Origin of the sequence: Helicobacter pylori HUP-B14 (assembly GCF_000259235.1) — a bacterium.
GTDB classification, from domain to species: domain Bacteria; phylum Campylobacterota; class Campylobacteria; order Campylobacterales; family Helicobacteraceae; genus Helicobacter; species Helicobacter pylori_CU.
On record NC_017733.1, the window covers coordinates 1,441,554 to 1,499,224 of the forward strand.

The 57,671-nt window shown below is 39.5% G+C and carries 54 protein-coding genes and 1 pseudogene (2 of these 55 cut by a window edge); 19 read left to right on the forward strand and 36 right to left on the reverse strand.

The features are described from left to right. The 5 genes in view from HPB14_RS06975 to HPB14_RS06995 are tightly spaced (at most 18 nt apart) and all read right to left on the reverse strand, a layout consistent with a single transcriptional unit that may run on beyond the window. Nucleotides 1-267, reverse strand: partial view of an META domain-containing protein gene (locus HPB14_RS06975; protein ID WP_001053479.1) — the start only. Its footprint begins 321 nt before the window's first position; 267 of the gene's 588 nt are visible here — the first part of the coding sequence; it begins with the start codon at nt 265-267; its stop codon lies off the left edge, out of view. 18 nt (nt 268-285) lie between these two features. Next, nucleotides 286-963, reverse strand: coding sequence for a hypothetical protein (locus HPB14_RS06980; protein WP_001202842.1), 678 nt, complete (start codon nt 961-963; stop codon nt 286-288). Nucleotides 964-965: 2 nt separating this feature from the next. Further along, the gene (locus HPB14_RS06985; RefSeq protein ID WP_000439506.1) at nt 966-1,781 is read right to left on the reverse strand and encodes an MlaD family protein; all 816 of its coding nucleotides are present in this window, start codon (nt 1,779-1,781) and stop codon (nt 966-968) included. Next, on the reverse strand, nt 1,766-2,551 hold the full coding sequence (locus HPB14_RS06990) for an ABC transporter ATP-binding protein (protein WP_000994586.1): 786 nt from the start codon (nt 2,549-2,551) through the stop codon (nt 1,766-1,768). The genes HPB14_RS06985 and HPB14_RS06990 overlap by 16 nt, the downstream gene beginning before the upstream one ends. Then, on the reverse strand, nt 2,551-3,684 hold the full coding sequence (locus HPB14_RS06995) for an ABC transporter permease (RefSeq protein ID WP_000845829.1): 1,134 nt from the start codon (nt 3,682-3,684) through the stop codon (nt 2,551-2,553). The genes HPB14_RS06990 and HPB14_RS06995 overlap by 1 nt, the downstream gene beginning before the upstream one ends. 133 nt (nt 3,685-3,817) lie before the next feature. Between HPB14_RS06995 and HPB14_RS07000 the strand changes: the two genes are divergently transcribed. Then, complete coding sequence (locus HPB14_RS07000; RefSeq protein ID WP_000473460.1) at nt 3,818-4,513, forward strand: outer membrane protein; 696 nt, start codon at nt 3,818-3,820, stop codon at nt 4,511-4,513. A gap of 4 nt (nt 4,514-4,517) precedes the next feature. On the opposite strand, the gene ilvE is transcribed toward HPB14_RS07000, so the two are convergent. The 25 genes from ilvE to HPB14_RS07125 all read right to left on the reverse strand — a co-directional run bounded on the left by ilvE (nt 4,518) and on the right by HPB14_RS07125 (nt 31,875). After that, on the reverse strand, nt 4,518-5,537 hold the full coding sequence (gene ilvE, locus HPB14_RS07005) for a branched-chain-amino-acid transaminase (RefSeq protein WP_001284862.1): 1,020 nt from the start codon (nt 5,535-5,537) through the stop codon (nt 4,518-4,520). Nucleotides 5,538-5,587: 50 nt separating this feature from the next. Beyond that, a complete protein-coding gene (locus HPB14_RS07010) occupies nt 5,588-6,334 on the reverse strand; it encodes an outer membrane protein (RefSeq protein ID WP_000919437.1) in 747 nt (248 codons plus the stop codon). Nucleotides 6,335-6,447: 113 nt separating this feature from the next. Further along, the gene (gene polA, locus HPB14_RS07015) at nt 6,448-9,123 is read right to left on the reverse strand and encodes a DNA polymerase I (RefSeq protein ID WP_000437546.1); all 2,676 of its coding nucleotides are present in this window, start codon (nt 9,121-9,123) and stop codon (nt 6,448-6,450) included. A gap of 66 nt (nt 9,124-9,189) precedes the next feature. Then, entirely contained in the window at nt 9,190-9,777 is a 588-nt protein-coding gene (locus tag HPB14_RS08495) for a restriction endonuclease subunit S (protein ID WP_049789616.1), read from the reverse strand. Then, a complete protein-coding gene (locus HPB14_RS08500) occupies nt 9,774-10,457 on the reverse strand; it encodes a restriction endonuclease subunit S (protein ID WP_041199454.1) in 684 nt (227 codons plus the stop codon). The genes HPB14_RS08495 and HPB14_RS08500 overlap by 4 nt, the downstream gene beginning before the upstream one ends. After that, entirely contained in the window at nt 10,454-12,493 is a 2,040-nt protein-coding gene (locus HPB14_RS07030; protein WP_001147687.1) for an HsdM family class I SAM-dependent methyltransferase, read from the reverse strand. Before HPB14_RS07030 ends, HPB14_RS08500 begins: the two co-directional genes overlap by 4 nt. A gap of 32 nt (nt 12,494-12,525) precedes the next feature. Further along, nucleotides 12,526-13,101: a ComF family protein gene (locus HPB14_RS07035; RefSeq protein WP_001203619.1), complete on the reverse strand. Its 576-nt coding sequence runs from the start codon at nt 13,099-13,101 to the stop codon at nt 12,526-12,528. Continuing rightward, nucleotides 13,089-13,664, reverse strand: coding sequence for a dTMP kinase (tmk, locus tag HPB14_RS07040; RefSeq protein WP_000289699.1), 576 nt, complete (start codon nt 13,662-13,664; stop codon nt 13,089-13,091). Before tmk ends, HPB14_RS07035 begins: the two co-directional genes overlap by 13 nt. A gap of 1 nt (nt 13,665) precedes the next feature. Then, nucleotides 13,666-14,139, reverse strand: coding sequence for a pantetheine-phosphate adenylyltransferase (gene coaD / locus HPB14_RS07045; protein ID WP_001169275.1), 474 nt, complete (start codon nt 14,137-14,139; stop codon nt 13,666-13,668). Continuing rightward, nucleotides 14,139-14,702, reverse strand: a complete 564-nt coding sequence (locus HPB14_RS07050) for a UbiX family flavin prenyltransferase (RefSeq protein ID WP_000780113.1) — start codon at nt 14,700-14,702, stop codon at nt 14,139-14,141. Before HPB14_RS07050 ends, coaD begins: the two co-directional genes overlap by 1 nt. Nucleotides 14,703-14,711: 9 nt before the next feature. Beyond that, the gene (flgA, locus tag HPB14_RS07055) at nt 14,712-15,368 is read right to left on the reverse strand and encodes a flagellar basal body P-ring formation chaperone FlgA (protein ID WP_000699047.1); all 657 of its coding nucleotides are present in this window, start codon (nt 15,366-15,368) and stop codon (nt 14,712-14,714) included. Then, a complete protein-coding gene (gene uvrD / locus HPB14_RS07060; protein ID WP_014658546.1) occupies nt 15,365-17,410 on the reverse strand; it encodes a DNA helicase UvrD in 2,046 nt (681 codons plus the stop codon). The genes flgA and uvrD overlap by 4 nt, the downstream gene beginning before the upstream one ends. Continuing rightward, a complete protein-coding gene (locus HPB14_RS07065) occupies nt 17,410-19,944 on the reverse strand; it encodes a tetratricopeptide repeat protein (protein ID WP_000931047.1) in 2,535 nt (844 codons plus the stop codon). Before HPB14_RS07065 ends, uvrD begins: the two co-directional genes overlap by 1 nt. A gap of 9 nt (nt 19,945-19,953) precedes the next feature. Next, nucleotides 19,954-21,201, reverse strand: a complete 1,248-nt coding sequence (gene serS, locus HPB14_RS07070) for a serine--tRNA ligase (protein WP_000567152.1) — start codon at nt 21,199-21,201, stop codon at nt 19,954-19,956. After that, the gene (locus HPB14_RS07075; protein WP_001262066.1) at nt 21,202-21,999 is read right to left on the reverse strand and encodes a carbon-nitrogen hydrolase family protein; all 798 of its coding nucleotides are present in this window, start codon (nt 21,997-21,999) and stop codon (nt 21,202-21,204) included. A 3-nt stretch (nt 22,000-22,002) separates the two neighbouring features. Continuing rightward, nucleotides 22,003-22,263 (reverse strand): exodeoxyribonuclease VII small subunit, encoded by a 261-nt coding sequence (locus tag HPB14_RS07080; protein WP_001150341.1) that lies wholly within the window; start codon nt 22,261-22,263, stop codon nt 22,003-22,005. A 9-nt stretch (nt 22,264-22,272) separates the two neighbouring features. Next, a complete protein-coding gene (gene ubiE, locus HPB14_RS07085) occupies nt 22,273-23,013 on the reverse strand; it encodes a bifunctional demethylmenaquinone methyltransferase/2-methoxy-6-polyprenyl-1,4-benzoquinol methylase UbiE (protein WP_000711710.1) in 741 nt (246 codons plus the stop codon). 26 nt (nt 23,014-23,039) lie between these two features. Further along, nucleotides 23,040-23,486 carry a protoporphyrinogen oxidase HemJ gene (hemJ, locus tag HPB14_RS07090; RefSeq protein WP_000506511.1) on the reverse strand — a complete coding sequence of 149 codons (447 nt, stop codon included), beginning with the start codon at nt 23,484-23,486 and terminating at the stop codon, nt 23,040-23,042. A 10-nt stretch (nt 23,487-23,496) separates the two neighbouring features. Continuing rightward, entirely contained in the window at nt 23,497-24,069 is a 573-nt protein-coding gene (locus tag HPB14_RS07095) for a YigZ family protein (RefSeq protein WP_000854232.1), read from the reverse strand. Next, nucleotides 24,056-25,186, reverse strand: a complete 1,131-nt coding sequence (locus HPB14_RS07100; RefSeq protein ID WP_001008817.1) for an ABC transporter permease — start codon at nt 25,184-25,186, stop codon at nt 24,056-24,058. The genes HPB14_RS07095 and HPB14_RS07100 overlap by 14 nt, the downstream gene beginning before the upstream one ends. After that, nucleotides 25,183-26,280, reverse strand: a complete 1,098-nt coding sequence (locus tag HPB14_RS07105; protein ID WP_000489102.1) for an ABC transporter permease — start codon at nt 26,278-26,280, stop codon at nt 25,183-25,185. The genes HPB14_RS07100 and HPB14_RS07105 overlap by 4 nt, the downstream gene beginning before the upstream one ends. Nucleotides 26,281-26,291: 11 nt before the next feature. Continuing rightward, nucleotides 26,292-27,281 (reverse strand): HlyD family secretion protein, encoded by a 990-nt coding sequence (locus HPB14_RS07110; RefSeq protein WP_000071799.1) that lies wholly within the window; start codon nt 27,279-27,281, stop codon nt 26,292-26,294. 11 nt (nt 27,282-27,292) lie between these two features. Further along, complete coding sequence (locus HPB14_RS07115) at nt 27,293-28,825, reverse strand: TolC family protein (protein ID WP_000754038.1); 1,533 nt, start codon at nt 28,823-28,825, stop codon at nt 27,293-27,295. Beyond that, nucleotides 28,822-30,171 carry a hemolysin family protein gene (locus HPB14_RS07120; RefSeq protein WP_000533296.1) on the reverse strand — a complete coding sequence of 450 codons (1,350 nt, stop codon included), beginning with the start codon at nt 30,169-30,171 and terminating at the stop codon, nt 28,822-28,824. The genes HPB14_RS07115 and HPB14_RS07120 overlap by 4 nt, the downstream gene beginning before the upstream one ends. 102 nt (nt 30,172-30,273) lie before the next feature. Next, nucleotides 30,274-31,875 (reverse strand): inorganic phosphate transporter, encoded by a 1,602-nt coding sequence (locus HPB14_RS07125; protein WP_000403646.1) that lies wholly within the window; start codon nt 31,873-31,875, stop codon nt 30,274-30,276. Nucleotides 31,876-32,015: 140 nt separating this feature from the next. On the opposite strand from HPB14_RS07125, the gene HPB14_RS07130 reads away from it, so the two are divergent. The 10 genes and pseudogenes from HPB14_RS07130 (at nt 32,016) to HPB14_RS07170 (ending at nt 41,015) form a co-directional block, all read left to right on the forward strand. Continuing rightward, nucleotides 32,016-32,285, forward strand: a complete 270-nt coding sequence (locus HPB14_RS07130) for a NifU family protein (RefSeq protein ID WP_000569296.1) — start codon at nt 32,016-32,018, stop codon at nt 32,283-32,285. An 11-nt stretch (nt 32,286-32,296) separates the two neighbouring features. Further along, nucleotides 32,297-32,908: a hypothetical protein gene (locus HPB14_RS07135; protein ID WP_001168590.1), complete on the forward strand. Its 612-nt coding sequence runs from the start codon at nt 32,297-32,299 to the stop codon at nt 32,906-32,908. 3 nt (nt 32,909-32,911) lie between these two features. Next, nucleotides 32,912-34,255 (forward strand): UDP-N-acetylmuramoyl-L-alanyl-D-glutamate--2,6-diaminopimelate ligase, encoded by a 1,344-nt coding sequence (locus HPB14_RS07140; RefSeq protein WP_000768819.1) that lies wholly within the window; start codon nt 32,912-32,914, stop codon nt 34,253-34,255. 2 nt (nt 34,256-34,257) lie between these two features. Beyond that, nucleotides 34,258-35,208 carry a transaldolase gene (gene tal / locus HPB14_RS07145; RefSeq protein ID WP_001155008.1) on the forward strand — a complete coding sequence of 317 codons (951 nt, stop codon included), beginning with the start codon at nt 34,258-34,260 and terminating at the stop codon, nt 35,206-35,208. Nucleotides 35,209-35,262: 54 nt separating this feature from the next. Continuing rightward, nucleotides 35,263-35,799 carry a 50S ribosomal protein L25/general stress protein Ctc gene (locus tag HPB14_RS07150; protein ID WP_000889361.1) on the forward strand — a complete coding sequence of 179 codons (537 nt, stop codon included), beginning with the start codon at nt 35,263-35,265 and terminating at the stop codon, nt 35,797-35,799. A gap of 9 nt (nt 35,800-35,808) precedes the next feature. Beyond that, entirely contained in the window at nt 35,809-36,369 is a 561-nt protein-coding gene (gene pth / locus HPB14_RS07155) for an aminoacyl-tRNA hydrolase (RefSeq protein ID WP_000173972.1), read from the forward strand. 54 nt (nt 36,370-36,423) lie between these two features. Continuing rightward, nucleotides 36,424-37,491 carry an LptF/LptG family permease gene (locus HPB14_RS07160; protein ID WP_001236137.1) on the forward strand — a complete coding sequence of 356 codons (1,068 nt, stop codon included), beginning with the start codon at nt 36,424-36,426 and terminating at the stop codon, nt 37,489-37,491. A gap of 56 nt (nt 37,492-37,547) precedes the next feature. Further along, a pseudogene (locus HPB14_RS08505) lies at nt 37,548-37,613 on the forward strand (type II methylase); the annotation flags it as partial. Next, the gene (locus tag HPB14_RS07165) at nt 37,607-39,829 is read left to right on the forward strand and encodes a DNA cytosine methyltransferase (protein ID WP_228839831.1); all 2,223 of its coding nucleotides are present in this window, start codon (nt 37,607-37,609) and stop codon (nt 39,827-39,829) included. The pseudogene HPB14_RS08505 and the gene HPB14_RS07165, both read left to right, overlap by 7 nt. Next, entirely contained in the window at nt 39,822-41,015 is a 1,194-nt protein-coding gene (locus tag HPB14_RS07170) for an AlwI family type II restriction endonuclease (RefSeq protein WP_267470967.1), read from the forward strand. Before HPB14_RS07165 ends, HPB14_RS07170 begins: the two co-directional genes overlap by 8 nt. A 62-nt stretch (nt 41,016-41,077) precedes the next feature. Here HPB14_RS07170 and HPB14_RS07175 read toward each other — a convergent pair whose 3' ends face one another. Next, entirely contained in the window at nt 41,078-42,241 is a 1,164-nt protein-coding gene (locus tag HPB14_RS07175) for an outer membrane protein (protein WP_195182600.1), read from the reverse strand. A 181-nt stretch (nt 42,242-42,422) separates the two neighbouring features. On the opposite strand from HPB14_RS07175, the gene HPB14_RS07180 reads away from it, so the two are divergent. After that, complete coding sequence (locus tag HPB14_RS07180) at nt 42,423-42,860, forward strand: CopD family copper resistance protein (RefSeq protein ID WP_000338859.1); 438 nt, start codon at nt 42,423-42,425, stop codon at nt 42,858-42,860. Here the strand turns inward: HPB14_RS07180 and HPB14_RS07185 are convergent. Genes HPB14_RS07185 through gltS form a run of 4 tightly spaced genes read right to left on the reverse strand, consistent with a single transcriptional unit; the run spans nt 42,857 to nt 48,211 of the window. After that, entirely contained in the window at nt 42,857-45,223 is a 2,367-nt protein-coding gene (locus HPB14_RS07185; RefSeq protein ID WP_000650184.1) for a heavy metal translocating P-type ATPase, read from the reverse strand. The genes HPB14_RS07180 and HPB14_RS07185 overlap by 4 nt on opposite strands. Before the next feature lie 25 nt (nt 45,224-45,248). Continuing rightward, nucleotides 45,249-45,965, reverse strand: a complete 717-nt coding sequence (locus HPB14_RS07190; RefSeq protein ID WP_000375321.1) for a tRNA1(Val) (adenine(37)-N6)-methyltransferase — start codon at nt 45,963-45,965, stop codon at nt 45,249-45,251. Beyond that, nucleotides 45,947-46,981, reverse strand: coding sequence for a dihydrofolate reductase family protein (locus tag HPB14_RS07195; protein ID WP_000780710.1), 1,035 nt, complete (start codon nt 46,979-46,981; stop codon nt 45,947-45,949). The genes HPB14_RS07190 and HPB14_RS07195 overlap by 19 nt, the downstream gene beginning before the upstream one ends. Nucleotides 46,982-46,984: 3 nt before the next feature. Then, complete coding sequence (gltS, locus tag HPB14_RS07200; RefSeq protein ID WP_001156057.1) at nt 46,985-48,211, reverse strand: sodium/glutamate symporter; 1,227 nt, start codon at nt 48,209-48,211, stop codon at nt 46,985-46,987. A gap of 85 nt (nt 48,212-48,296) precedes the next feature. Between gltS and HPB14_RS07205 the strand changes: the two genes are divergently transcribed. Continuing rightward, nucleotides 48,297-49,496 (forward strand): saccharopine dehydrogenase family protein, encoded by a 1,200-nt coding sequence (locus HPB14_RS07205; protein WP_000557653.1) that lies wholly within the window; start codon nt 48,297-48,299, stop codon nt 49,494-49,496. Between the two features lie 9 nt (nt 49,497-49,505). Here HPB14_RS07205 and ccoG read toward each other — a convergent pair whose 3' ends face one another. Further along, nucleotides 49,506-50,882: a cytochrome c oxidase accessory protein CcoG gene (gene ccoG, locus HPB14_RS07210; protein ID WP_000894875.1), complete on the reverse strand. Its 1,377-nt coding sequence runs from the start codon at nt 50,880-50,882 to the stop codon at nt 49,506-49,508. Nucleotides 50,883-50,987: 105 nt separating this feature from the next. Between ccoG and plsY the strand changes: the two genes are divergently transcribed. The 6 genes from plsY to nusA all read left to right on the forward strand — a co-directional run. After that, the gene (plsY, locus tag HPB14_RS07215; protein ID WP_001874782.1) at nt 50,988-51,650 is read left to right on the forward strand and encodes a glycerol-3-phosphate 1-O-acyltransferase PlsY; all 663 of its coding nucleotides are present in this window, start codon (nt 50,988-50,990) and stop codon (nt 51,648-51,650) included. After that, nucleotides 51,647-52,000: a dihydroneopterin aldolase gene (locus HPB14_RS07220; protein WP_000850872.1), complete on the forward strand. Its 354-nt coding sequence runs from the start codon at nt 51,647-51,649 to the stop codon at nt 51,998-52,000. Before plsY ends, HPB14_RS07220 begins: the two co-directional genes overlap by 4 nt. Then, nucleotides 51,984-52,310 (forward strand): Plug domain-containing protein, encoded by a 327-nt coding sequence (locus HPB14_RS07225; RefSeq protein WP_000848479.1) that lies wholly within the window; start codon nt 51,984-51,986, stop codon nt 52,308-52,310. Before HPB14_RS07220 ends, HPB14_RS07225 begins: the two co-directional genes overlap by 17 nt. A gap of 167 nt (nt 52,311-52,477) precedes the next feature. Beyond that, nucleotides 52,478-55,117 (forward strand): TonB-dependent receptor, encoded by a 2,640-nt coding sequence (locus HPB14_RS07230; protein WP_000945792.1) that lies wholly within the window; start codon nt 52,478-52,480, stop codon nt 55,115-55,117. Between the two features lie 226 nt (nt 55,118-55,343). Beyond that, a complete protein-coding gene (locus HPB14_RS07235) occupies nt 55,344-56,516 on the forward strand; it encodes an aminotransferase class V-fold PLP-dependent enzyme (RefSeq protein WP_001284233.1) in 1,173 nt (390 codons plus the stop codon). A gap of 96 nt (nt 56,517-56,612) precedes the next feature. After that, nucleotides 56,613-57,671: the 5' portion of a transcription termination factor NusA gene (nusA, locus tag HPB14_RS07240; protein ID WP_000411603.1), read on the forward strand. It continues 129 nt past the right edge of the window; the window shows 1,059 of its 1,188 coding nt (coding positions 1-1,059); the start codon lies at nt 56,613-56,615; its stop codon lies beyond the right edge, outside the window.

A 57,671-nucleotide genomic window follows, 5' to 3' on the forward strand; every position in this document is an offset into this window, starting at 1 on the left:
TTTTTCTTTTTGCTCCTGCTCTTTGGCTTCAATCGCTGCTTTATCTTCAGGTAAAGCGGTATTTAAAGAGGAGTCTTGCTCTTCTTCATGCTCTCTAAAAGCACTATCAGCGAGCATGGTTTCAATGTCATACACTTGATGGTTTATTTCTACTTTTTGGATATGCCAATCGTTGCTAGAAAGTTTTTTATCAAACATTTTTAAAAAAAAACACCCCGAAAAGACACAAGCCGTTAAAACGCTTGCTCCAGCCAATCGTAAATTCAAACAATTCCTCCTGATGTTTTATTTTTTTAACGGGCTTACGCTTTGCGCTTCAATGGCTTTTTTAATCAAAGAAATCGCTTCTTGCATCGCTTGCGTGCTGACATGTTGGAGGGATTGTATCGCGCTTTCTTGAAAATCTTGATTGCCATTTTTACTCGTTTTGGTCGTTTTATTTTCCAAGCTAGAAATATTTTCATGCTTAATGATCACCCCAGAATGCGAATCGCCTTTCACGCTAATATCATAGCCTAGCGCAAATTCCGCCCTATAGGTAGAATTTTCTTTTTCTAAAAGAGAAAACGATAAAATCGTAAAACGAACCGCATAAGTGGGCGCGCCCGCACCATAAGGGGGCAAAGCCACGCCTAAGCATGCTTTTTGCGCTTCTTGCATGAACATGGTTTTTAGCATGTTGCGAGGCAAGTCTATCCATTTTTGGTGCTTCCCATGCGTGATCTGCCCGTCTTGCGCTTTAAACACGATCTCTTTAGTGTTGAATAAATCCGCGCTCAAAATACTAATGAGTCTCACTTCAGTCAAAGGTTTAGGGCATTGCGTGATTTCAAAAGAACTCGCATTCAAATCATAAGTTCTGATCTCTGGTAGCATTTGTTTTAAATTGATGCTCAAGCAACCCTGAAGCAACAACGCTAATGCTGATGAGAGTGAAAAGATTTTTATCGCTGTAGCTCTCATGATTATTTCCTTTCTCCAAAAATCGTTTTATAGGGGTTAGCGTCAAATTTATCTATCAAAGCAGAGCCTTTTTCCACAAAATTATCAATGTTTCTTAAGCTCAACTGCGCTTGCATGATTAAGGGAGTAAACATCGCCTTAAAGTCGTATTGCCCCTGTTTGACGCGCTTATCCACATCTAAAGCCACATTATTGACATTAGAAACAAGATTGTTAGCGTTGTTGATCAAGGAATCAAATTGAGTCTTTCTTGAATCCAAGTTAGCGATGAGATCATCCACTGAAGCGAGAATGTGCTTGAATTTTTCCACATTTTCATCGTCTAAAATCCTATTCACATTCCTAATCGCTTTCATCACTTCTTGCACCACTTGATTAGCATCGCCACTCAAGCGATCCATAAGCCCTTCTTTAAAGATTAAAATCCGCTCCCCTTTATCGCCGCTACCATAAAATTCTTCATTGTGGCTTTGCTCTAAGGCTAAAAATTTTAACCCCATAAACCCCCTAGAAGAAACCGCCACTTTGGAGTCTTTGCGGATCTTAACGCTGGATTTAATCATCAAATCCAAACGCACCACCCCCACTTTATCCTTTGCAAAACCCACTTTGATGACATTACCCACTTGAATCCCTTTGTAATTAATGGGCGAGTTGGTCGCAATGCCTCCCAAGTCTTTGTCCGTATAGACCACGTATTCATAATACTTTCCGTCATCTAATCCCAAATGGCCTAGCCATAAAATAAAGCCTACCATGCACACTAAGCATAAAAAGAAGAGCCCGCCGATTAAAGTGTAATTCACATGCCTTTCCAAAATTTCTCTCCTCGTGTTGAATTGAATAAATTGCCTTCATCTAGCCCTTGAGTTTGAGCCTTTTTAATAAAATCTTTTAAATCCCCATTAAATTCTAATAGCCCATCTTTGAGCATGATAAATCGATCCACGCAATCATGCACGGAGTCTAAATCATGCGTGATCATCACCACCGTAAGCTGCAAGCTCTCTTTGAGTGTCATGATGAGTTCGTCAAATTTGCCCGCGCTATAAGGATCTAGCCCGCTTGTTGGCTCATCTAAAAATAAGATCTCCGGATTAGTCGCCATAGCCCTAGCTATACCCACGCGCTTTTTCATCCCCCCACTCAATTCATAGGGGTAAAGGTGGTAAGCCCTAGGGGGCAAACCCACTCTTTCAATCCACATTTTAGAAATTTCTTCAACAATTTTTTTAGAATAAGCGCCGTATTGCTCTAGCATCACGCCCACATTTTCCAAAACCGTTAAAGAGCTATAGAGCGCGCCAAACTGGAAGCAAATGCCACAACGGTTAAAAATCTTTTGCTGCTCTCTTTCTTTGAGTTTCCATATATCTTCCCCAAAAAGCAACACTTCCCCTTTTGTAGGGCGATTGAGTAAGATCATGCACCTTAAAAGCGTGCTTTTACCGCTCCCTGAACCCCCTAAAATCGCCATCACTTCGCCCTTATGCACGCTAAAACTCACGCCCCTATGAATAATGGTGCTTCCAAAAGCACTATGGAGATCCTTCACTTCAATTAAGACTTGATTGTTAGTAGCGTTCATTATATGTTCAACTTAGAAAAGAGAATAGAAAAAATAGCGTCTAAGAAAATGATCCAAAATAACGCATTCACGACGCTAATAGTGGTCAAGCGCCCAATGCTCTCAGTATCCCCCTTGACTTCAAACCCGCGCATGCACCCTACCATCGCAATCGCAAACCCCCAAAAAGGGGCTTTGACAATCCCTACCAAAAAATGATTCCAGCCCACTGTGTCATGCAATCTGTCAATATAGCTTGGAAAGCCTAGATCCAATTGGTATTTAATCGCAAACATGCCCCCAAGAATGGCGAACGCATCGGCGATAAACACCAATAAAGGCAAAACAATCACTAAGGCTAACACCCTAGGCAACACTAAAAATTCAAAAGGGTTAAAGCCCATGGTTTTCATCGCGTCTAATTCCTCAGTGATCTTCATCACCCCAATTTGGGCGGTAAAACTGCTCGCGCTCCTCCCGGCAACCACAAGGGTTAAAATGAAAGGGCCGATCTCTCTTAAAGCGAGTTTGGCCGTCATTTCCACCGACATCAAAGGCGCGCCCAAGTCTTGTAGTTGTAAAGCCCCTTGCAAAGCAACGGCAAACCCCACGATAAACACCGTTAAAATACTCACCGGCAAAACCTTAAACCCGGATTCATTGATATGATAGAGCAAAGGAGTGATACAAAAGCGTTTGGGGTTGAAAACGCTTTTAATGAAGTAAAATAAAATCATGCCGCAAAAATTGAACGCATTTAAAAAGGTGTTATAAGTCTCTACGATACTCTTACCCAATTTAGTGATCATGAGTTCGTATTTTTTGCCCGCTTTTTTAGTCTCTAAATCCTCTTCTTTTTCAAGCCAGTCTTTAACCACTTTCAAAGCGCATGCGTTATTCTCGCTCACGTTACACAATTCAATGTTTAAAGAACGCTCCTTAACTAAATCAAATAAAAACATGCCAAAAACAAAATCCACTTTTTGACACTCTGAAAAATCCATTCTTAAAGACCCTTGATGATCTAATAAATTTTTTTTCAACTCATCTAAACGAAACACGCTCGTTCTAAAATCCCAATCCCCTCTTAAAATCAGCACAGAGTTAGCCCCATCTTTACGCATCTCTAAAAATTTTTGTTTCTCTGTCTTCATTAAAATATATTCTCTCTCAGATTAGGTAAAATCTATTAACAAAATTTTGTTTGTTAAAACGACTATTTTAACACAATGATAAACCAAAAAGTTAAACAACATTCCGTTTAATAAAGGATTAATTATTTTTAAAATGTTTAAAAAAATCATTTTTTTGTGCGTTTTTTTGATAGGGGGATTTGTCATTCCATCTCTTGATGCCATGCCTATTTTGCACAATAAAACCCCCAAAAAAAATTACCAAGAAGCCCATGAAAAGCTCTATAGAAGCATCATTAACCGCCAAAAGCTCACACGCAAAAAAAGCGGGTGGTATTTTTTAGGAGGGTTTGGCGCCGTAGAGGCCACTAAGGACTATCAAGGCAAGGAAATGAAAGATTGGATCGCCACGCTCAATTTAAAAACCGGCGTGCAAAGTTTTTTTAAAAAATATATCGGGATTAGGGGGGTTTTTGCATGGGATCTTGGGTCAGGAAAAGTGAATTACCAAAGCCATAAAGATCCTACCAACTCTTTTTTTACCATGCTTGCGGTGGGTTTGGATGTGATTATGGAATTCCCTTTAGGGAGTTATAAGCATTATTTAGGGGCGTTTGGGGGAGCTAGGGGGGCTTTAGTCGTTTATACAGACAAGCAAAATTTCAAGTTTTTTAAACATTCGGTGGTTTCAGGGGGCTTAGCGATTAATGGGGGGGTTATGCTCACGCTTTTTTTAAGGCACCGCATTGAATTAGGGTTTAAAATCTTACCCACCGCCAGATTGCTTTCTAGCTCCAAACGCTTTGAGACTTCGCCCCTATTTTATGCGGCATACAGCTATAAATTTTAACCTTTTAGCCAACTTCAAAAATCCAATCTTTGGGGGCTTCTTGTTCGCCTTGCTGGATGGATAAAAGCAAGTCATAAAGTTGTTTAGTAATATGGCCCGGCGCTTCAAAAAAATAAGACTTGTTATTATGTGCGATTTCTTTAATGGGCGTAATGATTGCGGCTGTCCCGCACGCTCCGGCTTCTTTAAACGTGCCCAACTCATCCACTAAGATCTCCCTCTCTTCTATGTTGAGTTTCAAATATTCTTTAGCCAAAACCATCAAGCTTTTTCTGGTAACGCTTGGCAGAATGCTTGGCGAATGCGGGGTGATAAAGGCATCATGCGTGATGCCAAAAAAATTCGCCGCCCCCACTTCTTCAATTTTAGTGTGCGTGGTGGGGTCTAAATAAATGCAATCATCATAGCCTTGCTCTGTGGCCATTTTGTGGGCTAACAGGCTTGCAGCGTAATTCCCCCCCACTTTCACCCCCCCGGTGCCTTTAGGCGCGGCCCTATCAAAAATCGTAGTGATAAACCTAGCCCCCCCTTTTTCTATGCCCCCTTTAAAATACGCCCCCACCGGTGCGCAAAACACGATAAAAAGGTATTCACTGGCCGGCTTTACCCCCAAATTATCCCCCACGCCTATGACAAAAGGGCGCAAATACAAACTCGCCCCGCTTTTATAAGGAGCGAGCCATTTTTGATTCGCTTTAACTACTTCAGCGCATGCCTTTAAAAACAGCTCTTCGCTCACTTTGGGCATGAGCAGTCTTTCGCATGAAGTTTGCAAGCGTTTGGCGTTTTCTAAAGGGCGGAAGAGTAAAGCTTTCCCCTTTTGAGAGCGGTAAGCTTTCAAGCCTTCAAAACAAGCCTGCCCGTAGTGTAAGACCGGCGAGCCTTCGCTGATTTGTAACACATTTTCGCTCACCAATCCGCCTTGCGACCACGAGCCGTTTTTATAAGTAGCGATGAAGCGAAAATCCGTTTTAATGTAGCTAAAGCCTAAATTTTTCCAGTCTAAATTTTCTAAATTTGCCATTTCACACCTTTAAATGGATAGTTTCAGGCGTGATTGTATCTAAAAAGGGGTTAAAAATCCCTCAAATAACTGATTTGAAACGCATAAACTCTACGCACATCAGCCTGTAAGGTGTATCCCTTTTCGTTGGTGATGGAGAAAAGCTGGTGCGTGATCGTAGGCACTTTAATCCCTAATTCCAAACTATTGTGTTTAGCGATATGGGTGCGGACCCCAAACTTCCATAAAAACTGGAAATTGGCCGGGCTATAACTGGAATTGCTGTGGTGTTTTGCATAATGAGCGATCTCTTTACTGATGCTCGTTGCCCAACTATCCCCGGCTAATTGGATCCCCACGACAAAACCAAAAACCATGTTTTCTTTATTCACAAAATTCCACAGCGTATCTAACCCCACGCCATAAGTGAATAGATTGACATAGTATTGCCCTTGATAGGAATCCCTCTCCGTTAAGGTATTCCCACCAAAACTAAAGCTATTGTAAATAAACCCGCTCTCGCCCACCGGGATACCCTTTTTCATCACGCCAAAGCGGTTGTGCGCGTAGTCAAAAAACCCATAATAACGCGCACCAAACCATTTTTTCTTGCCAAAAAATTGCTTATAGCCCGCTTCAAAACCCGCTCCTGCGTAAGGCGGGAACTTTATCAAAGGTTTTTGCAAGCCGTTGTCATTCACCATTTTAGTCTGATTTTGTATCATGCTCACCTGGTAATTGACTCCCACAAAAGCCGCGCTCTCTTCAGCGCTCGCTAAAACACCCAAAGCCCCTAACAATATAATTCTTTTCAACATTCAGTCTCTTCCCTTTATTTTTTGATAATGACTTTATATTATATTAGCTTAAAATGGCTAAGTATTACTTATAAAGAAATAATAATATATTTTTTCTTAAACTCAATTAAAAACTAACCTTTTAATTCATTCCAACGATTAGCGATAAACGCACTCGTTTCTAACGGCACCCTCAAAGGATACACTTCATCATTGAGAATGCGTTGGATTTCTTGCTGCAACTCTAGGGCGTTTTTTTCTTCAATTTCAAAAATCAATTCGTCATGCACTTGCAAAAGCAGCCTCACTGAAGGGTTATTTTTGAAACGCTCGCTCACTTTGAGCATGCCTAATTTCAATAAATCACTCGCGCTCCCTTGAAAAATCGCATTCACGCCCTCTCGCAAATAATTGCCCTTAACATAGTCATTCACGCCATTAAAATCAAACACCCGATAACGCCCAAGCAAAGTAAAGGCTTTAGAAGTTTTTAAAATCTCTTCTTTCATGCGGTTTAAATAATCTTTAATGCTAGGGAATCGTTTGAAATACGCTTCTATGTAGCTTTTAGCCTCGTTTAAAGAGATGTTTAAAGTTTCGCTCAATTTCTTACTCCCCATGCCATACACCAGCCCAAAATTAATGCTTTTAGCGATGGATCGTTTTTCTTTGGCTAAATCTTCTCCAAACAGCGCCTTAGAAGTTTCTAAATGGATGTCTCGCCCCTTTAAAAACGCCTCCATTAAATCCTTATCCTGGCTGAAATGGGCTAACAAGCGCAATTCAATTTGCGAATAATCCACCCCTAATAAACAATATTCTTTAGAGCTAGCGATAAAGCCCTTACGAATGAGTAAGCCTTTAGGCGATCGCACCGGGATATTTTGCAAATTAGGCGAATGCGAGCTTAAACGCCCGGTAGCTGTGCCGGTTTGGATGAAAGTGGTATGGATTTTATCGTCTTTGTCTTTTAAGCGCAATAAGGGGGTGGTATAAGTGTTAAAAAGTTTATTCAATTCCCTGTATTCTAAAATCAAAGGGATGCTTGGGTGCTTGTCTAGGATTTTTAACAAGTTTTTTTCATCGGTAGAGTGGCTTTTATTTTTAGGAAGCCCTAATTTTTCATACAAGACTTCGCTAAGTTGCTTGGGCGAATTGAGGTTAAAACCCACGCCGATTAAATCCAAAATCTGGCGCTCTAAAACGCTTAATTCATTCTTAAACTCCTGCTCTAAGCGCTTGAAATAAGGCGCATCAATCTTAAAGCCTTGAAATTCCATGCCCATTAAGACTTTCATAAAGGGCGTTTCAACTTCTCTAGCTAAAGCAAGCAAACCCTCTTCTAGCCCCCCTTTTTCAAAATACTCGCACAAACGCTTTAAAGCGTTTAATTCCAAACTCAATTGCTCTAATTTCTCCGCTTTAGCCTTAAAATCTTTGATTTTTTCATGCGGGATTAAATCTTCTTTTAAATATTCCTTTAAAACTTCATCAAACCCCACTTTTTCCGGATTTTTTAAAAACGCTAAAATTTGAGTGTCCTGGATGCGAATGTTTTCTAAAGACACCTGATATTTGGCTTTTAAAAAGCTCAACAAGGGCTTTAAATCATGCCCAACGATTTGTGCATGCTGTAACATTTGAGAAAAAGCGTTTTCTAAAAACTCTAAAGAAAAGGGCGAAAATAACGCCTCTTCTAAAGGTAAAAAATAGCCTTGATCTTGTAATAAAAACGCTAGGGCCAAAACTTTTTTTTCTTTATTTAGCACCAAACGTGCAAAAACCCTTGCATTAGTTTTTTCTAGCTTTTCTAAAAACGCGCTCAAAGGCGCGGTATTTTCCAAAACAATCATGTGCGATTTTTTAGGGGCGTTGTCTAATATAGGCACGTTTTCTAATATGGGCGCATTTTCTACAATTAAAGGCGTAGGGGAATTTTCTAAATCCCTTAAAGTGGAAATAAAACCATATTCTTTCAGTTCGTCTTTGATTTTCAATAAGGGGTTTTCGCTAGGAAAAGCGCAACTCAAAAAATCAAATTCCTTAATGCATTCTCTTTCTAAAGTGGCTAATTCCTTGCTTAAAAACGCGCTTCCTTTGTCTTGTATAAGGGCTTGATACATTTTAGGGCTGAGTAAATTTTTCACCAAGTCTAAATTTTCATAGATTTTTTCCAAACTCCCTAATCGCTGTAACAATTCCTTAGCGTTCTTGCTCCCAATGCCTTTAACCCCCTTGTAATTGTCGCTGCTATCCCCTACAATGCCCTGATAATCCGTGAATTGACTCGGCAAAATCCCATATTTTTCCACGCAATCTTTCACCAAAAACTCCGTTTTGCCATCAAAAAGCGCGATCTTATCGCTCAAAAGTTGGTTAAAATCCTTATCTTTAGAATAAATGCGCGTTTTATAAGGGCTTAGCGTGGCTAGGCTTGCGATCACATCATCGGCTTCAAATCCATTCACTTCCACGCAAGTAAAACCCATTTTTTGCAACCATTCTAAGGCGATAGGGATTTGTAAAAGCATCTCTTTGGGGGCGTCTTTACGATTTTGTTTGTATTCGCCTAATTTCTCAGCTCTTTTAGTTTTAGTCTGGCTTTCTAGGGCGAACACGATAAAAGGCATGTTTTTTTTATCTTTATAAAATTTTTTAACCATGCCCACAAGACCCGTTAAAAGCCCTGTAGGAAAGCCCTTATCGTTCGTTAAAGGCTTATTTTTAGCGCTCATGTAATAGCTTCTAAACAAATACGCAAAAGTATCAATTAAAGCCAAAGTCCCCTCTTTAATGACTGGCTGCTCCATGACTCAATCCCTCTTCAATCAAGCAAATTTTAAATTTATTGTAACACAAGCTGGACCTCATCTCTTTCAAAATAACGAGTCTTTTTGAACGGGCGTTTCTTGGCTGATGATTTCTTTTGTGGCCTGAATTTTAGCGTCGCAGTATTGAGCCACGCCTTGAATGGTTTGTTTCATCAGGGCGTTTATAAAGGTGTGCATGAAGTTAAAATCAATACCATCAATGGTTTGAGTTTTAGCGGTGGGTTTTAGGGGTAGTTGGATTTTTTGCTCCCTAAAAGTTTTATCAATATCCCTAACTAATACACTCAATAAAGGGCGTTTTAAGGCGTTTAAAAGCGTTGTGAAATAGTGGGCTATGCGTAAATCAATTTTATTTTCAATTTCAGTTTTTGGTGTGATTTTTCGCATGAATTGTCCCGCATACCATGACTTTTTACGATAGAAAAAATCCATTTGTAAAAGCCCTAAACTCCAAGTAAATGGTGGGTTTAAATTTTCTGCATTGACAAATCCTGTGGTTTGCAAAACGCCTTGATTTTGCGAAGTTCTTGTAATATAATCGTAATCTTGTCCTTGCGTTAAAGCGTCTTTATTAAAGCTTAAGGTTTTTTCAATTTCAAACAAATCCCCTAATCTGAAGCTTTGCCATGTCAAGCCGCATGGGGTATTACCCCCCCCCCAGAATTGTTGCCATTGAAAACGTTAAGGGCGTTTTCTTCATCGCTAGAAAGGGTGGTGTTTTCTAGCCCTGTAGCTTTTAAATAAGCCTGAAGTTCGGCGAGCCGACACTGCTCAAGTTCGGCGAGCCGACACTGCTCAAGTTCGGCTATGAATTTTTCCATGAAATCAAAATCAATATCATCAAGGGTTTGAGTTTTAGCGGTGGGTTTTAGGGGTAGAGAAAATTTAAACTCCGCAATGCTTTCTGTTGTAGAGCCTAGCCCCCAAGTCAAGGGTTTTAAAATAAATTGTAAAATCGCACTTATAAAATGTAAAATTTTAGGGCTTTTGAAAGCAAATTTTGGTTTTAAAATTTTAACCTTATTGCCTGTAAAATAAGGTTGTTTTTGATAAAACACGGTGAAAGTGTCTTGCGCGAACGAAAGGGTATTTTTTTCATTAGTAAATGTAGGGTCATCTACAATAAAGCCTTTTATACCATTGTTGGTTGTAGCGCGCACGACATAAGGGTAGCTGTTTTCTATTTGTGTGTCATGGATTTTTATCGTGTTGGCATGATAAATTTTCTTACTTGACAACACTTCAAACAAATCCCCTAATCTGAACTCGCCCCACTTAATAGCGTTGAGTTGGCTATTAAGGGGGCCAATCACTTTGGGGGCGTTTGGTTTTTTAAAATCAAGCCCACTTCATAAGAAAGGTAATCGGCTATCGTTCTTTTAAAATCCTCTAATTCGGGTTTAGCCTCATTCTTTTGATGCGCTTCAAAATTAAAGTCTTTAGCATGCTTGTTTTCGCACGGCTTAGCGATAAAATCTTCAATATAGATTGTTTCTAAATCGCCCCACAGCTCTTTAGAGACTTTGGCGTTTAAGCCGGCTTTGTAAATTTTAATGATTTCTTCATAGCGTTTGGTGGGGTTAGAGGTTTCATTTAAGCCTCTTTTGGTGCGTTTGAAACCATCGTTTCTAAAGTCTATGAATTTAACGGACTTTTCATAATCGTGCGGCTCATGGGCTTTAAAAATATAGACGCTCGTTTGCACACCGGCTTGAGGCATGAATAAATCAGTAGGCATTTTAACGCTCGCTAAAAGCGAATGTTTTTTTAAAATTTCAACATTGGATTTTAAAGCTTGCCCGCTCCCTGCACTATCTTGGATAATGATCGCTCCTAAACCGCCCTTTTGCATGCGCTCTAACCCGAACTTGATAAAAGGCATGCCGTTTTCTTCGTAGCTAAAAGGAGGGTTTAATAAAAGGATATTGGGTTTGAAATCTTCATAAATCTTTTTATTGGTTTCAAAAGTGTTGCCTTTGATGATCAAACTTGAGCCATCGCCTCTTAAAATCATGTTAGTGGTGGCTAGGGAAAACATTTCAGCGTTAAGCTCCACGCCTAAAAGCTGCGTGGTTTTCATGGCTTTGATTTTTTCGTTCGCTTTAGTGGTGTTTTTACCATAGGTTTTTTCAATGTCTTCAATCATTAACACCATAGAAGAAATTAAAAAGCCCGCGCTCCCTGCGGCCAAATCCATCACAAAAGATTTCGCATTAACCCCTAAAAGTTCGCTCATCATTTTAGTTACATAAGGCGGGGTTAAAACAATGCCCAATTCCTTACCATCCCCTAAAGCGTATTTTAAAAATTCGCTATAAAGTTCGCCCATGATGTCTAAATGACCGGTATTGTCGCTTTCATTAATGGGCTTATGGACAAACTCATAAAGAAAGGTAAAAATTTGCTTAGTGATGCTTGAATCTTTTTCTAAAAGCATGCTTATGGCTTTATCCAGGCTCGTTATTTTATCGCGTTGCGGGTCTTTACTGATTTCTTTAAAACTGGCGAGCATGAGATCTCGTTTTTCTTCGCTCAAGTTTTTGGTTTTTAAAAATTCGCTGATTTGGTTAAACACTAAAACGCCATCACGGCTAGTGTCGGTCAATTCGCCTTTTAAATCGCTTGGTTTTAAGCCCCCTTTTTTGCCCTTAATTTCTTGCATAGATAAAAGCATGCCGCTCACGTATAGCACGCGCTGAGGCGCGGTGATGTTGTGGTTATGCATCAGGCGGTTGAGTTTTTTAGCGGTTTCGTTCAACTCGGCTTTGGTTTTGATTAAAATGAGGTGTTTTTCTTCTTCAGTGAGCGTGCATTCTTTATAAAAAGCGTTAAACGATTCTTGATTTTCTAAAAAATGCAGGTTTTTAGCGTTAGTGAGTTTGTGCGAATTGATCCCGCTCGCAAAAACATAATACACTTCTATCAAAAGGTTTTCTTCATCGTCGCCGGCGATGCCTATGGCGATGCATTCTTTATATTTTTCTTTGTTTCTTAGGATATTTTGAGCGTAGTGTAAAGCCCCATTCACGGCGAATTTTGAAATGGAATGATCATCGTTTGCAAGCGTGCTGTTTTTGAGCTTTTTTAAATTTTTAGCGTAGAGTTTGTTTTCTATGATTATAGGGATAACGCTCCCTTTATTTTTAGGGTGCGTGTATTTTTCTAAGCTAAAATCTGGCTCGCCATAAGAAGTTTTATCTTTAGTTTTACTCGCATTCAAAAGGGCGTTTTTAAGGCTAGGACTCATTTGGCTTTTAACATTAAAATCCTTATTTTTCATAAGCCCTAAATGGGTCAATTCTTTTTTGACATAGTCATCAACATCATCTTCTAACCGAAAAGCTTGCATATTTTTATCCTTTTAAAAAATAAAATTATAACTCATTCATCCGCGCTGCAAAGCACGATCGCAAAGTGCGTTTTGATGTTTAGGGTTTTAAGGTGTTTTAGGGCTTCTTTTAGGGTGGTGCCGGTGGTGATAATATCATCTAACAAAAAATAATCTAAACTTTCATCGCCTTTAAAGGTGAAATCCCGTGGGTTGTTCATACGAAATTCCAGGCTTTTCCCGGCATACGAAACAGCGTTAGTCGCCCTTAAAGTCCCATAAGTGGGCTTTAAATTGCCTTGGCAAAAGCCTTTTAAAAGCGCGGCGGAATGCGAATAAAAGGATTTGATTTTATCATCAATGGCGATGCCATGAAGGGGGGTATTCAAGCCTTGTTCTTGTAAGATTTTCACAAATTCTTTGCCGGCTTTTTGAGAAAGCAAGGGCAAAATGCGAGAGCCAATCAGCGCGTATTTGCTTTTAATGAGTTCTTCTATTTCGCTATAAGCGTAAAAACTATACACGCTCACGCCCTCTAAAACCCTTATTCTTAAGCTTAAGGGCAGATCGTTTAGGCAATTTGGGCAAAGGGGCTTGAAAGAAAGCTTCAAACAGGTTAAACAACGCATTCAATAAAAGCGGCGATTTTTTCGTGCAAGTTTTTAGCGCTTTTTTGAGCGTCTAATTCCAAAACTTCGCACCCGAATTTTTCTCTTAGCGCATAAGCGTGGGTTTTGAGCTTTTGCTGGATGGTGAGCAATTTTTCTATGCCTTGGTTTTCTATTTTGTCTAAACTTTTAAGGCTTAAGCGCTGTTTTAAGCCCTCTTTGTCTATCACTAAAAGAATGATTTTTTCAGGCAAGACGCTTTGAGTGGCAAGCAGGTTTAATTCCAAGCTTGAAAATTGGCTATAAGCCATGCCAGAGATCAAACTCCTGTCGCTAATGATGAGCCTTTTTTCTTTCAATGCCGGTTTGATCACGCTTTCTACATGCTCAGCCCTATCGCTTAAGAATAAAAACGCTCGGGCTAATTCGCTGATGTTTTCATTTAAAGCGATACGCCTTAAACTTTCGCCTATTTTTGTCCCCCCTGGCTCTTTGGTAAAAAGGGCGTTTTTAAACCTGTTTTTTAATAATTCTACTTGAGTGCTTTTGCCCGCGCCATCAACGCCTTCTAACACCACATACATTTTAAGCCTTTGAAATCAAAGGATAAATTTCTTTAGGCACTAAATGGCTCGCATCGCCCTTATGCGCGATAATGGATCGCACGATAGAAGAGCTTATGAAAGCGTTTTGTAAAGTGGGCATGAAATACAAGGTCTCTAATTCGTGGTTTAAGGATTTGTTCGCATAGCCCATTTGCAATTCGTATTCAAAATCGCTCACCACCCTTAAGCCCCTAACTAGCACCTTACAATGGTATTCTTTAGCCAGATTGGCTAACAGCCCTTCAAACGCCACGCATTCTACATTTTTAAAACTTTTAGTGGCCAGTTGCATCATTTTTAAACGCTCTTTTAAACTAAACATGGGATTTTTAGCGCTTGAATGCGCCACAGCGACAATGAGCTTTTCAAACAATTCGCTAGAGCGGTGGATAATGTCTATATGCCCATTCGTTACCGGATCAAAAGTGCCCGGGTAAATGCCGATTTTTTGCATCAGTTCATTCCCCATCGTGGGTATAAGTCATTTTCTATCCCTAAGCTGTCAAACCACTTCCCCACTAAAAAATCTTGCATCGCTTCTAAAGTCTTGCTCTGGGTGTAATAAGTCATCACCGGCGGTGCGATGATTGCATTAGAATGGGCGAGTTTGAGCAAATTTTCCAACATGATAGCGCTTAAAGGCATTTCTCTAGGGGCAATGAGTAAGGGGCGCTTTTCTTTAAGCATCACAGAGGCGCTCCTAGAAATCAAATCCCCCCCAAAGCCATGCGCGATTTTAGCCACCATGTCCATGCTCGCTGGAATGATCGCCATTTTATGGATGCCATAACTCCCTGAAGCGATGCTCGCATGAATATCTTGCTCGTTAAAAAAAGTCGCACTAGGCCGTAAGTCTTTCATGGCGTTTTTAAGGTTAATATTCGATTCTTCTAACGCCACGACATGCGCGTTTTTAGACGCCACGACAAAAACTTCAATTTCTTTGGGTAATTTTTCTAAAAACCGCAAGGCTAGGGGTATCCCGCTCGCCCCACTGATGCCTAAAACTAATTTCATGAATATCCTTTATAAGATTTGCGCTTTAGAGCTGCTCAACACTTTCGCTTTTAAGATTTTATTGCTTTCTAAATTTTTCGCTTGAATGATTTGATTAAGCGCGCCATTTTCTAGGGCTTTTAGGCTTATTTCTATGCTGATTTGCCCCTCTTCATACACCCCGGTGATGATGTCGTTTTTACGCACGATGATTAAGGCTTGGGTTTTATCCATGCTTAAAAGCGTGTTAGGGGGGATAAAATTTTTCGCACTCACTTTATCGATCGCGCCCTCTAATAAGGGGTTAGAAAGCGCGCCAAACAAAACGCGCTCTTTTTTAGTGTTGTTAGCGGTGATGTTCTCGTCTTTTTTAATCGCGCTAGCGCTTTTAAAAGCCTGCATGCTGCCTATCACGCTATAACGCACCGGTAGGCGTAAATTAGGCTCATTTTCTAACCTTAAAAACACGACCCCATCTTTTTTAAGCTTGTTAGAAGCACTCAATTCATAGCTTAAAATGGAAGCGTGAGAAAAACGCTCTGGGATTTCTAAGTTAATGGTTTCAATTTCTAATTTTAAGTCTTGGTATTCTTTGAGGTAAGTTTCTTTAATTTCTGTTTTAAGCGCGTTCAAATCTAGGGCGAACAATGCGTTTAAACCTATCAAAAAAAGGGTTAAAATTTTCAAAACTCGTTATCCACTTTTTCTACAAATTTTTCTGAGATTTTATCATAGACATTCCCTCCGCAATTGATTTTCAAACACAAACCGCTCAAGCCCTTTTCCACGCCTAAAACCCTCCCGGTGCCAAAAATCTTATGTTTGATCAAATCCCCCACTTTAATGGGCGTATTTTTTTGGTGATTTTGTTTAGGGGTTTGATCGCTTTTAAGTAGCTTGGCTTCTTCTAAAAACACAGAGGGCGAGCAAGAAATTTTCCTCCCAAAATACGAACGCTCTTTGACATAAGAAAGTTGCAATCCTTCTTTAGCCCTAGTGATCGCTACGTAAGCCAAGCGCCTTTCTTCTTCCAAATCGCTTTCTTGATTGAATCCCCTATGCGGGAAAAACCCTTCTTCTAATCCGATCACAAACACATGCTTAAACTCTAACCCCTTACTCATATGCACGCTCATGCAGCTCACTTTTTGCGCGTTTTCTGTATTGTGAACATCCAACACGCTTTCATTCAAAAAATCCAGTAAAGAATGCGTGGGGTTAGTTTTAAAATGCTCTTTCACTAAACTTAAAAGCTCTTTAACAAAGCCCTCTCTTTCTTCGTAATTGTCTTCTTTTTCATAGCTTTTTAAAAGATTAGTCTCTTCTAAAAACCGCTCGCAAAACTTCTCCACTGAAATTTCAAAAGCCTCCCTCAAACGCCCTATCATGGCCATGAATTTCTTTAAAGCGTATTCGTTTTTAGAGTTTAGTTTGTCTTTAAACGCCCCAAGTTTTAGCGCTTCTTCTAAATTCAAATCCTCTTCATCTAAAAGAGAAAAAATCCATTCTTGAGTGATCTTGCCAAGGCCTCTTGGGGGCTTGTTTAAAACGCGCTTAATAAAAAAGCGATCGTCTTTTTTCGCCACTACATGCATGAACGCCAAAGCGTCTTTAACCTCGGCTCTTTCATAAAAACTCAGCACCCCAATGAGCCTATAAGGGATATTCAAAGCGTTCAAACTCTCTTCAATGCTGCGGCTAAGCCCGTTTAAGCGGTACAAAATAGCGATATTTTCTAAATTCTCGCCCTTCTTTAAAAGGGCTTTGATTTGATAAGCCACATCCAAACTCTCTTCTTTTTGCGTCAAATATTCCTTACAAACCACGCTTTTATGCGAGCCTTTGAAACTCTGAAGCGTTTTAATATGGCGGTGTTGGTTATGGCTAATCAAAGAATTAGCGCACGCTAAAATTTCAGCGCTAGAGCGGTAGTTGGTCTCTAATTTCACTATTTTAGCCCCTTTAAAATGCTTGTAAAAATTTAAAATATTAGAAATATCAGCCCCCCTAAACCCATAAATGCTCTGATCGTCATCGCCCACCACGCACAAATTATGATGCGTGCAACTCAATTGTTTTAAAAATTCCAATTGCAGGGCGTTCGTGTCTTGATACTCATCTACCATGATGTAATGGTAGCGCTCGCTAGTTTCTTTGGCGAGTTTTTCATTATCTTGTAAAATCTTAAGGCTTAAAAAAAGCAAATCATCAAAATCCACTAAATTGTCTTTTTTGAGCGCGTTTTGATAAAGCTCATACGCTTTATAGCATTCGCTATCTTGCATGCTCAAATCCATCATGCCGTTTTTGATTTGAGAAATATTGGCTCTAAAGTTTGAAATTTTGAGCTGCTTGCACAGCGTTTTGACTTCATCGCTATCTAGCACCGAAAAATCGCACGCCCTTTTTAAAAGATTCATGTGTTGCCTTAAAAACAGCAAACCAAAACGATGGAAAGTGCAAAGCAAAGGGGGGATAAGGGCTTGATTGTTCAATAATTTCAAAGCCCTTTCTTGCATTTCTTTACTCGCTTTATTGGTGAAAGTGAGCGTTAAAGTGTTCTCGCTAGGCACGCCACAAGCGCCAATCAAATACGCTAAACGGCTCGTTAAAGTCTTAGTCTTACCGCTCCCAGCTCCCGCTAAAATCAATAAAGGCCCTTGAATGTGGCTTGCAGCGATTTTTTGTGCTCCGTTCAAATTGCCTAAAATGCTTTTTTCAAAATCCATCATTCTAAAAACTCGCCCTTTTTTTCTTGACTCAAACGCTCTTTCAAAAGGTTGGCATCAATTTCAAAATCAAAATAAGGCGACGAAAAATCAGAGGTTTTAATGGCTAAAAAATGGTTTAACGCTGATTTCAAGTCCCCTTTTCTTTGATACAACAACCCTAGAGCATAACGGATATTTTCATTATTAGGATCGTCTAATTTCCCAAGCTCTAGCCATAAAGCGGCGTTATTGTAATTGCTTTGCGCGATGTAGGTTAAACCCGCTAGGATTTTTAAGCGCACCTCATTGTCCTTAAGCCCATCAATTAAGTTTTGATACAACGCGCTCGCTTTTTCATACTGGCCTTGAAACAAACTCACTAACGCTAAATTTTCTAACCAATCGTTAGGGGCTTCGCTCTCTTCTAAACTGGCGATTTTTTGCTCTAGTAATCTTTCTTGATGATCCAAATCATTGACCATAAATCCCATGTAAGTGTAGAAATGACGCCCTAAAATGGGCCCTTGCATGGTTTGATCCCAACTGATTTTATGCGAATCTAAAAGGGTGTAAATGCTTAAAGTGTGGCGGATACTCGCATCATAATACGAAACGATTTCATAAAAAATATTAGAGATGAGATCTTTAGGGAGCATTTTTTTCAAATTCCCAAAAGATTGCACCATCAATTTTTTATCCTTGCTCTCTTTAGCGAACACCGCTTCTAGCGCGTAATAAAAAGGGAGCTTTTTAGGGGCGTTTTTAAGCCAGTCCATATCCCAATTGGTGCGGTAATTCAAATAAGCAATGAGCGAAGACAGTAAGGCTTTTTGCGTGGGGCTAGAAAAATCCTGACTATAAAAATTCTCTGTGATTTCTCTTAAAAACTCCGTGGTGTCTTCGTGGGTGAAATGCGAGGCTAAAATTGCAAAAACCGCGCTCAAATAATCCGCAGAATTCAAATGGAAAGCCCTTAAAAAATGGAAATAAGCTTTGTGGTAATTTTCTAATTGCGCATAAATCAAGCCCACATTATAATGCAAAAGTGCGTTATCGGGGCTATTTTTTAAAGACAAATCAAAAAAAGAAAGGGCTTTTTTTAGGCGCTTCTTTTCTAATTCTTTCAACCCTTTGAGCGCGTTTTTATCCGCTATCGCCATCAAACGCCCCCTTTTAAAAGCAAGGCTTGCCCCCTCTAAATCCTTTTGCGTGTCAGAATCTAAAAGAAACAGCCCCTCTTCAATCACGCCTAAGGTTTCTTTAGAGTCTAAAACCTTAAAAGGGGCGTAATAAAACAACAAACGATAGATAAAATCCCTTTTACCTTCAAAATATTGCGTGTTCCAAAAACGCTCTTTGGCTCTTTCTTTGTCTAAAAAAACAGGGTTGATAGTGGGCTTGATGGGGTAAAAAGAGTTGGCTAGCGCACTATCTTCTTTTGTGTGGCTGGCTAATTTTAAGGCTTCGCTCGCTTTAAGGGTGTCGCCTTTTTTCAAACTCACCAATTCCAAAGCCATCAAAGCGTTTAAATCTTTAGGGTAGTTGTGCAAATAATGCTGCAAATGCTCCAAAGCCTGCTTGTAATGGCCCAAACGCGCCTGCAAAAGCCCTAAAGCAAGCTCATCTTGGGCGTTTGCGCTTTTTTGTAATTGCTTGTAAGCGTTCGTTTCATCTTTAAACATCAAAAACAATTTAGACGCCAAACGCGCGTTAGGCTTTAAAAAGGCGTTGGAATTAGGGTGCATTAAAGGCGAAAGGGCCTCAAAATACTCTCCAGCGTAATAGGATTTGAGCGCGTAAGCGTAGGAATAAAAAGACTTTTTATAGTCTTTATACAAAGTGTCTCTCACAATTTTTAGATAATGATAATACAAATCCTCATCTTGCAAATGATAAGCGCTCACTAACGCATCAATCGCGCTCACGCTCGCGTTTTCTTTAGAAGCGATGCTAGAATCAAACAAATCCAACGCCCCGTTAAAATCCTTTTCCTTAAACTTAATCACCCCTAAATTATGGCTCGCAATCCCTTGCGAAAAAGAAGCGGCCTTGTCAAACAGGTGTAAGGCTTCATCTTTTTGCCCTTGCTCATACAAAAGGCTCGCTTTTTGCATCATCGCATCCACTTGATTTTCATCGTTTCGTTTGAGGGAGTCCTTGCCGATTAAATCGGGTAAGTCTAAATTCTCTATTTGCCCCTCGGCTTGTGTGTTGTTAGCGTTGTTGGTGTCGTTAGGCGTTTCGTTATTGGCGGTGGCGGTATTGGTTTGTAAAGAAGTTTGTTTATTTTCTTTTTTATGCCCTAGTAACAAACTCAAAGCCACAGTGAGTGCGACGAGTGAAAGCAATATTCCAAGCGCGATATAAAGCTTTTTTTTATTGTGTAAAATCTGTTTAAAAAACTCTTTAGAGCTTTTGATTTTATTAATCGTCTGCTCTAAAGCCTGCTTCAAAGAGGGGATTTTAGAATGAATGCCCTTTAGGGGGGTTTCTTTTTCGTTTTTGTTTTCGCCCCCTTTTTCTTCTAATGAATTTTGCTCTTCATTCAGCACAAGCTAGCCTTAAAGGTATTTTTCTAACGCCTTAGGAATATGAATGCTCCCATCCGCTTGCTGGTGGTTTTCCATTAAAGCGACCATCGTCCTGCCTACCGCTAAAGAAGAGCCGTTTAAGGTGTGCACTAACTGGTTTTTTTGATTTTCTTTGAAGCGGATTTTGGCTCGCCTAGCCTGAAAATCCCTCGTGTTAGACACGGAGCTGATTTCTCGGTAACAATTTTGCCCAGGCAGCCACACTTCAATATCTATCGTGTTGCTCGCGCTAAAGCCTAAATCCCCACTGCACAATTGCACGAACCGGTGCGGTAATTCCAAAGCCCTTAAAATTCCGCTCGCGCTCTCTAGCATGCACTCTTGCATCGCATCGCTTTCTTTAGGGTGCGTGATAGCCACTAGTTCTACTTTATCAAATTGGTGCTGTCTTATCATCCCCCTTGTGTCCTTGCCCGCGCTCCCTGCTTCGCTCCTGAAACAAGGCGTGTGTGCGGTCATTTTAATGGGGAGGTTTTCAACGCTAATAATGGTGTCGTTGTATAGATTGGTGAGCGTTACCTCAGCGGTAGGGATCAAATACAAATTTTCATTTTCTATTTTAAAAACATCTTCTTTGAATTTGGGTAATTGCCCGGTCCCAAAAAGCATTTTTTCATTCACTAACGCCGGCGTGTAGATGATTTCAAAGCCATTTTTTTCATTAAAATCCAACATTAAATAAATGAGTGCGCGATAAATTTTCGCCCCAAAACCCCTAATGACCGAAAAACGGCTTTTGGCGAGTTTCACGCCGCTTTCAAAATCAATCCAGCCATTTTGTTGAGCGAGTTCAAAATGCTCTTTGGGTTTGAAAGTGAAAACCCTTGGGGTTAAGATTTTTTTAATTTCTATATTATCTTCTTCGCTTGCACCTAAAGGGGTCTTTTCATCCACTAGATTAGGGATTATGGAAAGCTTCAAATCAATTTGTTGCTCCAATTCGCCCACGCTTTTGGAAAGCTCATTCAGTTTGATTTTATTGTTTTCTAGCTCTTTTTTGAGATCGCTTGTATCCACTTTTTGAGCCATTTTGATACCAAATTCTTTAGAAACCTTGTTTTGAAAGGCTTGCAAGCCCTCTAATTCAATGAGTTGCTTTTTATAATGCGTGATGACTTCGCGCAAACGCTCCAACTCATCACCCATCGCATTATTACGCTTTTTTAAAGAAAGAGCCACCTTGTCAAAATCTTGCAATAAAAGTTTTCTATCAATCATTCAACCCTCTTTAATCGTTCTAAAATGCCACAATTTAGCCCATTCGTCTATATCGTTTTTATCTATTTGAGCGCTCAAAGCCCCCATTTTACCCTCTAAAGAATCTTCAATAGCGCCATTAGGCAAGGCCACAAAACTATCCCCATAAAATTTCCACAAAAATTCGTTTTTTTGATCTTCTTCTACAATGATTTGGCGATACGCTCCGATCCTATTAGCCCTAACCACCACGCAAGAAGCACAAAAAGCGCGCATCTGGCACAAAAGCCGCCACCTTTCATTGGATTCAAAAGTGGCCGCACTGCTTAAAAGCACCACATCCACGCCCTGATTTTTAGCCTGAACCCATATTTCATCAAAATGCGCTTCAAAGCCAAACAAAGGAGCGATTTTTAAGCCGTCTCTTTCAAAGACTAATAATTCTTTAAAAGCGCTTTTTTCATTGTCAAAAAAGCTCTCTTCATCCCAGTGAGGATAGGGGATTAAGCGTTGTTGCGTGTAATGCTTCACGCTTTCTTTAGAAATGAGGGCGATTTTTTTATAGATTTTAGAATTTTCTTCTAAAAGCACCGGGGCTGAGACAATTAAGTCTAACTCTTTGCATTTTTGCGATAAAAATCCAACCGCTCGCACAGACTGCGTGCTGATTTCATTCAAATCCAATCCCATGTTATGGTGGAAAAAGGGGTTGATCACGTATTCAGGCAACACCACCACGCTTTTCTTGGGTATGGAGTTGAATAAGGATTGCATGAGGTTTTCTTCAAAAGACTCTAATTGCAAAGCAAACACCCGCATGCTTTAAGCCTTTTTGTCTGTCGTTTGGAGTTTTTCATGCTCTAAATAAGCGTTTTCTAAAAGCTTTTGAGCCAAAAACAACTCTTGCATGGCCGTTTTATACAAATCCATCCCGTCTTTTAAGGACAAGTTAGGATCATTCAAGCGATCTATGGCTTGCTCTAGGGAATGAACATGCTCTTCAAAGCTTTTTTTAGGGGCGTTTTTAGCGTTTTTAGTGTTTTTTGGGGGGATTTTTTCGGTTTCAAATAATTCATCTTGCATGACATTCCTTTAGCTTTTTTTAACAAGCATGGTCGTTGAAATTTGAGCAATAGAATCTTCAGTCCTTAAAATCTCAAACCCTGCGTTTTTTAATTCATGCTTCAAACCCTCCAAACTCAAAAACCCCTCAATGGATTGCGGTAAATAAGAATAAGCGCCATAATTCTTACTGATAGCCCCTCCCACTAAAGGCAAAACCTTATTCGTGTAAAACCCTGAGATTTTATCCAACCATGTGGGGTTGTCTTTTTTTAAAAATTCTAAAATCACTAAAACGCCCCTAGGCTTTAACACCCTAAAAAACTCTTTTAAGGCCTCTTGTCTTTCCACGATATTACGCAATCCATACGCAATGGAAAGGATATCCACGCTGTTATTTTCAACACCTTTTAAATCTTTGGCTTGAGCTTGGATGAAAGAAGCTTTGTTTTCAAGCTCTTCACATTTTTTAATGGCCAATTCAAGCATGTTATTAGAAGGATCAATCCCCAAACATTCCTTAAACTCTATGCCGCAATTGAGAGCGCTTTTTTGCCAAGCCACAAGCATATCCCCCGTCCCGCATGCCACATCCACAAGCCTTAACGCTTTTTTATTCTCCAAAAACAAAAACGCATGCTCGCAAGCCCTTTGGCGCCATTTAACGTCTAAGCCAAAACTCATCAAGCGGTTGGCTTGATCGTAAGAGCTGGCTATATCATCAAACATGTTGATGATTTTTTCTTGCTTGAGGTGCTTTTCTTTTTTCATGACTTTTCTTTTTTCATGGCTTGTCTTTAAAAAGGCTTGACAACCACTAAGATCACAATGAGAATCATTAAAATCGTGGGTATTTCATTAAACACACGATAAAACCTTGCGTTTCTTCTTGTAGGGTCTTTTTCTAGCTCGCGCATGCATTTTTTGCAATAAAAATGATAGGCTAAAAGTAAGATTACTAAAGCCAATTTAGCATGCAACCAACCCCCACTTTTAAAGAGCGCAGGCTCTATCAACAACATTAAAATCCCTGTGATAAGCGTGAAACCCATAGCCGGTGAAGCGATAAAGGAATAAAGCTTTTTTTCTTGGATTTTAACCACTCCTACAAACTCTTTTTTATGTGCGTTTTCTGCATGATAGACAAAAAGGCGCGGCAAATAAAATAACGCCGCCATCCACGAAATGACCGCTATCACATGGAAAGCCTTAACCCATAAAAAATACCCACTCAAAAATCCCATACCACTCTCCCTAATTTATCTTATTTTGCTGTAAAAACGCTTGCAAATTTTCTCTTTCGCCGCTGATTTCCACTTCCACGCTTTGGTTTGAAAAATTCTTTTTGCTTAATTGTAAGCTAAATTTCTTAATTTCACGCTGAAGAGCGTCTAATTCTTTGTAAGAATAATGAGCGCTTAAAGTTTCCAACTCCACAAAATCCTTAAAAGCGTTTTCTCTTTTAGCGTTTTCTACGCACAATAACGCGCTAGTGGCATAAGCCTTCATCAAGCCCCCCACCCCTAAAAGCGTGCCTCCAAAATAACGCACGCTCACTAATCCTATATTGATTAAATCCTCTCGCCTTAAAACGCTAAGCATAGGCATGCCTGAACTCCCTTTAGGCTCGCCATCATCGCTAAAACCCTCCGTGATTTTGCCCTCTAAAGAATAGCGGAACGCCGTTACAAAATGCGCGGCTTTAAAATGCTCTTTTTTCAAAGCCGTGAGGGTTTTTTCAAAATCGCTAAAGGGCATGAGATAGCCTAAAAAGCGAGATGCTTTAGTCTGGTGCTTGGAGGTGATGAGGTTTTTAAGCGTTTTCACAAGCTTTCTTTAAAGAGCTGAGTTTGAACACGCACCCTATAAAACTCACGATAAAAATCGCAATAAGCGCGTAAAAATGGATAGACACATCTATAAATTCCGCATGCATTTGATTCAATCGCCCTAACAAACTGATCCCATGATAAGCAGGCACTATTTGAACAAAAACCTGTAAATAAGAGGGCAAGGATTCAAAAGGCCACACAAAACCCATCATAAAAATCAAGGGCAAAGAAGAAATCAAAACGATTTGAGTGGTGTGGGCTTCATTTTTGATCCATGCGCCTAAAAACGACCCCAAACTCAAGGTCGCAAGCATGAAAATCAAACTATTCAAAAACACCATTAAAGCGCTTCCATGCCGTTCGATCCCATAAAAAGAAAACAGCACCCCAAAATACCATAAAATAAAAACGCTAAACGCTGCCACAAACACCAAGAGTCTTGCGCACAGCCTTAAAGCAATTTCTTTCTTGTCTAAAAGGGCTAATTCCAAACGCCTGGAGCTAGTAAACATGCTGCTTGCAATGAGCATCACCTGGTGTAAGATGAAAATAAACACGCTAGAGAGCGCGTAATTCAAATACCCCTCACTAGGGTTATACAAAGCGATAGGCCTGATTTTAATCCCGTCTGTCCCTAATTCAGCTTCTTCTATTTGGGCGTTGCGTTTGAATCTTATCTCATCATTTAAAGCGTTGATGCTCTCCACCACCGCATTCGCTAATGCGCCATAAATCAAAAAGTAATTGGAATTCGCATAAAAATCTATCATTACAGGCACTTGTTTATGGATATTGGCTTCAAAATGCGAAGGGATATGCAAGATCCCATAAATTTTTTCTTCTTTTAAAAGCTTTTTGGCTTCCAGCATAGAGGGGCTAAAAAAAGCGATTTCTAACTCGTTGGAGCTTTGCGCCATGAAGGCTAATTGCCTGGAAAGGAAGGAATTGTCTTCATCTACAAGGGCGATTTTTTGCTGCGTTACGATGTCTTTCAAATAAGGCAAAGGGTATAATAAGCCATAGATTAAAGGAGCGCCTATAAGGATTAACAAAACGCCCTTATGAGAAACAATGGCTCTTAATTCCATTAAAAGGATTTTAAAAAAATTCATGCGCTAGCCCTATCTTTTTTAAAAGAAAAATAAAAAATCAAAAGCCCTAAAGCTAAAAAAATTAAAAAGAACACAAGCGGCATTAAAGAATTTAAAGACTCGGTAAAATCCGTCTTATAATAGGCCTCTTGTAAAAAGAACTTCATAAAATGGCTAATAGGCAAGCAATGGCTCCAAAAATCCCCAAAAATTTCCATGTTGTTTTGCGGGTAAGTCACCCCAGCAAACGCAAAGCTTGGAGCGGTATAGACTCCAATCGCACCCGCGGTTTCAATAACGCTTTTTGAAATGCCATAAACTAGCACCACAAACCCGCTCATGATAAGCGTCATTAAAACTACCGCCAAAAAGACCAACAACAAATGCGCATAATTCCCCTGCATGCCAATGAAATTAAAATAAAACGCCATGCCCATCCCCCAAAAGCTAAACACACACGCATTCGCTAAAATACTGATCAAAAGCTCGCGCATGTTAGAGGTTTTTTGAATGAAATTGAGCATGCCAATCGCAATGAAAATAAGCCACATGCAAGGCAGCATCACGCTTAAAAGGTATTGCGTGTAATTGTTTTCTTCATTGTATAGGGCATGCAATTGCAAAACAATAGGTATTGCTTGGGCTTTAGCAGAAATCAAATTGGAATCTCGCACTAAAGCTTTGGTGGCTAAGGTTTTAGCGTCTAAAGTCAAAGCGGTTTGTAAAAAAGCGTTTTTGAGCGTTTTCCCCACTAAAACATACTCAGCGTTATAATAAAAGGGCAAATCCACCTTTCGCCCCATTTTAATTTTTTTCTCTAAATCTCTAGGCAAAACTAACGCCCCATACGCTTCAGCGGAATTTAAAAAGCGTTTGGCTTCTAAAAGGCTAGCCACTTGGTGTTTGATTTGAAGCGCGCTCGTTGCACCCAATTCAAACGCTACCTGATGGCTTGTGGTGGTCTTATCCAAATCCACCACCACGATAGGGAGCTGTCTTGGGATTTCTTGCTTAAAGATTTGCGTGCCTAAAACCCCTAAACAAAAAGGCAATATAAAACACACGACAAACAAGAACTTGTCTTGTAAAACCCATGCGCTTATCAATCTGAACAAAACAATCCTTTTTAAGGTTTAATGGTAACTAACACGCTCATCCCTACCCTAAAATTTTCCAACTCTTCTAAGGGTATGGCCTCCACTTCATAGCTTTTCATGTCGTAAGTGTTGGAATTATTTGTCGCTTTCCAAGTCGCAAAATCCCCCATCACGCTCAAATATTTGACCCTGAATTTCGCGCTTCTTTTCAACGCTGGGATATACCCTTCAAATTCCTTGCCCACCTTAAACTCGTTCAAATACTTTTCAGGCACGCTGATTTTTAACCAACTATCCTTTAAATCTATCATTAAAACCACAGGAAAGCCCTTAGGGCTAAGCTCGCCACCGCTTAAAAGCACATTACTCACTTCCCCATCAATAGGGGCTAGGGCTTTGACATCTTTTAAATAAGACTCCACTTCATTCACTTGCCCTAAAGCCGCGCTCTCTTTAGCCTTAGCGGCAATCTTACTTTCAGAGCTCGCCCCCCCTAAAGCCATTTTATACTTTTGGTAAGCCGCGCTCTCGTTGTATTTAGTGCTTTCATAAGCCGCATAGGCTTCATCGCGCTTTTGCAAGCTCGCCACGCCGTTATCATACAAATCTTGAACGCGCTTATAAGTCTCTTTGGCTAAAGTCGCTTGGGATTTTGCCGCTTGCCAAATATCTCTTGCAGAATTGATCGTTTCGTCTCTTGAGCCTCTTTTGACTTCATCGCTAAGCGCTTTAGCGGCTTTATGCCCGGCTTCAGCTTGAGCGAGCTTGGCTTCTAATTCAGGGCTAGAAATGCTAAAAACCAAATCGCCCTTTTTAATGTGATCGCCTTTTTTAACAAACACCTTTTCAATGCGCCCAGGGACTTTGGAACTCACGCTGTATTCTCTGGCTTCCAAAAACCCTTGCAACACTTCAGCCTTAGGGCGATAAGCTAAATAAAAAAGCACGATTAGCCCTAACAATAAAGCCCCACCCCCTGTAAGAATCGCTTTATTTTTATCCAACATGCTGTTTGACATGATTTTTTCCTTTAATAAACAAATTCATAAAATAAATCAATATGATCGCTTAACGCCATTAAATTCGCTAATGAAACAATGTATTTATAAGCCACGCTTTTTTGCTCCACGATGATAGAAGAAAGCGTGTTCCTCGCATCAATGACTTGAGCGTTCGTGCTTAAGCCTTGCAAAAAAGCCTGCTCTTGGAGTTTTAAGTTTTCCTTGGCTAATTCCACGCTAGAAAGCAAGCTTTTGTATTCTTTCAAATAAGAAAGCGTCTCTTTATAAGTCTTATTCACTAATAATTCCATGTTTTTTTTAGCTTGGATTTGTTCGCTACTTGCTTGCAGCTCCGCTAATTTGCTCGCTTGGTATTTTTGGATACGCCCTGTAGGGGAGAGTATGGGCATGCGCCCCGCCACGCCCACAAACCAACTAGGGATCATGTCTTCAAACACCGAATTGTTTTGTTTCATGAGATAAGAGCCAAAAAAACTCACTTGGGGCAAGAATTTAGCGATCTGTAGTTTCGTGTTTTCTTTAGAGATTTGAATCTGATTTTCTAAAGTCTTTAAAACCGGGTAAGAATTGAGCGTGGAAGCAACAAAAAAGCTCAAATCGGGCAGATTTTTCTCGGTGTGGATCTCTAATTTGCTTGAAGGTGCTAGATCGTCCTTGCTAGACAAAATAGAATTGAACGAGAGCTGCGAAACTTCTAACACGTCTTTAGCCTTAACGCTAGCGATATGGGCCTTATCATAAGCCACTTGAGCGCCTAAGGTTTCTACCCTAGCGATTTGCCCCACTTTTTGCATTTTCAAAGCGTTTTGGAAATGCTTATAATGGCCTTTTTCTACTTCTTCTAAAGTTTCAGCCACTTCTGCGTTTAACACCATGCCATAATACACGCTCACAAGCTCTTGAAAAGTGGAAAGCTTTTTCAAACGATACACTTCATTGGCGTCTTTTTGCATCAAATCCGCAATGCGCACCATCGTGAATCTTGCCCCACCCATATAAAGGGGATAAATAATGCTCAAAGCCCCAATCACCACATTTTGCTTAGAAAACAATAAGGGGGCTTCTAAAGTGCTGCTCAAAGCCCCAAAACCTTGCATCACCCCTTGCATGCCCGCTTGGATTTGAGGGGTTAATACTTGAGGGGGGATATTTTGCTGGATGTTTTGCAAGCCTTGATGGATCTGGTTGGTGGCTTTTTGCACGCCCGGTTGTTTTTGGCTGGCAAAATCCATTTTAATGGGGTTAGAAAGATACACATAAAAAGCGCTCAAATCAATTTGAGGCAAAAAAGAAAGCTTAGCCGCTAATTTCATTTTACTCGCTCTTTTAATGGCGTATTCTTGCGCATGCAAGCCTTCATGGTTGGATAACACCCTATTCCATGCGTTTTTTAAAGAAAGTTTTTGAGCGTTAGGGTGGTTCAAAGGTAGGCTGTCTTCAGCCAAATTCAAAGAAGAAGGCTCGGTTTTAGGAACTCCATCAACAGCGCTTAAAGAGCTATTGAATAATAAGCCCAATACAAAGAGGGTTGTTTTTTTCATGCTTCATTTTCTCCCTGATCTTGTTTAACCGCTTTTAAGCGTTTTATCCTGGCCCCATCCACGCTTAAGACTTCAAAAACATACCCATGCGAAACGATTGTATCCCCCTCCATAGGCATGCGCTCTAACAAGCTAAAAACATAACCCCCAAGCGTTACCTGCTCGCATTCTTTGTCAAATTCAATGTGAAGCACTTCTTCTACGCTCTCTAAATCCAGCATGCCCTCTAATTCAAACACGCCCTCTTCAAGCTTGTTTACGCCCTCTTGTTTTAAGTCGTATTCGTCGCTAATCTCGCCCATGATCTCTTCAATAATATCTTCCATAGTGAGCAGCCCGGCCGTGCCGCCGTATTCATCAATCACCAAAGCGGTATGGATTTGCTCTTTTTTCATTTTAATAAGGATTTGAGAAATGGAAGCGCTTTCAGGGACGATGATCATTTTCCTGACGATTTGATTGAAATCATGCATTTTAGGGGTAAAAATAGAGCGAGAAAGCAAGTCTCTAATATGCACCATGCCGATAATGTTATCCTTAGAACCCTTACAATAAGGGTAGCGCGTGAAGCGGCTTTTTAAAACAATGTCTATATTTTCTTCATAGCTGTTTTCTTCGTCCAAACACACCATATCTTTTCGTGGGGTCATGATTTCTTTAGCGCTCGTGTCAGAAAAATCCACCGCGTTTTTAATGATTTCGCCCTCCACTGAATCAATAATGCCCTCTCTCAAGCTCTCGCCCACAATGATCTTTAACTCTTCTTCAGAATGCGTGCCATCATGCTCTTTAGGATTGATGCCCACTTTTTTTAAAAAGAAATGAGCGATCACATCAAACAGGCACACCACCGGATAAAACACGACCCAAAACACATGCAAAGGGCGCGCGGCAAAAAGAGCGGCTTTTTCAGATTTAGCGATCGCTAAAGACTTTGGCACAATCTCGCCCAACACGACATGCAAAAAAGTGATGCTCAAAAACGCTATGACCACGCTCATTGAATGGATAAAAATAGGATTTTCTCTCAAATCCATAGACTCAAACAGCGCGGCTAACAATTTTGCGATAGCGGGCTCACCCACCCAACCTAAAGCTAATGAAGAAAGGGTGATGCCTAACTGCGTCGCGCTCAAATAAGTGTCTAGTCTTTGACTCATCTTTAAAGCGAGTTTAGCGTTGGAATTACCGATTTTAACCAGCTCTTCCAAACGGGTTTTACGCACTTTCACAAGAGCAAACTCTGAAAGCACAAAAAAGGCGTTCAACAACACCAATAAAAAAGCAACCATCAACATCAAAATCGATTCAGACGGATCCAAATAAGCTCCTTGATTCCTCCCCATGATTTAAACCTAAAACCTAACGATAAATATAAAATATATAAAATCTTAGAATTTTAACATAAAAGATTAAGCCTAACTTTAAAAATCAAGCCTTTAAAAACCCTAGAAATACTTTTCTATAAAACCAAGAGCCACAAAAAGAAGCGTGCCTAAAAGCGCAGAAACCGGCACGGTTACCAACCAAGCGGTAACAATCTTTTTTAAAATGGAGCGTTTGATCACTTCTTCTTTATACACTTTTTTAAGCGACTTTTTTTCTTTCTTTTTCAATTCCAAAGCGATAGCGGTGTTCTTGCTTTTTTTCAAGCTCTCTAGCATGAGCGATTTTTCTTTCAAATTGGCTTTATCAAAGCGCTCTAAAAAGCCTTCAATTTCTTCTAAATCTTCCCCAAAGTGCGCGGCTACAATGTTGTCTCTGATTCTAGCAAAACGCCTTCTTGATTGCTCTCTTAAACGCTCCCTTAAAAAGCCCACCCCAAACACCGCACCCACCACAATATGCGTAGAGCTTACCGGTAAGCCTAATTGAGAGGCTAAAAGCACGGTAATGACCGCTGAAAGCGCGATGCAAAAAGCTTGCATTTTGTCTAATTCTGTGATTTCAGACCCCACCGTTTTAATGAGCTTTGGCCCATACAAGCTCAAGCCTAAAGCGATCCCAGCTGCCCCTACTACCATAATCCACAACGGCACAGAGCTTAAAGTATTCCCCATAGGGCTATTTGCATCTTCTAAAGTTTGACTGATCGCCGCTAAAGGGCCTATAGCGTTAGCCACATCATTAGCCCCATGCGCAAAGCTTAAAAGCGCAGCAGCAAAAATCAAAGGGACATTGAAAAGCTCATTAATGCTTTCATGGCTGTTTTCTAATTGTGGGGCTTTCTTTAACACAAATCTTTTAAAAAGGATAAAGATTAAAAGCGCAAGGATACAGCCGCAAGCCAGCTGGATTTCAAAACCCACCGCATAGAGGCGTTTTAAAACCTTAATCATCAAATACCAGCTAAAGGCTAAGCTCATCAACGCTACCAAATAAGGCACGACCTTTAAAGCCGCGCTCTTTTTATCTTCTTTATAAGCGATAGTCTTTTTAATGAGCATTAAAAAAAACATGGCTATCAAAGCCCCCATTAAAGGCGAGATTACCCAACTCGCCACAATGCCTGATAAGAAATGCCAATTGATAGCAGACATTCCAGCCGCTGCCATTCCAGCCCCCATAATCCCCCCCACTACAGAGTGTGAAGTGGAAACGGGAGCGCCTATTAAAGTCGCTACATGCAACCACAACGCCCCACTGAGTAAGCTAGCCAACATGACATTGATGAAAACATGCGCATCATTAATAAATTCAGGCGAAACGATACGGCCCTTAATCGTAGAAACCACTTCCCCCCCGGCAATGATCGCTCCAAGCATTTCACAAATCGCAGCGATCAAAATCGCCCCACCCATGCTAATGGCTTTAGAGCCTACGGCAGGGCCGACATTATTAGACACATCGTTCGCGCCAATATTCATCGCCATATACCCCCCAATCACAGCCGCAAAAATAAGCAACAATCCCTTAGAATTAGCCTGCCCAAAAATGAGAGCGAGCAAAGCGGCGCCGATGAGGAACAAAAGAGCGAGAGCGATCTTTAAAGTGTCTTTTTGGAGTTTTTTGGAAGCTTTTTCAAACTCTTTGATGTTTTTAATTTCCATATCGTCATCAAAACCTTATTCTAATAGTGGCTCTATTCTATCCAATTAGCCCTTGAGCCACTCTTAAAAAGCGTTGTTTGATAAAAATGGCTCATTATATGGTATCTTAAAGTAAAATTTTAAAAATAAGGTTTTTAAAAATGATAGAATTTAGCGATGAAGATTTACAAAAACCGGTGCGTATTGTAATAGAAAAGATCCGCCCTTACTTGCTCAAAGATGGCGGTAATATTGAAGTGCTAGGGGTGAAAAGCATGAAAATTTATGTGGCTTTAGAGGGAGCGTGTAAGACTTGCTCTAGCAGTAAAATCACTTTAAAAAATGTCATTGAAAGGCAGCTTAAAATGGATATTCACCCCAATTTAGAAGTGGTGTGCTTAGAAAACGCTAAGGAGTTTGATAAGCTTTAAGGATTATAGGCATGCAAAAGTTTGATTATGAATTTAAAAAGCGTGCGTTGATTAAGGATGGCTTTTTAGCGTTCAAGCAAGCCCATTACGCTGAAGCGTTACGCCTTTTTTCTGAAGTTTTATTTTTGGATAAAGACAACCAAAAAGCCAAAGTGGGGGCGTTATTAAGCGACATCGCTAAAGATTTCCCTAAAGAAGCCCATAGCTTTTATGAATTGTATCAAAGCTTGATCGCTATGCAAAAACGGAGTTTAAAAAACCAGGCTGAAGAGCAAATCATCAATTTGATCGCTTCTTTTGATGAGGGATTGAACCAAATGACTGAAAAGATTGATGCGCAAATTTCTCAAAAAGGCGAGGAGTTGAACGGCATTTTGTACGCGGATTTCAAACGCTTGAGTTTGGAGCGCGGTTTTAAGGAAGCGTTTGAAGATTTGATGTTCAGCTCTAGGGTGATTTTTGACAATAAAGAGGATTTTTATGAATTTTTGAAAGAATTGAACCATTATGGCTATTATGAATTAGCGATAAATTACATTGAAAACATGCATGAAGATTCTTTTATTTACGATAAATTTTTGCGTTCTCTTTTAGAAGACGCCCTAAAATCCAATAAGGCTTAAAGAATGAAGCTTAAAAAAACCCTGACTTATCAAAACCACACCTATTCTTTTTTGAGCGATAACACGCATGAAGTTTTAGAAAACCCTAAAGAAATCCTTTTTGTCAAAACGCCTTTAAATGAAAAATACTCTCCTTTAATTGCAGAAAAAAACCTGGCTATTTTAGATTTTAACGAGCTTAAAAACTACTTTGATTTTAAGATTAAAATTGTAGGGGTTACTGGCACTAATGGTAAAACGACCACAGCGAGTTTGATGTATTCTTTATTCTTAGATTTGAATAAAAAGACCGCTCTTTTAGGCACAAGAGGGTTTTTTATCAACGACAAACGAATCAAAGAAAAGGGCTTGACCACGCCCACCCTTTTAGAGCTTTATAGCGATTTAGAAGAAGCAGTGCGTTTAAAATGCGAATACTTTATTATGGAAGTGAGCTCCCATGCGATTGCCCAAAAGCGCATCGCCGGGCTTGATTTCGCCCTTAAAATCTTAACCAATATCACAAGCGATCATTTAGATTTCCATCAAAACATAGAAAATTACAGAGATATTAAAAACAGCTTTTTTAAAGATGAGGGCTTGAAAGTCATCAACAGAGATGAAACAAACGCCCTTTTTAACCCCATTAACGCGCACACTTACGCGCTGGATAAAAAAGCGCATTTAAACGTTCAAGCCTTTTCGCTCAACCCCTTTATTAGCGCGTCTTTATGCTACCAACAAAATTTAAGAGATCCCAATCTCAAAGAAATCGCCCTTATGCATTCCCCCCTTTTAGGGCGTTACAACCTTTATAATATTTTAGCGGGCGTTTTGGGGGTCAAACTACTCACTCAATTACCTTTAGAAGCGATCACGCCGTTATTGGAAAACTTTTATGGGGTGAAGGGGCGTTTGGAAATTGTGCATTCTAAACCTTTAGTGGTTGTGGATTTTGCCCACACCACAGACGGCATGCAACAAGTCTTTGAAAGCTTTAAAAATCAAAAAATCACCGCTCTTTTTGGAGCAGGGGGCGATAGGGATAAAACCAAGCGCCCTAAAATGGGAGCGATAGCGAGTTGTTATGCGCATCAAATCGTCTTAACTTCAGACAACCCCAGAAGCGAAAACGAAGAAGACATTATCAAGGATATTTTAAAAGGCATCAGCGATTCTTCTAAAGTCATTGTAGAAAAAGACCGAAAAAAAGCCATTTTAAACGCTTTAGAAAATTTAAAAGACGATGAGGTGTTATTGATTTTAGGCAAGGGTGATGAAAACATTCAAATCTTTAAAGACAAAACGATTTTTTTTAGCGACCAAGAAGTCGTTAGAGATTATTATCTCAATTTAAAACAAGGATAAACATGCAAGAATTCAGGTTGTGGTGCGATTTTATAGAAAGGGATTTTCTAGAAAACGATTTTTTAAAACTCATCAATAAGGGGGCTATTTGCGGGGCGACGAGTAACCCTAGTTTGTTTTGTGAAGCGATCACAAAAAGCGCGTTTTATCAAGATGAAATCGCTAAACTCAAAGGCCAAAAAGCTAAAGAAATTTATGAAACCCTGGCGTTAAAGGATATTTTACAAGCTTCTAGCGCGTTAATGCCTTTATATGAAAAAAACCCTAACAACGGCTACATTAGCCTAGAAATTGACCCTTTTTTAGAAGACGATGCCATTAAAAGCATTGATGAAGCCAAGCGGTTATTCAAAACATTAAACCGCCCCAATGTGATGATTAAAGTCCCAGCGAGTGAAAGCGCTTTTGAAGTCATTAGCGCTTTAACTAAAGCCTCTATCCCCATTAATGTAACTTTAGTCTTTTCGCCTAAAATTGCCGGTGAAATCGCTCAAATCTTAGCCAAAGAAGCGCAAAAAAGAGCGGTTATTAGCGTGTTTGTCTCACGATTTGACAAAGAAATAGACCCATTAGTGGCGCAAAACTTGAAAGCTCAAAGCGGGATTATGAACGCTACCGAGTGCTATTATCAAATCAGTCAGCATGCTAATACGCTAATAAGCACCCTTTTTGCATCCACAGGCGTTAAATCCAATGCTTTAGCTAAAGATTATTACATTAAAGCGCTGTGTTTTAAAAACTCTATCAATACAGCCCCCCTAGAGGCTTTAAACGCTTATTTGCTTGACCCAAACACCGAGTATCAAACCCCCTTAAAGATTACAGAAATTGAAGCGTTTAAAAAAGAATTAAAAGCACAAAACATTGATTTAGAAAACACCGCTCAAAAACTCCTTAAAGAAGGCTTGATAGCGTTCAAACAATCCTTTGAAAAGCTTTTAAAGAGTTTTTGATTTTTAAGGGTTTTTTGGATAGAATGATCCCTTATTTTATTTTAAAGGATTGACATGTTAGAAGGCGTTATTAGAGAGAGTATTACTAAAGCTAACGCTAAAGCTTTAAAAAAAGATGGCTATCTAATCGCAAATGTTTATGGAAAAGGTGTTGAAAATGTGAGTTGCGCGTTCAAATTAAACCCTTTCATTAAATACCTTAAGGAAAAGAAGCATTTGATTTTTCCGGTGAAATTAGGGGATAAGACTTTTGAAGTCGTGGTTCAAGAATACCAAAAAAACCCTGTTACTAACGAGCTTATCCATGTGGATTTGCTCGCTGTTACTAAAGGCGTGAAATCCAAGTTTAAAGTCCCCGTTAAACACCAAGGCACTCCGGTGGGCTTGAAAAACAAAGGGATTTTAATGCTCTCTAAAAAGCGTATCAGTGTGGAATGCACTCCAGAGCATTTGCCCGATCACTATTTAGTGGATGTAGCCCCTTTAGACGTGAATGAGTCTATTTTGGTGCGCGATTTAGAAAAACACGAGAATGTTAAGATCTTAGATCATGATTCTATCGCTGTGATCGGTGTGATTAAAGCGAAGTGATTTCAGGTGATGACGCTTTTAGTGGGTTTAGGCAACCCTACTTTGCGTTACGCTCACACCAGACACAACGCTGGTTTTGATATTTTAGATTCGCTCGTTAGCGAGTTGGATCTTTCTTTCACTTTTTCTCCCAAACACAACGCTTGTTTATGCGTTTATAAGGATTTTATCTTACTCAAGCCCCAAACTTACATGAATTTGAGCGGCGAGAGCGTTTTAAGCGCTAAAAATTTTTACAAACCCAAAGAGCTTTTAATTGTCCATGACGACTTGGATTTACCTTTAGGCGTTGTGAGGTTTAAAAAGGGTGGGGGGAATGGAGGGCATAACGGCCTAAAATCCATTGATTTATTGTGTTCTAATTCTTATTATCGCTTGAGGGTGGGGATTTCTAAAGGGATTGGCGTGATTGAGCATGTGCTTTCAAAATTCCACAAAAACGAAGAGCCTTTAAAAAACGCTGTGTTTGAACATGCCAAAAACGCCTTAAAATTTTTTATAGAAAGCCATGATTTTAACGCCATGCAAAATCGTTTCACGCTTAAAAAACCTTTAAAAATAGAAAGTTAAATGCGCTCTATCAAAAATTTTAAGTTTTTATCGTGGTTTGAATAAGGGTTTAAAGTGCGTTTGTTTAGATTTGTGGGGTGGTATTATTTCAAATACTTTTTAATCGTGCTTTTAGCTTTAGAATTGTTTTTTGTAGGCATTGACAGCCTGAAATACGCCGATAAAATGCCCGATTCTGCGAACATGATCATTTTATTTTTCACCTATGACATCTTATTCGCCCTCAATTACACCTTGCCCATTTCCTTGCTTTTAGCGATGGTTTTATTTTATATCGCCTTCATTAAATCCAACCAATACACCGCCCTGCTCTCCATTGGCTTTTCCAAACGCCAGATTTTAAACCCTATTTTTTTCATCAGCTTGTTTTTCACGGCTGTTTATGTGGGATTGAACGCGACTCCTTTTGTGTATATGGAAGAAAAAACGCAAAATTTGATCTATAAAGACAATTCTTTGAGCGTTTCAGAGCATTTGTTAGTGAAATATAATGACGATTACGTGTATTTTGATAAGATTAATCCCTTATTGCAAAAAGCCCAAAATATCAAGGTTTTTCGCCTAAAAGATAAGACTTTGGAATCTTACGCTGAAGCTAAAGAAGCTTTTTTTGAAGACAAGTATTGGATCTTGCATGACACTACTATCTATGAGATGCCCTTGAGTTTTGAACTGGGCAACAACGCTTTAAGCACCACGCGTTTAGAAACCTTTAAAACGCTCAAAAATTTCCGCCCTAAAGTTTTAGACACCATTTATCAAAACAAGCCTGCGGTTTCTATCACAGACGCTCTTTTTTCCTTGCATGCTCTAGTGCGCCAAAACGCCGACACGAAAAAAGTGCGCTCGTTTTTGTATGTGTTTGCGATTTTGCCCTTTTTTGTGCCGTTTTTAAGCGTTTTAATCGCTTATTTTTCGCCCAGTCTCGCCCGCTATGAAAACCTGGCTCTTTTAGGGCTAAAGTTTATCATTATCACGCTCGTTGTTTGGGGGCTATTCTTTGCTTTAGGGAAGTTCAGCATTTCAGGGATACTCATTCCTGAAATAGGCGTGCTATCGCCCTTTTTCGTATTCTTAGCCCTCAGTCTTTGGTATTTTAGAAAGCTCAACAAGAGATTGTGATTTTTAAATCTTGTATGTTACTAAGTGGTTTTATTCTCTTAGCTTAAAGGTGACTAGTGGAAAGATTTAATCTAAAAAACCGCCGGTATATCGGCTCAAAAACCAAGCTTATAGAGTGGGTATTGAGAGTTTGATAAAAAGACTCGTTTATTGCGATCATGTTGATTTTTATAGCATTTTTGCTATAGTATTTTCCAAGAAATCAAAATTTTATAGGAATGCTTGTTTGTTAACTTATGCAGATTTATTTGCAGGTATCGGTGGCTTTAGACTTGCTTTAGATTCTTTGGGCTTAAAATGTGTTTTTAGTGCAGAGAATAACCCCCATGCTATAGCCATGTATAAAGCGAATTTTAATGATGACTCCACTTGTGATATTACTATTTTAAATCCAAATACTATGCCAAATTTTGATATTTTATGTGCAGGGTTTCCTTGTCAAGCATTCTCAGTATGCGGCAAACAAAAAGGTTTTGAAGATACAACAAGAGGAACGCTGTTTTTTGATATTTGTAGAATTCTAGAAAATAAAAAGCCAAAAATTTTTATCTTAGAAAATGTAAAAAATCTCTTAAAACACAATAAAGGCAACACACTATTTGTAATGTTACAAGCCCTTAGTAATTTAGGTTATAGTGTTAGTTATAAAATTTTAAACGCTAAAGATTTTTCAGTCCCACAAAACAGAGAAAGAATTATCATTGTAGGATATTTGGGTTCTCAAGTATTTGATTTTAATCCTATCAAAAAAAATCCTATTATTAGCATGCAAAATTTTTTAGATAAGAGTGGTTATTTTGAAATTTTAAAACCCCATGAATACACATTGTTAGATAGCCAATTGCTCAAAAGACAAAATTCAGGACTCATTTTTTGTGGCTATCGTAATAAGAAAATCCGCACTAAGGGCACAAGAGAAAATACGGAACACTTAAGTAGGGTTCATAAACAGCCTAATAGAATTTATCATGCAGGGGGAATACACCCAACACTTGCCAGTCAAGAACAAAGCGGTCGCTACTTTATCTATATTAATAATTTAGTGAGAAAATTAACCATAAATGAATGTTTTTCTTTTATGGGGTTTCCTAAAGATTTCAAAAAAATCGGTACAAATTCACAGCTTTATGAACGCATTGGTAATAGCATATGCGTTCCTATGGTTAAGGCTATTATAAAAGAAGTGTTAAATCAATTTTACAAACAACCCCTTAAGGAAAATAACATGCAAAATAAAACTTTGGAATTTTTAGAAAAAATTTATAAAGAATGCGTGAGCTTAAAAAATTTAGACAGCTTGGGTTTAAGCGAAATACAACTCCAAAAAACCCAAACGATTGTTGAAAAAGAAGAAACATTTAAAGGTGTTTATACGGTTTTAATTACGAGTTTAGTTTATAAGAGCAACTACCCCAATCAAGATATTAGATTTCATCAAGCAAATATGGATAATGGGTATAGTGGTAGAAGTTTTGATACTAAATTTATCACACCTTTTTTAAAACAAAAACAATTTCTAGGGGCTATGAAAGAGAGTGGATGGCTCACAAGAAGTTTGGAACAAAATTTGCCATATACACTAGACTATCCGGGAAAAATTTCAAATATTGCTGTTAAAAAAGCGTTTTTAGAAATCTTAGATGATATAGAAAAAAATCCAAACTTATCTATACTATACTTAAAAGCCCTATTTTATTTAAGCATTAGGGAGAAAACTAAAAAAGCCATTATTCTTGTTAAACCCACCATAAAGGAATCTAGTTATACTATAGACTTTATTATCAATACCCTGCAAAAACATTTTAACTTCACTTATAAAAGTAGGGGAGCTTCTATACTGCCTGTGGTAGCTTTGTTTAGTCTATATGAATGTCTAATTTTGGAATTAGAGCGTTTTACTAATAAAAGCTTAAAACCTTTAGATTCTCATTATAGTTGTGATAAAAGCAGTGGCAATGCCGGAGATATTGTAATTTTAGATGAACAAAAACAATTGTTTGAAGTTATAGAGATTAAATTTAATATTGCTATAGACAGCATTATATTACAAGATTCTTATAAGAAAATTGCTCAAACACCTATTAAAAGATATTATATATTAAGCACTTTACCTATTCAAAATAAAGCAGAATTACAAAAAATTACAGATAAAATTGAACATGAACATGGTTGTCAAGTAATTGTTAATGGGATTTATGATACTTTAAGGTATTATTTAAGACTGATTAAAAACACAGAAAATTTTATAAACAATTATCTTAAAAATATCTCACAAAATACGGAAATCAACGAGGAACACAAGCTTGCATGGAATAGTGTTATTGACTTAAATAAATAATTTTTTTAACAAGCCCAACAATGAACTTTTAAAAAACAAAATAGTTGGGGCTATATTTTTAAACGCTCTGTCTGAATATGAAGTAGGAAACCCTTACAAAAAGAACTTAAACCATAACAACCCTTTCAAACTATTGCTCTCGCTTTTAAAACGACTCAAAAATGCCCATCTAACCCCCCTATCTGTCAAAGAAATCCCTATTTTACTTTGTTGGAAAGACGATAACGCTAATGGGCTTTATGACTACATTATTCGTTTAAGACAAGAAATTGTTACTATCAATAAAACAGAATTCAGCTACTCAGATGAATTTATCTATGAAAAATGCCTAAATCTTTTAGAAAGTGTTAATAAAACACGATTTAAAATGAGCCAAATCACTAACGAAGCCGTTGATGAATACATTAGAAAAATGTGTATTACAGGACTTATTTCATTGCGTGGTAATGGTAGGTTTATTGATATTAATACTAATGAAAATAATAAAATAGATTACATTTTACAAACCCATAAGGCTTTTAAGGGAGATTATTTAAACGACACTCAAGCTAACAAACTAGCCTTTTTTAACTACATGGCAATCGTGGATAGCTTTCTTGTTAGCGTTACTCCAATCAGCGCTAATGAGAGCGTTAAATCAAGCAAATTGAATGAACTAGCAACCACTTATACTAAAGATTTTATCAAGCAAGAATTACTCATTACTTGTAACAAGCAAGAATCAAAAGATAGTTTTTTAAGACTCATTGATAAACCTTTACGCTTGGAATTTTTAAGCACTATTTTCTTGAAACAACATTTTGAAAATCTAAGCGTGATACCCAATTATAAAAGCGATGATGAAGGCTTGCCCGTATACACAGCAAGCGGTAATAAACCTGATATTGTAGCTATGGACACAAAAGCCCAAAGTTATATAGAAGTGAGCTTGATTAGGGATAGAAGTCAAAGCGAAATGATACCTATTGCCAGACATTTAAAAGAATTGATTAAAAATAGCACCGATATTAGAGAAAAATTTAGTGTTTTTGTAGCTCCAAATATCCATGATGATACCAAAGAATACGCGGAATTTGCCCAATTCAAAGACAATATTAATATATGTTGTTATGCTATTAATGATTTTATCAAAAAAGTAGAAAACAGCATAGAGTTATTACAGCTCAATGACAACCCTAAAGCTTGACAAATCAAGCTTTCATATATTCATATATAAGCTATAAGCCTTGCCTAAAACCCCTACCAAACTTAAAAAGTATAAACATAGCGCAAATACATAGAATACTGACGGCGTAAGGTTTGGGTCAAGCTGAAATTGGTTTCTGCTCCTGTGATAGTGGTTGGTTTGCCGTCTTTTAGCGGGCCTTGGCTTTGCTCTTTGATAGTGGTAGAACCTTTGAAAAAGTGATTAGGGAGCGTGGGGATTTTGATACCAAACTCAATGCCATGGTGTTCAAAAATATTGGTTCTAATGCCCACATTCACTAAAAATTGGAAAATCGTGTGATTCACCTTAGCGTTTAATTTTCCTGTGGTATAGACGCTATTAGGGTTAATCCCCACATTACAACTCGCCGGCGTCGTGTCCCCGCAAGTGATTGTGCCATCAGCGTTAGTCATGTAAGCGTCAGCGTCCGTATTGACGCCATAAACATACCCGTCCTTAAAATACCCCACACGATTATTAGTCCAAGTGTTACCCGCAAAATTCACGCCCACAAAAAACCCGGCCGTGGCTTTAGGCTTGTCTATAATATTAAAAAGCATGTCTGTGCCAAAACCATAAGTATACATGTCGGCTTTTTGATCGCTCAAATAAAAAGGCGATATAGCGTTAGCGGCTCTGGAGTTAGAGAAATTGGTATGCCCATAATCAAAAAAGCCATAATAGCGCAGCCCAAACCACCTTTTTTTACCCATAAAATGCTTATAGCCTGTCATCACGCCTAGCCCATACATCGGCTGGTTACGACCAGGAATGTTTTTGTTGGTGCTAAGCATGGTGCGAGAAGTCCAATTGACCACGCAGTTAGCTTTAGTGTAGCCTGGCGTTCCTGGCGTCCCTGAAGCTGGCTGGCAGCCACCGGTCTGCCCGTCAGGGACTTTACCATTATCATTGGCTGAAACATCGCCAAAAGGCACTTGAAACAACTCGCCGTTTTTATAAGCGTTGGTCTTTTGATCAGCCCTACCCACTTCCAAGCTAATCCCCACAAACGCGCCATTCTTTTCATGGGCATTTAAGGGGTTTGTCAGCCATAACGAACTCAAAAGAGTACCTAAAATTACCGAGCCTTTTTTAGAAATATCTAAAGATTGAGCTATCAAAACAGATTCCTTACGATTAAAATTTTTACCAACCATTTTGCAATCTTGCATTCTATTTTTCTTCTTTGTCATAAAATTGAGCATCACTCTCTAGGGTCTCCGCTTAAGTGTTACTTTTTTAATTATTTTATTATAGCTAATTGCAATCTTAAAAGTCAAACAAAAACCACCCCTAAAATTCCCATAATAGTGGGATACTTGACAATAAAACCCTTTTATAGTAGATTAAAAACTCTTTAATTTTCCCATGAATAAAGGATTTTAAATGGATGCGATTTATCCTTATGTGTTGGTTGTTCATTTATTGTGCGCCATTATTTTTATTGGCTACTTGTTTTTTGATGGGGTAATTTTCCCTAATGTGAAGAAAATGTTTGGCGAAGAGTTTGCCAATAAGGCAAATGCAGGAATCGCTCAAAGAGCGATCAAAATCATGCCCTTATGCGTTTTAGGGCTTGTTTTAACAGGGGGCATGATGCTTAGCCAATACATGGGGGGCGATAAAGGCTGGTGTGAAACTCCTTTTCAAAAGATACTCATGCTTAAAGTGATTTTAGCGTTAAGCATTTTTCTTTTGGTGCTTTTTTCTTTATCGTGTAAGTTTTTGGGCAAGAAAAACCCTATTGGTAAATATATCCACCCTATCGCTCTAACTTTTGGTTTTTTAATCGCCATTTTAGCCAAAACGATGTGGTTTGTTTAAGAGCGTTTCAACCTCAAAGAATTTAAGACCACTAAGAGCGAGCTAGCGCTCATGCTCAAACTCGCTATTAAAGGGTTAATGTATCCTAGCATAGCGACCGGGATTAAAATAGCGTTATAAATCAAGCTTAAAACAATGTTTTGCAACACCACTTGATAGACTTTTTGAGCGTTATGAAACGCTTTTTCTAGCAAACTCAAATCCTCTTCTAAAAGCAAAATATCGCATGCGCTTTTACTCAAAGCGCTTTTTTCAAACCCCAAAGAAACGCTCGCTTGTTTTAAGGCTAGCGCGTCATTATTGCCATCGCCTATCATCGCGCACACGCCCTGATAAGAACTGATGGTTTGAGCCTTATCTTCAGGGGTCAGATTGGCATGATATTTAGAAATCCCTAATTTTTTCGCGCACTCCTTAACCGAGCTTTCATTATCCCCGCTTAAAATTTCTAATTCTAAGCCTTGATTTTGTAAAGCCTGAACGACTTCTTTAGCGTTATTTTTCAAACGCTCTTCTAAAATGAATAACGCGCATAAAGTCTTATTTTTCGCAAAGCCTACCATGATATTAGCGCTCTCTTTAGCCTTTATATTAACCCCCATAGCGTTTAAAAATTTCAAGCTCCCCACTAGCAGGGTTTCATTTTGATAATTCGCTTTTAAGCCATGAGCGAAAAACTCTATCTTTTCTAAATTAACCTCATCGCCATCTAATGATTTAAGAATCGCGCTATGGGCTAAATGCTCCCTGGTTTTTAAAAGGCTCTTCAAAAGCCTTCCATCAAATCCTTCATAAATGATTTTTTCTTTTAAAAGGACTTCTTTTTGCGTGAGGGTGCCGGTTTTGTCTATAAAGATTTTTTTCACTTTAGCCAGAGTTTCTAAAAACAACGCTTCTTTAAACACGATCAAAGGGTTTTTAAACACCCCTATCACTAACGCAATGGGCGTAGCCAAGGCGAACGCGCAAGGGCAACTGATGACTAACACGCTAATACACACCATTAAGGCTTTTTCAAAATCACCCCCCAAACCAAATTGCCATAATAAAAAGCTTACAAAGGCTAAAAACAACACCGCTTTAGAAAAAATATCCGCAATTTTATTCGCGCTGCTCTCAATTAAGGGCTTTTCTAAAAAACTCTTTTTTAAAGTTTCTAACAAACCAGAAAGGCGTGAGTTTTGAAAAGTCGCGCTCACTTGATAGCTAAAAGGCACGCCCACATTCACATAACCCCCTAAAATTGGATCATTAACCCCCAATTCCAAAGGCTTAAACTCCCCACTGATCAAAGATGCATCCACGCTCGCATTACTTAAAAGCACGCCATCTAGTGCGATTTTAGCCCCGCTTGGCACCCAAACAACAGAGCCTATCGCCACATCTTTAGGGTGTTTTTCTATCTGCTTGTCCTTTTCTACAACGATCACGCTATGGATTTCATGCGATTCTAGGGCCAAACATTTTTCATTCGCAAACAGCCTGGCTTTTAATTCCAAAAACTTAGAGCCAAAAACAAGCGTTAAAATCGTGCTGCTCGCTTCAAAATAAGTCTCTTGAGACACCAACATCGCATAAATGGAATAAACAAACGCCGATAACGCCCCAAAAGACACGCTCAAATCCATGCCCAAAACGCCATTTTTTAGCCCATAAAACGCCCCCTTAATGAAAAAACGCCCCACCACCACTAACACCAACAAGCTTAAAAAGAGCGATACGAGATCCAAATTCCTTTGCATAAGCTTATCCATGCCAGTGCCATAACTCGCGCCACCATAACTCGCGCTACCATAACTTGCATACTTGGCAATTGCAATAAACATCAAATTCATGGTGGCAAAAAACCCCACGCTTAAAGTGAGCAAATAGGAGCGCTGCTCTTTTTGGGCTTTTAGAGCGTAATTTTTTGCGTTATAAATTTTAGCCCCATAGCCCAAACTCTCAATCTTTTGAATAATCTCTTTAGGGTTTAAAGACTTCTCAAACACGATTTGCAAGTGGTGGGTGGTGAAATTCACGCTCACTTTTTTAACCCCCTTTAAGCGCTCTAAAACCTTTTGATTGAGCCACAAGCAAGCGTTGCAATGCGTTTTTTCTAGCAAAAGATTAAGGATAAAATCGCTTTTATTGTTTTCTTCAAGGGCTTGTTCTAATTCCAAAGCGCTCATTGAATCTTGGGGCGTTACGGGGGCTAAAGTGGAATCGTTTAATTTGTCATAAAAGCTCTCTAAATTCAAATCCAACAATAACGCATACACCCTAGCACACCCCGTGCAGCAAAAATACAATTCCTTGTGATTAATGGTCTCTTTAAAAAGCTCACTTTCTTTAAACTCCAACTGGCAATGCGAACATTTCATTTTTTTAATCCTTAATTTAAGGGCGCTAGTTTAGAAGCGCTTTGATAGAATAAGTGTTACAAATTTGATAGATGCTTAAAACTTCTTTGGTGTTGTCGCTTTGGTTTTTGGAATGGTGCGTGATTAAAGGGGGCAAAACTTTTAGAACGCTTTTGGAATTATTCCTAGCCGCTCCAAGCATCAAATGGGCGTTTTTGTCTTTAAAACTTTGGACAAACCTTAAAGCCTCTAGCGTGAGCTTAGTGCTTTTTAAACCCTCTACCACCAAGCAAAGCGACAAGGCTTCATAGCAAAAAATAAAATACCCTTTAGGTTTCAGGCATTTTTTCACTTTAGCCACTAAAGAAGCGAAGTCTAATTCGCTCTGGTGCCTCGCATGCCCTTTAATTTGAGATTTGATAGAGCCTAAGGCATAAAAAGGAGGGTTGCACACAATCGCATCATACAAAATCGGGGGGTTGAAATCTAAAAAATCGCCCTCAAACACTTGAGCGTTAGGGAATTTAAGGGCGTTTTTTTGGGAGCAAAACGCCATTTTGCTATCCTTTTCCACTAAATGAACGCTCGCTAGCGGGTTGTCTCTAGCGCAGAGCAAGCCTAGAACCCCACACCCTGAGCCTATGTCTAAAATCGCACCACTATTTTTGATAAAAGGGCGTGAAAAATCGTATAAAAAAAGCGAATCGCTATTGTAAGAATAAGCGTTTAAGGGCTGGTATAATCTTAAGAGTTTTCTATCCATAAAAGGGCTTCATTTTCTAAGATTTGCACATGCAACAACCGCCCCTTAAAAGGGGTTTTTAAAGCGAGCGTATTAAACGCTTCGCTAATCATAGACGCATGCGAATGCAAAAGCAATACATCAATTTTATCCCTCAAATTTTCAAACAATCCCCACCCCCCTTCAATGAAATTAAACCCTTTATTTAGGGGTAAATCTTTAGGGTCATGGAAAGTATTAACCAAACGATTGGGTGCAAAAAAGACTTTTGAATTGGGATCAATTGAACGCTTGGATAAAATAGCGATATTGGGGTTTTTACCTTGATAAAAATTATCGCAAAAGCGGGTGTCTAATAAGGGGTTATCCGTTCTTATGGTTTTCCCAGAAATGATGAGAGTGTCGCATACCGCTCGCTGGTTGTGCGTGAAAATAACGCTTTTTGGCCCAGTGATCTTGCCATGATGATAATCCCCATTCATCCTTAAAGCGAGTTTGAACAAATTAAAACGCCCCTTTTGTTCCATTATCCTAAAAGGCAAGAGCAAATCCTTAGCCTTGTTTTCTAAATTGCGGCAAATCATTGTTTCAATGTGAGCCTTTTGCAACCTTGCTAAACCCCCTTTTTTAGCTTCGTTTTCTTCTGCGGCAATGACCACTTTTTTAGGCTTTAAAATTTCTAATAATCCGCTGCACGCTGGGGTTTTATTGTAAGAATTGCATGGCTCTAGGGTGATTAAAAAAACGCAGTCTTTAAAGGCGTTATCGTGGCGCGTTTTTAAAAAATCGCTTAAAATTTTAGGGTCTTCTAATTTTTCTAAATCGTTTTTTAAATGGGGGCGTAAAATCTTTAACGCTGATTTGGCGGCTAAGACTTCTGCATGCGGGGTTTTGGCTTTTTTGTGGGTTTCTAAACTCAAGATCTCATGGTTTTTATCTAACACCATGCAAGCCACGCTCGGATTTTCTAAGGCTAGGGTTTGATACTCCCATGCCTTATTCAAGCAAGTTTCTAATAAACTCTCATAAAGTTTCATGGTTTAACTAGGGAAAAAAGGCAAAAGCAAAAAGCCTTTAATCGCTAAAGCGTTAATAATATCAACAAAAAACGCTCCCACTAAAGGCACGACGATAAACGCTACATGCGATGGCCCATAGTGGTTGGTGATGGTTTGCATATTCACCATAGCCGTTGGGGTCGCTCCAAGCCCAAAACCGCAATGCCCCGCGCACAACACCGCCGCATCATAATCCTTCCCGCATACCCTAAAGGTTACAAGCACCACGTAAAGGATCATAACCGCCACTTGAACGCTCAAAATAACCGCTAACGGCACAGCGAGTTTTAACAATTCCAATAAATTCACGCTCATTAAAGCGTAGGCTAAAAACAGGCTCAAGCTCACGTTCCCTATAACTGAAACCTCTCTGTCAAACACGCTATGGATTTTAAAAAACGACAAAGCGTTCCTTAAGATAACCCCCACAAACAAACACCACACGAAAGTCGGCAAAGTGAAACTTTTAGGCATCAGATGCGATAAAAAAGTCCCCACTAATAAAGCTATTGCAATGAGAGCTAAGGTTTCTACAAAACTGGATGCGGTGATTAGGCGCTGCTCTTTAGGGGTTTCAAAACCTTTAGACACCACGCCCTCTAAAGCGTCTTTTTCTTTAGTGTCTTTAGGTTCTAATTTGTATTTTGAGATCAAATATTTAGCGACAGGCCCCCCAATAATCCCCCCGCTCACCAAGCCAAAAGTCGCACACACCATACCCACTTCTAGGCTAGAATTAAAATCATAAGGCGCTTGGGTGAAAAAATTAGCCCATGCCGCGCTAGTGCCATGCCCACCCACTAAAGCGATCGATCCCCCTAAAAGCCCCATTAAAGGATTGACCCCTAAAAGGCTAGCGATAGAAATCCCCACTGCATTTTGGCACACCACAAACCCCGCCACAGCCAGCAAAAAAACTGCAAGCATTTTCCCGCCTTTTTGTAAAGATTTGAAATCCGCGCTCAAACCAATGGTGATAAAAAAAGTCAGCATTAAAGGATCTTTTAGGGAAGAGTCAAAACGCAAATCAAAATTATAAAAATGGTGGGTCAGCATGATAAAAAAAGCGACTAAAACCCCACCCACAACAGGCTCTGGAATATCATAATCTCTTAAAAACTTGACTTTAGAAATCACATAACGCCCCAAAAGTAACACCAAAACCATGCACACTAAAGTGGCATAAATGTCTAATTTAATTTCTTGCAAGCTTGCATCCTTATTAATCAAATTTATCTTATTATAATATAATACCCCCCTAAAAGAACGAGATCAGTTAGAAAGTAGGTGTTCCTTGCATACAGTATTACAAATTGGAGCTGGTGGCGTAGGCAGTGTGGTAGCGCACAAAATGGGCATGAACAGAGATGTGTTTAAAAATATCATTTTGGCGAGCAGGAGTTTAGACAAATGCCATGCGATTAAAGAAAGCATGCTCAAAAAGGGTTTGGGGGAAATTGGCGTTGAGCAAGTGGATGCCGATGATACGCAAGCCTTAGTCGCTTTAATCCAAAAACACAAGCCTAAAGTCGTTGTTAATGTGGCTTTACCCTATCAAGATTTAACGATCATGCAAGCATGTTTAGAGACTAAAACGCATTACATTGATACCGCCAATTACGAGCATCCGGATTTAGCGAAGTTTGAATACAAAGAGCAATGGGCGTTTGATAAGGCCTATAAAGAAGTGGGGATTTTAGGGATTTTAGGGGCTGGGTTTGATCCGGGCGTGACTAACGCTTATGTCGCTCACGCTCAAAAACACCATTTTGACACTATCCACACTTTAGATATTTTAGATTGCAACGCTGGGGATCACAAACGCCCTTTTGCCACGAATTTTAACCCTGAAATCAATTTGAGAGAAGTCAGCTCTAAAGGGCGTTATTATGAAAATGGCAAATGGATTGAAACCAAGCCTTTAGAAATCAAGCAGGTGTGGGCTTATCCGCAGATTGGCGAAATGGATTCGTATCTTTTATACCATGAAGAATTGGAATCGTTAGTCAAAAACATTAAGGGCTTAAGGAGGGCGAGGTTTTTTATGACTTTCTCTCAAAATTATTTAACCCACATGAAATGCTTGGAAAATGTCGGCATGCTAGGCATTAAAGAAATAGAACATCAAGGCGTAAAAATCGTGCCGATACAATTTTTAAAAACCTTGCTTCCTGATCCGGCCACTCTGGCTAAAGACACCACCGGTAAAACCAACATCGGGTGCTATATGACCGGCATTAAAAACAACCAAGACAAAACGCTCTACATTTACAACGTGTGCGATCACAAAAAATGCTATGAAGAAGTGGGTTCGCAAGCCATAAGCTACACCACCGGCGTGCCAGCGATGTGCGCGGCTAAAATGATTTGTAATGACACTTGGAGCGCGGATCATTTTAGGGCCGGGGTGTTTAACATAGAAGAATTAAACACCGATCCTTTCATGGAAGAATTGATCAAACAAGGCTTGCCTTATGAAGTGATTGAACGCTAGTTTTAGGCTTCAATCTTCACTGGGTGCAATAAACACCGATTCCCTTTCTATCGTAATATTCTTATCGTCTGTGCTATAAGCTTGTATTGTGATAGGGATTAAAGCATCTTTAGCGTTCTTGTATTCTGTGGCGTTACCCTTTAGGGGTTTTCGTAAAATCACCACCGCTTTGATCTTTTGCCCGGCTTTAATGGCGATAGGGTTTAAAGGCTTTTTGATTTGAATGTCTTTTTGCCCTAAAATTTTGAAATAAAACTCATGGTCTTTATTGTCCGTGTTATGGAATAAAAACACGTAATCGTTATCCACATACCCACTAGAGCGTATTTCATACAGATCGCTGTTGCGGTTAATGTCTAAGAGCATGCGTTCTTTTTTAAACGAAGTGATGGCTAAAAGAGCTATCACAATAGCGATAACCCCCATGTAAGCGATCGTTTTTAAACGCACTAGGCGCACTTTTTGGCGCGTGTTAATGGCGTTGGTTGAAGACCATTGGATGAGTGAAGGGCGCTTGAACTTAGCCATAGTAATCGTGCATGCATCCACGCATTCTAAGCAATTGATGCATTCTAATTGCAAGCCCTTTCTAATGTCAATATGCGTGGGACAAACCTGCACGCAATGCAAGCAATTCACGCATTCGTTTTCTGCACTGCGTTTTTTGGGGGGTAAGGGAAAAAGGCGGCCCTGATTGTCATAAAGCGCTCCGCCGCGCTTTTCATCATAAATGGGGTTTAAGGTGTCATTGTCATACAACACCGATTGCACCCTAGCGTAAGGGCATAAATAAATGCAAAAACGCTCCGCAACCACCACTATATCAAACAGCACCACAGCCGTGCTAAAAAGCCAAAAACCCATAGCAACAGGGTGATCGCTAGGGTTTTTAAGATACATAAAAAAGTCTTCAGGGGCGATGAAATAAAAGAAAAACAACATCATTAGCCCCGCCACAACAGGAACGAACAATAAAACGCTTAATGCTTTACGGATCTTATAGCTTGGGGTGTTTTTAGGGCTTTCTTGCTTGTTGCTGATCTTTTTATGGAGTTTGAAAATCTTGGTTTCAATCACATCTCTATAAAGCACCCTTAAAAAGGTTTGCGGGCAAGCCCACCCGCACCACACACGCCCAAGGCTAGTGGTGATGAAAAAAATCCCTATAAAAAGCAAAATAACCATAAAAGGCATGACTTGCAATTCTTCAGCGCTAAAGATCTTGCCTAAAAAATGCAATTGCTTATGCTCAAAAGAGATCAAAAACAAATGCGCCCCATCAATGCGAACAAAGGGCGTGATTAATAGCGCTAAAGAAATCAATAAAAACCCTATATAACGCTTCAAACGAAACGATTTTAAAAAATGGCTAGAAGTTTCAAGCATTCTCAATATCCTAAAATTTTTAAGCCACTATACCCTAACAACTTAACGCTTTCACTTAAAAAGCAACATGTTATAATGATCGCTATTTTATTTGAAGGGGTATTTATGGAAAGCGTTTTAAATTTCCTAACCAATATCAATGTGATTTTCACCCTTTTGGGCTATTTGATTGGGGGGATTCCTTTTGGCTATGCGTTAATGAAAATCTTTTACGGCATGGATATTACTAAAATCGGATCGGGCGGTATTGGCGCGACAAATGTCTTACGCGCTTTACAAAGTAAGGGCGTGAGCAACGCCAAACAAATGGCCTTATTAGTCTTAATCTTGGATCTATTCAAAGGCATGTTTGCGGTGTTTTTAAGCAAATTGTTTGGGTTGGATTATAGTTTGCAATGGATGGTCGCTATTGCGAGCATTTTAGGGCATTGTTATTCGCCTTTTTTGAATTTCAATGGAGGCAAGGGCGTTTCTACGATCATGGGCTCTGTGGTGTTGCTCATCCCTATTGAAAGCCTGATCGGCTTAACGGTGTGGTTTTTTGTGGGTAAGGTGCTTAAAATCTCTTCACTCGCTAGCATTCTAGGGGTAGGCACAGCGACTGTTCTTATCTTTTTTGTGCCTTATATGCATATCCCAGATAGCGTCAATATCCTTAAAGAAGTCGGCACGCAAACGCCAATGGTGCTTATTTTTATTTTTACCCTTATCAAGCATGCGGGCAATATTTTTAATTTATTGACCGGCAAAGAAAAGAAAGTCTTATGAAAACTAAACAAGGCGTCCATATCCATAACTTCGTGTTTGAAACGATTTTGGGGATTTTAGAGTTTGAACGCTTAAAACCCCAAAAAATAAGCGTGGATTTGGATCTTTTCTACACGGAATTACCCAATAAGGCTTATTTAGACTACATGGAAATCCAAGAGCTTATTCAAAAGATGATGCAAGAAAAACAATATCTTCTCATTGAAGACGCCCTAAAAGATTTAAGCCATGTTTTAAAAACGCGCTACGAGGAGATCTCTGAGCTTTATTTGAAAATCAGCAAGTTAGAAATTTCTCCCAATTCTCAAGTGGGGGCGAGCGTGAAAATTTACTATGAAAACGATCTTTAGCCTCTTTTTCCTCCTTATTACTTTAAAAGCGCACCCCATAAACCCTTTATTAGAGCCGTTATTTTTCCCCAGTTACACGCAATTTTTAGATTTAGAACCTCATTTTGTCATTAAAAAAAAGCACGCTTATAGACCTTTTCAATGGGGGAATACCATTATCATCAAACGCCGTGATTTAGAAGAGCGCCAGAGCAACCAGCCAAGCGATATTTTCCGCCAAAACGCTGAAATCAATGTGTCTTCTCAAACTTTTTTAAGAGGGATCAGCAGCGCTTCTTCACGCATAGTGATCGATTCGGCCGCTCAGTAATCAACCACTCAATAAAATGCTAAAACTTTTTTAATCACATTTTTCTTCATATTTTCTTAATCCTAAAACAAATTTAAGGTATTATTAAATAGAATAATGTAATAATAACCTTAGGTTCAAAACTTGACTAAATTTTTAGAAAAAAGTAAATAAAAAGGCTAAAAGAAATGCTTAGAAATCAATTTCGTATCGTGTTTGTCTCTTGTATTGTCGCTAGCAGTTTGCAAGCTCAAGAAAATACCCACACTTTAGGTAAGGTAACCACTAAGGGTGAAAGGACCTTTGAATACAACAATAAAATGTATATTGACAGGAAAGAACTCCAACAGCGCCAAAGCAACCAAATCCGTGATATTTTTAGGACTAGGGCGGATGTGAATGTGGCCAGTGGAGGCTTGATGGCGCAAAAGATCTATGTTAGGGGGATTGAGAGCCGTCTCTTAAGGGTAACGATAGATGGCGTCGCTCAAAATGGTAACATTTTCCACCATGACGCTAACACCGTGATCGATCCTAACATGATTAAAGAAGTGGAAGTGATTAAGGGGGCAGCAAACGCTTCAGCAGGTCCAGGCGCGGTTGCGGGTAAATTGTCTTTCACCACGATTGACGCTAACGACTTTTTAAGAAAGAACCAAACTTATGGCGCTAAAGCGGAAGCGGGCTTTTACACCAACTTTGGATACCGCATGAACGCCACTGCAGCCTATCGCGGTAAAAATTGGGATATACTCGCTTATTACAACCATCAAAATATTTTTTATTACAGAGACGGGAACAACGCCTTTAGGAATCTCTTCCACCCTACTTTTGACTTGCAAGATCCGAGCAATAGCGACATTGGCATAGGGACTCCAAGCGAAGTTAATAGCGTTTTAGCTAAAATTAATGGCTATATCAACGAAACCGATAGCATTAGCGTGAGCTACAACCTCACACGAGACAATTCTACAAGGCTTTTACGCCCTAACACCACTTCAGCTCTCTCCAAAGCCAATGACCCAGGAAGCCAGCCAGCTCCCTTTGTGATTGACTTTGGGAAAGAATTAGCCCATACGATCAACTTCAACCACAATTTGAGCTTGAAATACAAGCATGAAGGCGGTCCTAATTTTAACCAACCGCGCGTTGAATCCACCGCCTTTTTAGGGGTAAGGGGGGGCAATTATAACCCTGTGGTGAATCCTTTCGCTTACAATTCTAACGAGCCGGCTAACCCGGATTATATCCCTGAAGTGAGAGAGTGGTGTAATAACCCAGATAATATCAGCCAATGCACACAAGGGGCTATCAGGCCTTATAATGGAGGGTATCAAATAGGCTATGGCGCGCCTAATTCTATCAACTGGCAAGGGGCTAGCGATTCTAGTGGAGGGGCGCAAGCAGGCTATGGGCAGCTTAACGCTACCATGCTTTCTACAAGCGCGAATGTTTATCATGGGCTTGTCCCTAAAAATCCTGATTATGACATGACCCCCCCTAACGCTCAAAACCCTAGCGCAAACGATTGGACTTTAGGGAATGCGGACGCTGAAGGGACTTTAGCCAGAAGGATTTTTTTAATCAACTCAGGCGTTAATGTTAAAGTAACCCACCCCATTAGTGAAGATTACGGGAATGTGTTTGAATACGGCATGATTTATCAAAACCTGAGCGTTTTCTCTGGATTGGATAAAGGCAAAAACGGCTATTATAAAAACAACATTGATCCTAACGACCCTAACGGGCCGGGCTTGCCTTACCGCCATTACTACACCGATCAAAGCTCTCAATACCCTCAAAATCTCAACACGCCTAACCCGCTCTATCGTAACATGCCTCAAAATTCGCATGCGATTGGGAATATCATCGGAGGGTTTATGCAAGCGAACTACAACATTTTAAGCAATGTGATCGTGGGTGCGGGAACTCGTTATGATATTTACACCTTGCTAGACAAAAACGGCCGCACGCATGTAACTTCTGGTTTCTCGCCTTCTGCAACCGTGCTTTATAACCCCATTGAAAGCATTGGCTTGAAAGTGAGTTATGCGTATGTGACTAAGGGGGCTTTGCCTGGCGATGGCGTTTTGATGCGCGATCCTACGGTGATTTATCAAAGGAATTTGCGCCCTGCGATCGGTCAAAATGTGGAATTCAATGTGGATTACAACAGCAAGTATTTCAATGTGCGCGGGGCAGCGTTCTATCAAGTCATCAATAACTTCATCAACAGCTACGGGCAAGACACTTCTAAAAATGGAGGAGGTAATGCGACCGCAAAAAACATGTCAGGGAATTTGCCCGAAACCATTAATATCTATGGTTATGAAGTTTCAGGGAATGTGAGGTATAAGAATTTCTTAGGGACTTTCTCAGTGGCTCGCTCTTGGCCAACGGCTAGGGGGCATTTATTAGCGGACACTTACGCTCTAGCTGCCACAACCGGGAATGTGTTTATCCTAAAAGCCGATTATGATGTTCGCAGATGGGGGCTTACTTTAACTTGGCTCTCGCGCTTTGTAACTAACATGTATTATGAGGGCTATTCTATCTATTACCCGCAATACGGCTTGATCAAAATCCATAAACCCGGGTATGGCGTGCATAATATCTTTATCAATTGGACTCCGCCTTCTAAAAAATGGCAGGGTTTAAGGATTTCAGCCGTGTTTAATAATATTTTAAACAAGCAATATGTGGATCAAACTTCTGTGTTTCAAGCGAGTGCGGACGCTCCAGCGAGCGATATGATCCCTAAAGGTAAGCGCATGGCGCTCCCGGCTCCTGGATTTAACGCGCGTTTTGAGGTATCCTATCAGTTCTAAAATGAAAGGAATCTTAGGATTTCTTTTTGAATTTTAAACATGGAAACAAGCATGAAAAGGCCTTATAGAAACCGCCAAACTCTATGGAAAAAGTTCCGCTCGCTCAATAAGCTCATTAAGATGCTCTTAAGGATTTTAAAAAAGTAGTTTTATCAAAAATTTAGCGGGTTTAGTTTAAAATAACGCTTATTTTAGACTCTCAAAAAAGGAATCAAACGCTTTCATCATGGCTAACATCACGACTAAAGAAACGCCCGAAATAACCCCGGATCTTTTGAAAAGCCCTTATCAAAAAATCATCAATGCGAGCGCGAGCGTTTTTGATGAAAATCATGGGCGATCGTTTTTTAGCCCGCAATTTTATGAAAAGATTGAACCTTATTTAAAAGAAGTTTTAACCCATCCCATTGATTTAGAATGCGATCTCAACACCGCTAAAAAAAAGAACCGCTTAACCCCTTTAAAACAACTCTTTAAGGCGTGTTTTAACGCTGAAGAAATTTTGATTGTGAATAACAACACCAGCGCAATATTCCTCATCGCTAACGCTTTAGTGCAAGAAAAAGAAATCATTGTTTCTTATGGCGAATTAGTGGGGGGGGATTTTAACCTTAAAAATATTTTATTGAGTAGTGGGGCTAGGCTGCATTTAGTGGGGAATACCAGTCGCGCTTATTTAAGGGATTACCGCTTAGCCTTGAATGAAAACAGCAAAATGCTCTTTAAAACCCACAACCCCCATTTTAAAAAAGACACGCCCTTTAAAGATTTGCAAGCCCTAGCTAAAGAGCATGATTTGATTGATTATTACAATTTAGGGGATGTGGATTTGTTAAACAGAACGGCTTTAGAAGAGGTTTTAGCCCTAAAACCATCGCTTTTAAGCTTTAGCGCGGATAAATGCTTTAACAGCGTTCAAGCCGGTATTATTATGGGGCAAAAAGAACGGGTTGAAACCTTAAAAAACCACCCCCTTTATAGAGTTTTAAGGGTGGATAAAATCACGCTCACCTTGCTTTTTTGCAGCCTAAAAGCATGGGTCAATCATCAAGAAGAAATTGCAATCCATGCGTTATTGAACCAAACTAAAGACGCGTTATTGCAAAAAGCCCTCAAACTCTACGCTCTTTTAAAGCCTTTAGAATTGAACGTGAGCATAGCCTCTAGCTTTTCTAAAATAAGGAATTTGCCCGATAGAGAATTAGAATCCTTTTGCGTGAAAATCCAGCCCAAAAACACCCGCGCTTTAAATAGTGAGAAACTTTATTTAAAGCTTTTTCAAAAAGGCGTTATTACAAGGATTTCATGCACATTTGTGTGTTTTGAAGTCTTTAGCTTGAATGGAGAAGATTTGGAAAAAATCGCTCTGGTTTTAGAAGAAATTCTTAACAAGGCTTAAAAATTCGCTATAATAAAATTTCTTTTAAACGCGCCGCTCCCCCCACAATAGAGAATGACAGAAAACGACAGAACATCAATTTAAAGGAACTTAAGAATGGAAAAAATCAGCGATCTTATAGAATGCATTGCGTATGAAAAAAATTTGCCTAAAGAGATGATTTCAAAAGTGATTCAAGGCTGTTTGTTAAAAATGGCACAAAATGAGTTAGACCCCCTAGCACGCTACTTGGTAATTGAAGAAAACAAACAGCTCCAGCTTATCCAGTTGGTGGAAGTTTTAGAAGACGATGATGAAAGGTTGGTTAACGATCCTTCTAAATACATCAGCCTGTCTAAAGCCAAAGAAATGGATCCAAGCGTTAAGATTAAAGACGAATTGTCCTATAGTTTGAGTTTGGAGAGCATGAAGCAAGGAGCGATCAACCGCCTTTTTAAAGATTTGCAATACCAACTAGAAAAAGCGTTAGAAGACAGCCACTTTGAAGCGTTTCAAAAGCGTCTTAACAGCGTTTTAACGGGGCAAGTGATTTTAGTGGATCACAACCAAAACACTTTTATTGAGATTGAGCAGCAATTTCAGGGCGTTCTTTCCATGCGCCATCGCATCAAGGGCGAGAGTTTTAAAGTAGGCGATAGCATCAAGGCGGTTTTAACGCAAGTCAAACGCACGAAAAAGGGCTTATTATTAGAGCTGAGCCGCACCACTCCTAAAATGCTTGAAGCTTTGTTGGAATTAGAAGTCCCTGAGATTAAAGATAAAGAGATTGAAATCATTCATTGCGCGCGAATCCCAGGCAACAGGGCGAAAGTGAGCTTTTTTTCCCATAACGCTAGGATTGATCCCATAGGCGCGGCCGTGGGGGTTAAGGGCGTGCGCATCAATGCGATCAGTAACGAATTGAATAAAGAAAACATTGATTGCATAGAGTATTCTAATGTGCCTGAAATTTATATCACTCTCGCGCTCGCTCCAGCCAAAATTTTAAGCGTTGAAATCAAAAAAATCCCTATAGAAGAATTGAGTGCCGAAGAAAAAGAATCCATTCAAGAGCGTTTTATTGTCAATAACCATTTGCAAAAGGCTAAAGTGCGTTTGTTAGACATTGAAAAATCTAAGGCTATCGGTAAAGGCGGGGTGAATGTGTGTTTAGCG

What these genes read in the sequence shown, in the direction of transcription:
- uvrD (WP_014658546.1), bottom strand. Translation starts at nt 17,410, where the DNA reads ATGGATTTTGAAAAAAGCATTTTAGGCAATTTGAACGGAGCACAAAAA.
- HPB14_RS07075 (WP_001262066.1), bottom strand. Translation starts at nt 21,999, where the DNA reads ATGCGGGTGTTTGCTTTGCAATTAGAGTCTTTTGAAGAAAACCTCATG.
- HPB14_RS07195 (WP_000780710.1), bottom strand. Translation starts at nt 46,981, where the DNA reads ATGAAACTTTATGAGAGTTTATTAGAAACTTGCTTGAATAAGGCATGG.
- HPB14_RS07230 (WP_000945792.1), top strand. Translation starts at nt 52,478, where the DNA reads ATGCTTAGAAATCAATTTCGTATCGTGTTTGTCTCTTGTATTGTCGCT.
- coaD (WP_001169275.1), bottom strand. Translation starts at nt 14,139, where the DNA reads ATGCAAAAAATCGGCATTTACCCGGGCACTTTTGATCCGGTAACGAAT.
- tal (WP_001155008.1), top strand. Translation starts at nt 34,258, where the DNA reads ATGCAAGAATTCAGGTTGTGGTGCGATTTTATAGAAAGGGATTTTCTA.
- HPB14_RS07100 (WP_001008817.1), bottom strand. Translation starts at nt 25,186, where the DNA reads ATGAATTTTTTTAAAATCCTTTTAATGGAATTAAGAGCCATTGTTTCT.
- tmk (WP_000289699.1), bottom strand. Translation starts at nt 13,664, where the DNA reads ATGTATGTGGTGTTAGAAGGCGTTGATGGCGCGGGCAAAAGCACTCAA.
- HPB14_RS07030 (WP_001147687.1), bottom strand. Translation starts at nt 12,493, where the DNA reads ATGCAAGCTTTTCGGTTAGAAGATGATGTTGATGACTATGTCAAAAAA.
- HPB14_RS07175 (WP_195182600.1), bottom strand. Translation starts at nt 42,241, where the DNA reads ATGCTCAATTTTATGACAAAGAAGAAAAATAGAATGCAAGATTGCAAA.
- ccoG (WP_000894875.1), bottom strand. Translation starts at nt 50,882, where the DNA reads ATGCTTGAAACTTCTAGCCATTTTTTAAAATCGTTTCGTTTGAAGCGT.
- HPB14_RS07140 (WP_000768819.1), top strand. Translation starts at nt 32,912, where the DNA reads ATGAAGCTTAAAAAAACCCTGACTTATCAAAACCACACCTATTCTTTT.
- polA (WP_000437546.1), bottom strand. Translation starts at nt 9,123, where the DNA reads ATGGAGCAGCCAGTCATTAAAGAGGGGACTTTGGCTTTAATTGATACT.
- HPB14_RS07010 (WP_000919437.1), bottom strand. Translation starts at nt 6,334, where the DNA reads ATGTTGAAAAGAATTATATTGTTAGGGGCTTTGGGTGTTTTAGCGAGC.
- serS (WP_000567152.1), bottom strand. Translation starts at nt 21,201, where the DNA reads ATGATTGATAGAAAACTTTTATTGCAAGATTTTGACAAGGTGGCTCTT.
- HPB14_RS07180 (WP_000338859.1), top strand. Translation starts at nt 42,423, where the DNA reads ATGGATGCGATTTATCCTTATGTGTTGGTTGTTCATTTATTGTGCGCC.
- HPB14_RS07185 (WP_000650184.1), bottom strand. Translation starts at nt 45,223, where the DNA reads ATGAAATGTTCGCATTGCCAGTTGGAGTTTAAAGAAAGTGAGCTTTTT.
- HPB14_RS07125 (WP_000403646.1), bottom strand. Translation starts at nt 31,875, where the DNA reads ATGGAAATTAAAAACATCAAAGAGTTTGAAAAAGCTTCCAAAAAACTC.
- HPB14_RS07000 (WP_000473460.1), top strand. Translation starts at nt 3,818, where the DNA reads ATGTTTAAAAAAATCATTTTTTTGTGCGTTTTTTTGATAGGGGGATTT.
- HPB14_RS06980 (WP_001202842.1), bottom strand. Translation starts at nt 963, where the DNA reads ATGAGAGCTACAGCGATAAAAATCTTTTCACTCTCATCAGCATTAGCG.
- HPB14_RS07080 (WP_001150341.1), bottom strand. Translation starts at nt 22,263, where the DNA reads ATGCAAGATGAATTATTTGAAACCGAAAAAATCCCCCCAAAAAACACT.
- hemJ (WP_000506511.1), bottom strand. Translation starts at nt 23,486, where the DNA reads ATGGGATTTTTGAGTGGGTATTTTTTATGGGTTAAGGCTTTCCATGTG.
- HPB14_RS07120 (WP_000533296.1), bottom strand. Translation starts at nt 30,171, where the DNA reads ATGGGGAGGAATCAAGGAGCTTATTTGGATCCGTCTGAATCGATTTTG.
- HPB14_RS07190 (WP_000375321.1), bottom strand. Translation starts at nt 45,965, where the DNA reads ATGGATAGAAAACTCTTAAGATTATACCAGCCCTTAAACGCTTATTCT.
- HPB14_RS07135 (WP_001168590.1), top strand. Translation starts at nt 32,297, where the DNA reads ATGCAAAAGTTTGATTATGAATTTAAAAAGCGTGCGTTGATTAAGGAT.
- HPB14_RS07050 (WP_000780113.1), bottom strand. Translation starts at nt 14,702, where the DNA reads ATGAAATTAGTTTTAGGCATCAGTGGGGCGAGCGGGATACCCCTAGCC.
- ubiE (WP_000711710.1), bottom strand. Translation starts at nt 23,013, where the DNA reads ATGAAAAAAGAAAAGCACCTCAAGCAAGAAAAAATCATCAACATGTTT.
- plsY (WP_001874782.1), top strand. Translation starts at nt 50,988, where the DNA reads ATGGAAAGCGTTTTAAATTTCCTAACCAATATCAATGTGATTTTCACC.
- HPB14_RS07235 (WP_001284233.1), top strand. Translation starts at nt 55,344, where the DNA reads ATGGCTAACATCACGACTAAAGAAACGCCCGAAATAACCCCGGATCTT.
- HPB14_RS07115 (WP_000754038.1), bottom strand. Translation starts at nt 28,825, where the DNA reads ATGAAAAAAACAACCCTCTTTGTATTGGGCTTATTATTCAATAGCTCT.
- HPB14_RS07225 (WP_000848479.1), top strand. Translation starts at nt 51,984, where the DNA reads ATGAAAACGATCTTTAGCCTCTTTTTCCTCCTTATTACTTTAAAAGCG.
- HPB14_RS06990 (WP_000994586.1), bottom strand. Translation starts at nt 2,551, where the DNA reads ATGAACGCTACTAACAATCAAGTCTTAATTGAAGTGAAGGATCTCCAT.
- HPB14_RS07130 (WP_000569296.1), top strand. Translation starts at nt 32,016, where the DNA reads ATGATAGAATTTAGCGATGAAGATTTACAAAAACCGGTGCGTATTGTA.
- pth (WP_000173972.1), top strand. Translation starts at nt 35,809, where the DNA reads ATGACGCTTTTAGTGGGTTTAGGCAACCCTACTTTGCGTTACGCTCAC.
- HPB14_RS07035 (WP_001203619.1), bottom strand. Translation starts at nt 13,101, where the DNA reads ATGCGTTGTTTAACCTGTTTGAAGCTTTCTTTCAAGCCCCTTTGCCCA.
- HPB14_RS07150 (WP_000889361.1), top strand. Translation starts at nt 35,263, where the DNA reads ATGTTAGAAGGCGTTATTAGAGAGAGTATTACTAAAGCTAACGCTAAA.
- ilvE (WP_001284862.1), bottom strand. Translation starts at nt 5,537, where the DNA reads ATGGCAAATTTAGAAAATTTAGACTGGAAAAATTTAGGCTTTAGCTAC.
- HPB14_RS07110 (WP_000071799.1), bottom strand. Translation starts at nt 27,281, where the DNA reads ATGTCAAACAGCATGTTGGATAAAAATAAAGCGATTCTTACAGGGGGT.
- HPB14_RS07220 (WP_000850872.1), top strand. Translation starts at nt 51,647, where the DNA reads ATGAAAACTAAACAAGGCGTCCATATCCATAACTTCGTGTTTGAAACG.
- HPB14_RS06995 (WP_000845829.1), bottom strand. Translation starts at nt 3,684, where the DNA reads ATGAAGACAGAGAAACAAAAATTTTTAGAGATGCGTAAAGATGGGGCT.